Here is a 56,715-nt window from a genome sequence, read left to right on the forward strand (position 1 = left end):
CCTCGGTATTTCATGAAGCGGGTGCTGACAGCGCGTGTTCAAGCAGGGAAAGGTGCCCCTGAGCTGGGAAAATAGTGTTGTTGACGCACTGTTTTGACCCGCTCGAAGGAGCACCTTTCTGGTGTCTGATCTTACCTCGTCCTACCCGTCTGTCCGCGTTGATTCCGCCGGTGACGGGGTGGTGTCGCAGGCGGGCGGGCTGGTGCTGACTGAAACGGTCCGGGCCACGGGGTTGATGGCAGCGTTGTCCGCAGGATTGGAGCCGTGGCGCAAGCCGTTCGCCCGGCATGATCCGGGCAAGATCCTCACCGACCAGGCCCTGTCCCTGGCCACCGGCGGGGATTGTTTGGCGGACGTGGACCGGCTGCGCACCCAGCCGGGGGTTTACGGTCTGGTGGCCTCGGATCCGACAATCAGCCGGCTGGTCCGGACCCTCTCCACCCGCGCCCGGGCCTGGACTGCGGCCGGGGACGCGTCGCCGCTGCACGACGCCAGCGCCTTGAACCCGGTGGTCATCGACGTTGATGCCACGCTCCTGACGGCACACTCGGAGAAGGAAAATGCCCGTCCGACCTGGAAGAAGGGCTATGGCTTCCATCCGCTGGCCGCGTTCATCGACCACGGCGCCGAGGGCACCGGGGAGCCCTTGGCGGTGCTGTTGCGACCGGGCAATGCAGGTTCCAACACCGCCGCGGACCATATCGAGGTGGTCAGGGACGCACTGAAACAGCTGCCCGCCAGCCATCGGTCCGGACGGAAGGTCATGATCCGCACGGACTCGGCCGGCGGCACGCAGGAGTTCCTGCACTGGCTCACCGCCCGGCACCGGAACCTGGGCTACTCCGTCGGGTTCCCGATCCACGGGGCCCTCGAGAACGTCCTGCCCCTGATCCCGGACAAGGCGTGGACGCGGGCCTACAACAGTAACGGGTTCGAACGCGACGGCGCCTGGGTGGCAGAGGTCACCGGCATGCTCGAGCTCTCCGCCTGGCCCAAAGGTTTGCGGGTCATCGTCTGCAAGGAAATCCCGCACCCGGGCGCCCAACTGCGGATCACGGACCTCGACGGGATGAGATACACGGCGTTCGCGACCAACCAGGCCCGCGGCCAACTCGCCGACCTTGAAGTCAGGCACCGGCTGCGGGCCTGCTGCGAGGACCGGATCCGGGGCGCCAAGGACACCGGCCTTCAAAACCTTCCCCTGCATTCCTTCGCAGCGAACACGCTCTGGTGCCATCTGGTCATGCTCGCCGCCGAACTCACCGCATGGGCACAGCTGCTCGCCTTCACCGGAACGAAGGTGCGGCGGTGGGAACCCAAGAAGCTCCGCGCCCGGGTCTTCGAGATCGCCGGGAAAATCAGCCGCCACGCCCGCCAGGTCATCGTGCATCTGGCCTCCACGGCCCCCGAAACGTCCCTGCTGATCAAGGGCCTCGCCAAGCTGAGGGCCCTTACCCCGCCATAGCCGGAAACCGGCCAGAGGACAACGAATCAAAAGGACGCAAGAACACCAAAACGGGCGGCAGTGGAACCGCCCGCGGCCAGCCGCCACCGGTCAGCGGCCGCCCTGTCACACCTTCATGCCAAAATCGACCACGTCAGGCAGCCAGTAAGCCCTGACCCCGCCGAAATCCTACCTCGTGAAAGATCGAGGCTAGAACCCGCCCGGCGGAGTAGGGTCACAGTTCACGGCGTTGACAGGGCTGACTTTCAACCCAGATCTACTCACCGGAAAGCTCGCGCGGCCAAGACCAAGAGGCCAATTCCGCCGCGATGGGCCCCTCCCGTGGAACTCGTCCCCACCACCAGCCTTTTCGCGTCTCGAACCCGCCAATTCTTGCCATGGATCTATCCGGGTCGGCAACCGTTATCCGCTTAAACTCCTCATCAGCAGGCAAAATGGCCGCTTCAAAAGCAGGTAAATCTGCCGGTGAGATCACTGATCTTGCCCCTGAAAGGAAGTCTCTTATGCAGAGCGCAGCAATGATGTCGTCCACTCCCCACCAGTCATACGCCACGTCAATGTCAACGTCCATCTCTGCTATAAACCTCGCAATATGAGCAGACCACGACCGGATAAGTGACCGTACTGTCATTGGTCGATCGGATGTCGGATCAATCCGGCACTCTTCCCATTCTTCAGTCATCATCACTTCCCAATTCTGCCGAGCATTCTCTTTGCCCGGTGCCTAGCCCGCTGAGTCGCCGAGGATTCGTTGTATATCACCCTCAGAAGTTCTCTAACAGCAGACGAATCAGGCATCTGATCTAGCCAGTTCAAAGCCAGTTGGATCCAGTAGTCGATTTTTGAGGCAACGGCGGTTGAGGGAATAGCGTCGAGCGGCACTAAATTGAATATTTCCCCTTGTGCCATTTCTAGCTCGATTTCCCTAGCACGGAGGTCTGCGAGAACCTCTCCATAGGAGCGCTCGAGGCAAGGCAGGAGGCCAATCGGGTTGGTTGAGTCGACTTCCCGTTTCGGCCCAAGGCGGTCTCCTACCGCGAGTTTTTCACCCGAGAGGCCAAGCCAGACATTCTTCTCCATTCGCAGAATTCTGATCCATGGCGATGGGAGGATATCAGTGGTGGACATCTATTCCGTACCCCCTCATTGTGTCTACAAACTGTTGACGAATCTCTGGGGACCAATTCCGCCAAAAGTGCCCACTTTGTTCGGTCGTGTTGAAGGCACCATCGGCTCCACGAGTCAAGGTACCACCTACGACAGTCGCGGGGTTTGCGCCGATGGATTGGGCAAGCTGCTCATGTGGGCTTCCCGTCAGCCCCGCGCTTGGGTCAACGACGCCTGTGGCGAATGTTCCAGTTTCAGGGTCAAAAACATACTCAACGCCCCCTCCCTTGGGGTAGTAATTGCGAAGGGCCGCGAGTGATTTCACCCTGCTGCTTGCTTCCAAAACACCCGAGACGGGGCCGCTGCCAGCAAGCATTCCGCGGGCCGCAGATCCTGTCTCCGCTTCTGCTGCTCCAGCGCCGCCCAGTACTACACCGATGCCAACATCAACGAGTGGCGTGGCCTTGTCAGCGAATGCCTGGTTGGCATGGACAAGGTCCTGCACCGATTGGGGCTGGGTTTGGAGGTTGGCCTCGGCGAGTGCCTTGCCGCAGGCTTCGTTGATCGCGATCTGCTCGGGGCTCATCCCGACTTTCATGTCTCCGAGACACTTCAGGGCAGGGTGTGTGGCGCTGATCTTGTCTCGACTGGCTTGGGCCGGCGAATACGGGTAGATGCTGGCCCGTTGGATGGCTTGGTTGAAGTACGTGTGCGCGGGTGGTGGTGTGTAGCCGGGGCGTCGGATGGATACGGGTGGCACCGGTGGTTGGGGCAGGAAGCTCGGGACGTACGGGGCAGCCTGTTCCACGGTGGCACGGGCACCGTGCCAGGAGGAACCGTCGCCGTCAGTGACGGCGACCATGGACAGGTATCCCATGTAGTCGGTGAGGGTTGTGGGGTTGTTGGTGACGTAGGCGTAGCGGTTGAGGGTTTGGGGTGCTGCGAGGAGTCCGTGCCAGGGGTCTTGGCTGGTCCAGGTTGCTGTTTCGGGGTCGAGGGTGCGGGCGTGGAATTGGCTGGTGCCGTGGGTGGCGTTGGTGGGTTGGGCGGTGTAGTCGGGGTCTGCGTCCCAGCCGGTGGTGGCGTATTGCTGGACGCCGAAGTCGGAGTAGTCGGAGAGCTGGCCGATCGACGCCGTACCTGCAGCTGAACCGGTGCCGCCGGCTTCGCCTGTGCCGGTGCCGGTGGTGGTTTGGGCGATCGTGGAGCCGAGTTTGTCGGTGAGGTTCCACCGGTCCCCGATCGACGCGGTGCCGGTTTGGAGGGTGGGTTGTCCGGTGTTGCCGGGGATCAGGTTCGCGGTGCCTTGGTTGTCGGTGTTCTGGACGGGGGTGAGCCCGTTGAAGGCGGTGCTGGTTTGGTGGTTTCCGTATTTGGTGGTGTCGGTCGAAGTGAGGTTCCGTCCGAGGCCGTCGTAGTTGTAGGCGCTGGTGATCCCGGCCCGGGTGATGGACGCTGTCTGGTTCTCAGGCGTGTAGGTGTAGTTGATGTCCGGCCCGCCGGGGGTACTGGAGCCGGTGCGGTTCCCGTCCGCGTCATAGGTGTAGTTGGTGGTGCCGGTGACGCTGGGGCCGGTGCCGGTGCGGGTTTCGCTGGTGATCTGGTTGGTGTTGTTGAACGCCGCGGTCACGCTCAGTTTGTCCCCGGCCACGGTGGTAGAGGGGTTGTCCGAAGTAGACCAGCCGGTGCGGTTGCCTGCCCGGTCGTAACCGTAGGAGTTGGTGACCCCCGTGGACGTGCTGGAGGCGGTGAGCCGGTTCAGCGGGTCGTAGCTGTAGGAGCGTTTGTCGCTGGTTCCGGCGACGGCCCCGGCGGCGGGGTTGGATGGTCCGGCGTTCGGGGTGGTTGCTGTGGTGGCTGCCGCGGCGGCGGGGGTGGTGCCGTTGGTGCGGGTCCTGGTCGCGACGTTCCCGTTCGGGTCGTAGCTGTAGTCCAGGGTCAGGGCTTCACCGGGCGTGATGCCCGCCGCGGTGGAGGGCAGGGTGCGTTGTCCGAGGTATTCGGCGGTTTTGAGGCAGTTGGCCCCGGTGGCCCCGTTCTCGGGCAGGGTCCGGGAGGCGAGGTAGGACGCGGCCGTGGTGCAGGCCTTCGGATCCTGGGACAGGGGCCCCTGGTTCGCGGACGTCGCCGCACTCGTCCCTGAATCTGACGAACCTGCACCCGTAGTTGTTGCAGGAGCCGTGGCTGCTGCTGCGGCAACGGTGCGGTCGGGTTTGGGGGTGGTGTCAGTGATGGTTTTTGTGCGCCCTGCGGCCGTGTAGGCGGTGGTGGTGATGATCCCGCCGGTGCGGGTGGTGGTGGCGGTCTGCCCTGCAGGGGTGTAGGTGTAGGCCGCATCCCCCCACGGGCTGGTTTGTTTGGCCACCCTGCCTGCGGGGTCGTAGGCGTAGTTCACGCTCGTCGCTGCCCCGGCCGTGGGCTTGCCCGCGGCCGGGGCAGCGGTCGCGGGGCTCGTGTTGCCGGCGGGGAGGGCCAGGGTGGTGAGTTCCCCGGCCGCGTCGTAGGCATAGGACAGGGTTTTGCCTTGGGCGTCGGTGGCGGAGGTCACCGCGCCGCGGGCGTCATATTGCCAGTTGCTGGCCCCGACACTGTCGTTCATCGTGATCAGGGCCTGTTCGCCGTCATACCCGTAGCTGGTGGTGGTGTTTGCTCCGGCCCCGGTGCTGTAGCTGATCTGGGCGAGGTCCCCGCGGGCCGTGTAGCTGTTGGTTGCGGTGGTCCCGTTCGGGTCGGTGCGTTTGGCCAGGAGCCCGCGGGGGTCGTAGGCGTAGCTGGTGGCGTGCCCGGCCGCGTTGGTCTCTTGTGTGGTGCGCCCGTTCTTGTCGTGGGCGTAGCCGGTGGTGTTCCCGTTGGGGTCCTTCACGGAAGCCAGGTACCCGGCCGGCGAATGAGTGTAGGCGGTGGTGACATTCACGTCCGCGGCTGCGGGCTGCCCGGCTTTGCTGTTTTCGGTCACGGCGGTCAGTTGCTGTGCCGGGTCCCAGGCGTAGGAGGTGACGGTTCCCTTGGTGTCGGTCGTACTTGTCTGGTTCCCGGCAAGGTCCCAGCCGTAGGCGGCGGTGACCCCGTCCGGGTCGACGGTCTTGGTGAGCCTGCCGGAGAGGTCGTAGGCGCGGGTCCAGGCGGCCCCGGTCGCATCCGTCATGGCGGTGACGCGGCTGTCCGGGTCGTAGCTGGTCTTGGACGTTTCCCCGGCGGGGTTGGTCACCGCGACCGGCCGGTTCAGGACGTCAAAGACGGCGGTGGTGGCCCGCTTGAGCGGGTCGGTGACCGTGGTGGTGTTGCCGTTGGGGTCGTACCCGTAGCCGGTGACGGCTCCGGTGGGGTCGGTCATGGTGGTGAGCCGGCCGGCCTTGTCAAAGGCACTGGTCCACTTTTGCCCGCGCCGGTCGGTCACACTGGTGCGGTTCCCCGCCCCGTCCCAGACGTAGGAAGTGGTCTTCCCGGTCGGGTCCGTGACCGCAGCTACCTCATCCAGGAGGGTGTACCCGGTTTTCCAGACCGCCCCGGACGGGTCGGTGACGGCGGTGGTCCGCCCCACACCATCCAGGGTGTAGGACGTGGTGGCACCTGAGGGGTCGGTCGTGGAGGTGATCCGGCCGAGTTTGTCGTAGATGCGGCTGGTGGTCGCGTTTTCGGGGTTCGTGGAGGTGAGCTGGTTCCCGGTCCGGTCCCAGGTCCGGGCCCAGGCCCCGCCGAGCGGATCCGTGGTCTTGATGACCCGGTACAAAGGATCCAGCTCGAAGGCCGTGGCGGCACCGAGCGGGTTGGTGGTCTTGACCAGTTTGTCTTCACGGTTATAGGCGTAGCTGGTTTTCCCGCCGTCGGGCGCAATGACAGCGGTGACCCGGAACAGGGCGTCCCATTCGTATGTGGTGACGGCCCCGGCCGGGTCGGTGGCCGCGGTGAGGTGGTTGTTGCCGTCGTAGGCGAATTTCGTGACCCCGCCCGCGGCGTCGGTCCGGGCCACGAGCCGGTCCGCGGAATCCCAGGCGTACTTCGTCACGTTCCCGTTCGGGTCCGTCATGGACACGACCCGGTTCGCGGCGTCGTAAGCGTAGGCGGTGGTGTTGCCGTCCGGGTCGGTCGCGGCCGTGGTGTTGCCGCGGCTGTCGTGGGCGTAGCTGCTGGTGTTCCCGGCCCCGTCCGTGGACGCGGCCAGGTTCCCGGAGCCGTCAAACGCGGCAGCCAGGGCCGTGCCGTCGGGGCGGTGCACCGTCACGGGCAGGCCGCGGGGGTCGTTGTCGATGCTGGTGGTGCGGGGTGTGTTGCCGGGTCCGCCGTTGTCGGTTTGGGAGGCGAGGTCCCCGGCGGGGGTGTAGGTGAAGGAGGTGACGGTGTTTTCGGGGGCGATGGTGCGGGTGAGGTGCCCTCCGGCGTCGTAGCTGTAGTTGGTGGTGTTCGCGTTCGCGTCCGTGTACCCGGTGACCTGGTCGTGGGCGTCGTAGGTGAAGGACTGCCTGCCCCCGGCGGCGTCGGTGATCTGGACGACCCGGTAGGAATCATCCCGGGTGTAGATGGTCTGGTGGCCTTCGTTGTCCGTGTAGGTGGTGGTTTTGGCCCCGTCGTCGTAGGCGAAGGTCCGCACGTTGTTCTGCGCGTCCAGCTGCTTGACCACCCTGCCGGAGGGGTCGTACTCGTTGCGCAGGTAGGTGACCCCCAAGGGGTCGGTGGCGGTCAGGAGCTGGTGGTTGCCGTCGTAGGTGAGGGTCCGGGTGCGTCCGTCGGGTTCGGTGATCTTGACCAGGTTCCCGGCCCCGTCATACGCCAAACCCCAGACCCTGCCGTCCGGGTGCGTGAACCCGGTGATCCGGCCGAGCCCGTCGGTGGAGACACGGACGACCTGCCCGGAGGCGTCGGTGATGGAGGTCAGGGGCAGGAACTGTGTGGTGGCGGTGCCGGGCCCGTAGGCCAGGGTGGTGGCGTTGCTTTGCCGGTCGGTGTGCTTGACGAGTTCGCCGATGCCTTCAATATCACTGGCGTTGAAGTCCCAGGATTCCCCGTCCGGGGAGGCCAGGTGCAGCTGCCCGTTCCCAGCTTCGGTGAGGGTGTTGAGGGTGCCGGGTTCGGCGGTGTAGCCGCCGGCCCCGTTGCCGGTGAACACGTAGGATGCCCCGTCGCCGCGCACGGCGAGCACGGACCCGTCACTGAAGCGTTGGACCCTGGCCCCGGCCCCGAAGGACACTCCAGCCCCGGCCCTCGAGAGCCTGCCGTCCTGGGAGTTGTAGACCAGGGACAGGTCAAGGTTCTGCGTGCCGGGCCCGGTGAGGGTGAAGACCGGGAATTTTTCGATCAGGTTCCCGGTGGTGAAGGACACCGGTTCGGCGCCGTAGGCCTGGAAGTTGTGGAAGCCCAGGGTCCGCCACTTCGCCAGCTCCGCCGCCGACGGCTTGGTGGGCCACCCGCCGGTGATGGGGTTGGTGCAGTGGAAGCCCTGGGTGTCGAGGTATTTGCCGAGGCCGGTGAAGACGCCGTTGGTGATCGAGGTGAAGCCGTTGTCGATCACGGGCCGGTCGTAGTTGTGGTCGATGTACAGGGTCTCCAGGTGCGTCACCGCACCTGGCAGGGACCCCAGCTGGGGGTAGGGCAACGGGGTGCCCGTGCCGGACATGGTGGCGGTGTTCGCGGGCCGGCCCGTGTACCCGGGCATTTCGGCGACCAGGGAGTTCGTGACGGCGTTGTCGTCCGCGTTTCCCCGCGAATATGCTTTCGTGCCGCCGTCCACGGAGACACCCCACGGGTGCCCGTACAGGGCATCGAAGGCGAGGGTGATGGTCAGGTCCGGTTTGAAGGCTGCGGCCATGCCCGCGCGGAGGGCCGGGGAAATGGCCGTAGGCGCTCCGGGCAGCCGGGTGACCAAGACATTGGCCTTGCAGGTGTTGGCCATCATCGCCGCGACCGTGGTGGCGAGGCGCTCGTTCTGTGGGAGTTCGGTCATTGGCCCGTTCGGGCCGGTGGTGTTGGCCACGTCATCATCAGGATCCAGCACCACCCGAGGACCCGCCGGGGGCACGAACGGGGTGCCGATCACCACAAACTGCGACAAATGGTCCGACTCGCCCTTTACTTTGCCCGTCTTGGCGTCGTAGAAGGACGGCAGCGCCGTCCAGGGGTCGCCCGGGTTTTCGCGGGTCATGATCCGCACCGTGGCGGGGTCGATCTTCGCAGGGTCCGGTTTCGAGGCGTCCCCGATCTTGGAGGCATCAATACCCAGCTCCAAGGCCACTCCGGGGGTCACGGCCGTGACCACGGCCGGGCCTTTGTCGTTCTTCACGATCGTCGGATCCGCTGGGAACGAGGTCACACCCTTCCCGGACGGGTCGGTGGCGGTGACCGCGACAGGGGAGGCGAGGACGACGCCGGCGGTTTCGGCCGCCGCGGTCCGGGCAGCGCCCGGGGCCAGTTCCTGGACCTTCACGTCCAGGTCCTTGTCGATGCTGTGCCCGGAAAACGCCAGCTTCGCCCCGACCGGATCCGCCGTGACATCCACCGGTTTCCCGGCCTTGATCTGCCCGGACCCCACAGGGTCGGTGTCCTTCTTCGGCCCCTGGTCCTCATCCACCATCGGAACGAGCGCCGGCACCTGCTTCGCCAGCGCCGCGGCCGCGTCCTGGCCGGCCTGCAACGTCCGCGCCCGCAACCCCGCAGCGGTCTCGGCTGCCACCGCTGAGGGGACGGCGAACGCCGGAGACAGTCCCGTGGCGATCAGTGCGCACGAGAGCACACTGCACAGAACCGCCACCGGGCCCCAGCCAAGAACCGAACGCACCCATGACCGGAACCCGCGGGACCTTGCCCGATGCTTGCTGCGGGCGCTCACGCCCGGCCCCCTTCAACAGAACCTGCGTCCGGTTCGGTTCCGGTCGGGTCCGTGGCCCCGTACGAGCTGCTGCCGTGGTCTTCAAGAGGTGAGTGCCAGCCGTCCTCGGGCTCCTCGAACCCGTCAGCACCGTCATCGCCGGGACCATCGCCATCAAGACCTTCGACGCTGCCGTCGCCGTCTTCGTCGGTGGTGCGTTTTTTCTTCTTGTTCTGGAAGTACAGGAACGCCCCTGCACCCAGGGCCAGGACCCCGGCCAAAACCCACATGCCGGCTTGGAACCCTGTCGAGGCCAGGAATCCCTGGTCCTTCACGCAGGCTTTGAGTTCGGCGACGTCGGAGATGCCGTTGTGGTTGTAGTCTTCCTGGCCGGTAGCGCACCCGGCGTTGCCGCAGATCACGTAATCGATCCAGTCCGGGACGCCCTTGCCGTCAGTGTCCTCGTGCCCGTTCGCGCAGGTAGCGGACCCGCAGACCAGCTGCTCGGCGTAGTCCGGGATCCCGTCCCCGTCCGTGTCTTCTTTCGGGTCCGCGCAGGTGGTCGTGCCGCAGGCCTTGACTTCGATCCAGTCCGGGATGCCGTCTTTGTCCGTGTCCTCCCGGCCGGTCGCGCAGGTCGCGGACCCGCACACCACGACCTCGACAGCGTCAGGGATCCCGTCCCCGTCGGCGTCGCACGAGGACGCGTCGGCCTGCTGTGAGCACGCAGTACCCGCCGCAGTGACAACCTTCACGGGCCGGGGCATGGTGTCGGCCCGCGCGGGGCCCCCAATGCCCAGCACGAACCCACACGCCACCAACACGCCAAGCAGCACAGCAACCGCGCGGCGGAAGAACCCCGGAGAAGAAAACGACACAACAAACCCCAAATGAGTCTTAGGAACGCGGACGGATCCGCTGCGCCCCGGACCGGGACACCCCTTGTAGACCGGAAAGCTCCAAAAACATGACGCGGAACCTGAAAAAGGACTGAACCCGCCCGTTGAGCACCTAACAGGAGGGCCAGAGCCGGGGGGATGAGGGGCTGGTCCGTCACGAACCGGGACCCGTTCTGTTGGCCCTTAGCGGGCGATCCCCGCGGGTGGGCCGGCGGTTACACGGAACAGGCCGCCGGCCCAGCCCGGCCCCCGGTGCCTGAAAAGCCGGGAAGTAACCCCGAAGACGGACTCCCCACAGGCATACGGGCCCTCAACAGTGTGGGGGGTTTTGCTCCGGGCACGATCCCAACGAGCCCTCCGGGGCGGGAGGGATGCCCTGGCTTCCGTCGCAGGGAACGCGGAGGAACCCCGGCTTGCCCTTTTGCGTCATGAAAGGTTACCGCCCCGGGTATAGGGGTTGACCCTTGGGCGGGTCAACGGGACAGCACCGCCCATCACAAACAAGCAGGCACGCTTTGCACGGGCCTGAACAGGAGGACACCATGAACCAAACACCAAGCCAGTCGCCCTGGCCGCCCGGCCCGTACACGGATCCAGCCCGAAATGCCCGGCCCGTTCCGGACAAGACAACACCGCTGTACAACCCGTTCATCCGGGTGATTCTTGCGATGCCCGTAGCCGGGGCACTGCTTGGATGGGCCATGGTCCCGGTGACCCGCTACATGTACGCCGGCCATATCGTGACTGCCAGCCCGCTCTCAGTGTTCACCCCCACGTACTTCCTGCTCCTTGGCGCCAGCGGCCTGCTCTACGCCGCCACGGTCGTCCTTGCCTACTTTGACTGGCGGCGACTCGGGCAGGCCGGCGTCGTGCGTCCTTTCCACTGGGCCTGGGGATTCCTGCCGGCCGTGTACATCATCGGCAGGACCGTGATCATCAGGAAAGCCCTGCCCGGCCGCAGCCTCGCACCGATCGTCTACCTCATCGCCGTACTGGTGGTCAGTACGGTCTTCAGCGCCATCAAGGCCTCCTCCACACTGCTCGTGCAATAGACCACGCCCGGACCGGTGCGGACCGGAGCACAGCAGAACCTGAGAGCGGGTCCTGGGACGTGCCGGCACTTCTGCACAAAGTAGCTAAGTATCGAGTCCCTTCAGGGCCTGTACCGGCAGGGTTATTACCATGTTTCGGTGCCTTCGGGTGCTGTCCGGGGCTGGAGTATGAAGTCGAAGCGCTCCCCGCGGGGGTTGGGCGGTAGAAGGGTGATGATCAGCATGGCGATGCTGCCAAGGACCGGGACCAGGTGCAGGAAGATGAACCAGCCGCGCATGTTGACGTCATGGAGCCGTCGGGCGGTCAGGGCCAGGGTAGGGACGAGCATGATCACTGACAGGACGACCAGGACGCAGAGGGCAAAGATGCTGGGCGGTTCAGGAACACGGGTGCCTGTGAACGTCGTGTGGGTAAACACGTTCACGGCGGCGTCAAGGCTGAGAGTGACGCTGTTGATCAGCAGGGCCACCCACCAGTATTCGCTTCTGCCGGCACGCCCGGAAAAGTCGGCCCATTTGTTGAAATAGCGCCTAAGCGCCGCACGCGGGGACGCTCCGTACAGTGGCGCGGACAAGGGCGGCACAATCCGCTGCGGGGCGAGATTCGCGTGAGCCATGGATTCTCCTTCATTGAAGCTTTTAGTGTTATCGGGTCTGAGAACCAGTCAGGGGTTGCGGCAGAGGTCGTGCGGAGACCGGTGCGCTCCGGGGGCTGGCATCGGGTTCCAGGGACGCCCGGTAGACAGTGAGGATGTCGGCTATTTTGGCGAGGCGGTGGATGTATAAGACGCTGATGTCGGGAAGGTCGGCGATCGCGGTCTGAAGTGCGTCCATCTGTTGAAGCATGGTGTTCGCCTTGCCGATCCGGTAATGAAGCGCTCCCGCCGGGGCCTGCTGTGTAAGCACGGTGCGAATGTTGCGGGCCAGGCGACTGCGGACCGGGAAGGGGCCGGAGTTGAAGGTGCGGATCAGGGCCGTGCCGAGCCCGGCGAGTTCGTCGAGGACGGGTTCAAGATCGGGGGCGGCTTGCGCTGCGGTCGGGCTGATGCTCATCACCGTTCTTGTCGTTGCTGCGGGCGGGGTTGTCCCGTCGCCTGGTTGACGCGACGTGGGAAAGGGGCGGCGGCAACCGCTGGTTCGACTACTTGAAGGAACCACCCGCCCTACCGTCCGCGGGGCACTCAAGTCCACGTACGAAATGCAGGCCGTTTACGTTCGGCCCATCGTCGCTATGGGGGACGCAGCTGAGGTACAGCGTGCACGCTCTTCCAACCATCCCGGCGTCTTTTCCTTACGGCAGCGACCGTGGAGGGGATCCGGCCCGATGCGCTTGGGCTGCCTTGAGTGCCCGGTAAGCGCTGCGACCATACCCGAAGGTGCGGACTCGTGGGGGCCTGCATGAGGGGCCGCCAATCGGGGCCACGCCGTGCATGTCGTCACGATCCTGGAATTTTCCGGTGTAGTTCCTGAACATTTCAATCGACGGGGAGACCTTCATGAACGATAGCCAAGAACATACACACGCGGCGTTGACCGCCCGGATCAAGAGAGTGCCGATGAAGGTCAGGGTCATTGGAGTGGCAACCGCCCTGTGTCTCGCCGGGTTCGCCGGCGGCGCGGCCTTTGCGTCTGTGGCTCCCCGTCAGGAACCGACGAACGCCGCACCTTCGGAACAATCAAGTCAAGCCGTGCAGACGAAGCCCGTCCAGACCATGGTTATCTGCGAGGATGCCAGGAACCGCGGCTTGGCCTTCTCCGGGACCTCGAAAGCCTGCTAGGGCAGGGATTGGCCCTCGGATCCTCTCTTCGGCCAGCGATCCGGGAGCGGCACCACGGCAACCCGGCCCGGTGCGCGTCAGAACCGGCAACCCGGAACTCCGGACCACCTACGCCCGCGACGTCCTCTTCGCAGTCCTGTTCACGGCCCTAGGCTGCGCCAGGACCATCCGCACCCTTGCACGCAGCACACGCCCCGCCCGGGAACCCCCGGTTCCTGACACTGAACCAACGGCAAGACGCACTCGGAACCACCAATAAGGGGGCACCGCGCGGTCAGCAGGGATCGCCAGGGCAATGCCTCCCACGTTTAGGAGATCTGACTATGGAACAAATGCCCGGAACCGCCCCGGCGGGGTGGTATCCCGATCCGAACGGCTCTACCGCGCGCCATTACTGGGACGGCACCGATTGGATCGGACTGGGGGAGGAGACGCCGCGTCACGGGCCGCCTGCCGGTGCTGCGGTGCCTGCCGGCCCTGACTCCGGCCCTGACTCCGGCCTTGGGGAAAAGAGGCACGGACCGGATCCGGCTGTACCGGTACGAAAGTACCCAAGCCGGGCGCGTGTCTTGTTCATCAGTGCGGTGGTGGCCTTCTCGCTGGCTGCCGTGGGTGCTGTCATCAATCCACCTGGAATGGCAACCATGGCGGTTCAAGGATTCGCGGCAGGGCTCGCAGGGTCACGGCCCGCCGCAAAGGACCCCGCCTCGTCGTCGAAAGCCACGGCAGCGCCCATGGCGAAAAACCCTTATTACCCGACGCCCGGGCATGAAGCCCGTCGCCGACCGTTGGGTTTCCCGGCCCCGCTTCCCGGGAAGAGTGATTCGTACGCGTTCCTGCCAGGCGGGACCGCCGGTCAGAAATTCGTTGCCTATGACCCGTGCAGGCCGATCCACTACGTTGTCCGGGCGGCGAATGCGCCCGCCGGCGGGCTGGAGCTCGTCCAGGCCGGTTTCGCGGAGCTTTCCCGGGTGACCGGCCTGAAGTTCGTCTATGACGGGGCCACCCAGGAGGCGCCGTCCGAGAAACGCAAGCCTTACCAGCCCGACGTTTACGGTGACCGGTGGGCACCGGTGCTGGTCACCTGGACCAGCACTGAGGAATACCCGATCATGGCCTCAAAGGAAACCCCGGAGGGAAAGCAGCTGATGGTGGGCCTGGGCGGAAGTAGTCCAGTGGGCATCCGTGACGGGCGCCGGGTATATGTCTCGGGGCAGATCAGCCTGAACGCCCCTGCCCTCGCCGACGCCGCAGCCTACGAAGGACGGACAATCTACGGTTCAGTTATCGCCCACGAACTCGCCCACCTCGTAGGTGAAGACCACGTCCAAGACCCGGAAGAGCTGATGAACCCGGTCACAGACGGACACCTCACCGGTTACGCCGCCGGGGACCTCACCGGACTCGCCCAACTCGGCCAGGGACCTTGCGCGCCCGAACTATGAACCACGGGCCCCGGGCCGGAAGGTGCAGAGGTGCCGCACCGCCAAAAGTGCCCGGCTTCTGTCCTTGAGTTCGATATCGACCCTGAGAGGAAGCTTCGCCCCGATGAGCGCGAAGACCTCCTCCGTGCGGCTGGGTCTTCTCGTCCCGGTACGGGGAACGGGGTGGACCTAGGCTGGGACGTCGAAGCGCCGGCCTTCCGTTTTGGAGGGAAGCAATGTGAGGACGAGGAGGGCCGGGCCGCCGAGGAACGGTACGAGCCCGATGACGATCAGCGAGCCGCTGAGGTTCGCATCGTGCAGGCGCCGGACGGTCAACGCCAAGGTGGGGACGAGGATAGCCAGGAGCCAGAGGATCCAGATGATGATCCCGGCCGCGGACCCTGCCCCGGGTTCCGCAGTGACATATCCGTCCGATTCCTGGGCCGAGGCGTTCGACAGGACGGTCGTGATGACCGCGAGCACGATGCCTACCACGAAGGAGACCAGGTACCACCACCAGTATTCGCTGCGGCTGGCCCGGCCGGTGAACGTGGCGTATTTCCTGAAGAACCGCTTCACGGCCTCCCCGATTTCCGCACCGTAGTACGGCGCCCACAGCGGGACCGTGCCGAAGCCAACCGGGACGGCCTGCTGGGGCTGCCATACAGGAGAGACGTACGGTTCCTTCGGGTACGGGACTGTCGAGGACCCACCCAGACGATGCTTTCTCCACCGTGGAGGGATCCAGGTATGCGTGGCGAAGAAGGTCAGCAGGAGCCAGCCCGGCCAGACGTAGGCCCCGTCGGGCTCATACTCAGTGATGGTCCCGGGAACCTCCGGGTCCGGATAGGTTGCTTCGTGTCCCGTGGCGTAGCCGTAGGCGACCAGTGCGAGGCTGAGGACGATGCCGGCCATGGCGATCTCGCCGTACCGGATCCACCAGCGCCGGATACTCGGGACGAGGCGTATGGGCAGCCCGATGACGGAGGTGACGGTCATCGTCAGCCCGGGCCCGAGAGCCACAGCAAGAAGGAATCCCAAAGGGGCACCGCCGCCGCCGATCAGAAGCACGATCAGGACCGGGGTCAGGATCGCGTATCCGACACCCACTTGGTGGAAGAACTCTTCAGTCCGGTTGCGTAGCGGGTGGCGGGTGTCCCACTCATCGGCCGTGGTCGGCGGATGCTTCGGCACGTGCGGGTCGTAGGTCATGAGGTCCGTGTCTGGTCGGGGCTTCCGTCACCGGACGGCGCCATGTGGGCTGGCCGGTCTCGTCGCCGTCAGCGAATGTGGGTTGTTTCAAGCCGTTGCAGGCCCTGGACCAGGCTGAGGATCCCGGCCAGGGTCGGGCCCGGCTGTATCAGCGCGGCCTTGGCGTTGACTGGATTCGACGGGCAGGACCAGACCTGCCGGGTGGATGCCGGCCGGGGCCGGCGACGTTCCGTAACCACCGCCCCGCCCGCTCTTGGCTAACCCGGCGCGCTGCGGTTCATGACGAATAACGCGACATCCCTCCGGGGGCTTCCCGGACCTTCCCGCGTGGCCCGTTTCGGGCTTTTCCAGGTGCGGGTTCCGCGGAGGCAACAGGCTCCGGCGCGGAAACCGGCCGGGGTGGACGAGGAGGGCCAAGGGCTCTGTCTGGCGTGGGTCATCCGAGCGAGCGCAGGTATCGCCGGTGCACCATGCACTGGGCGATGCGAAGGAAGGGGTAAAGTGTCCGCCAGGGTTGTTGCGGTGCCGGGCGTGTGAGCGAGCGGACGGTGAGGCACACTTCCCCGCCGTTGCGGTGCACGATGAACGCTTCCTCGCCGCACACGGGATGCCCTGGCAGGGTGCGGTAGGCGAACCCGACCCGGTCCGGCTCCCGCAGCACCGTGACGACTTCCACCGGTTCCACGATGTTCACGCCGAACAGTCGTGCGGTGACGGTTACGCGGTCGCCTTCGGACACCGGGGCCGTTGAGTCCACCGAAAAGCCGCTGGCGGTTTTCACCTTCCAGTGCAGCACCCCGGTAGCGGCGCGCGCCCACACCGCTTCGCCCTCCCCCACGACCGCCGATACCTCTGACCAGCGGTAGCCGCGGCCTGAGGGAGGCCGCGGGTGAAGGCCGGTACCGGTCATCGGTCACTCTTTGCCGGCTCATGTTCGATTCTGGCTAGTCTCCAGACGGAGAGCCGGCCGATGCCGGCTGCTGCGCCGGAGATGAGCCCCAGCTGGGGGTTGCCTGGGAAGAGTAGAAGCCCGGGGAGGAGTCCTGCAGCGAAGAAGGCCAGGACATGGAGTGTCTGGCTGTGTACCCGGCGAAGGGCCAAGGCCGTCGGTGCGCCGAAGATGACCGCCACGGGCAGGACCACGACCGCGGAAAAGATGAAAACCAGCAAAGCCATGAAGAGAAAATAGAAGGCATCTTGTTGTGGCGCCCCCGCGAAGACCACCAAGATCAGGTTGAACGCGGCGTGCGCGACCAGGCTGCCGATGATGAAGCCACGCATGCCAAGAACGACACGGGTGCCTGCCGGGTGATTGCAGCCAAAGGCGAGGGGCATGTTGTCGGGTCGAGTGGTCGTGCTCAATTCTTCCTCCGATGTGGAACGGCCAGGGCCGGGTCCTGATGGTTCAGATGGTTCGGGCGCGGATGCTGCGGGCGAGTCCCAGGACGTCGTCGAAGACCTTGTTCACGCCGGGAATCCTGGCCAGCGAAATACCCCTGGCGACAAGTGGCGCAAGACCGTCGATGAGCCTGCGCGTGCGTTGCTGGTCCTCGGAGTCATCGTGCACCCAGAACAACGTGACGCCCATGTATGCCAGCCACAGCAACTCGGGAAGATCGGCGCGAAACTTTTCCGGAACGGCCGGCGAAGACCCCTGGACGACGGCGCTGAAGACGGCAAGCGAGGCTTCACGGGCGGCCGCCGCTTGCTTCCCGAACGGGTTGACCGGCGAGGCCGGGCGGATGGCGGTGGAAATGAACTCCCCGCCAAAGCCGTGGTACGGGGCCATCACATCAATCCCGGCATGCAACACAGCCGTCAACCGGTCCCCGAAACCCCTGACGCCCTCAACGGCCCGCGAAGCCCTCGCGGTATGGTCCGCCTGGACCTGTTCATAGAGTTCCAGGACAAGGTCGTCCTTGGACGAGAAGTAATAGTAGGCGTTGCCCACCGACACGCCCGCCTCGCCCGCGATCGCCCGCATCGTGGTCTTCTCGAAACCGACCTCCCGGAACATCCGCAACGCAACATCCGCCAGCAGCTGCCGGGTCTGATCACTCTTCACCGCCACCAGGATCCTCCTTTATTTGAACGTGTTCAAATAAAGGATTGCATGGTTTTTGAACATGTTCAATTTCGTCGAGATGCATTCCGGCCGGGAGGTGCCGTGGGGGGGCCGATACCGTGCCGCCTTGGACGGCTGGAAGCGGTGTGGCCTAGCTTCTTCCTCTCAATCCAGGCGGTGAGGTTACGTCCCGTGAGCCGCTGGGTGGAAGGTCTCGACGCGGTGGGATCCATGCCGGGCGTTGTAGGAACGTGACACGGTAATGAGAATTTGCTCTACTCGGCCGCCGACGTCTTCGCGTCAGCGAGTGCGGGATACCAAAGCGGGTTCCCAAATATCGTGCGGTCATTGAAGGTCAATGACCGTGGTGCCCCCGCGGTTGCTCGATGCCTTCAAAAAACCTTCAAAGACCGGCACGTTCAATAACCTTTCGGATGCCTTTTACGTCGGTCCAGGGATCGCCAAGAACAAACTCTCCAAGGGCCGGGCCTTTTTGGCTCCTAACCAACCCTTTACGGTTCATCGATCTTTTGGTTTTCCGCGTCATGAAACGTCGCTGCCCCGGGTGAAGCTGGCAAGCGAAGGGCCGGAGGGGAATGGTTCTCGGTTTCCTTCGGTCTCTCGGGCAGTAGACAGGGAACGGCAATGCACACAGTTGAATACATTCCACCGCAGGAGGGGCGCGGGGCCTTGACCCGGGAATCCTCCGGCGCGGACAAGGCCCGGGGTGTCGCGAATAGAGGCGCGGAACCGGAAACCGCGGTTGCTGCCCGGATCCGGGGTCCGGAGTCGGATCTTTTGGCCGGTGTCCGGGCAGGGGATCCGAAGGCGATGGCCGCGTTATATGGCCGGTACCGGGAACCGGGGTTGCGGTTCGCCAAAGGACTGATGAGCGGTTCACAGGATGCTGAAGACGTGTTGCACGATGCGTTCGCGAATGCGGTGGGTGCGATCCGGAACGGGTACGGGCCGACCGATGTCTTCGGAGCGTATCTGTACACGGCGATCCGGTCCGTGGCGAACACATTCCGGAAAAAGCAGGGCCGTGAGCAGCCCACGCCGGACGAGGACATGGACCCGGAGCCGGTGGAGGATCTTGGCCTGGAAGCGGTGTTGTCGTTGTTCGAGAACGAGAGAATCGCAGCCGCGATGCGTTCGTTGCCGGTGCGGTGGAGGACGGTGCTATGGCATGCCGAAGCGCTGGGAGAGGCACCGAGGGATATTGCCCCGCTGATGGGAATCAGTGCGAACGCCGCCTCGGCTTTGCTGCTGCGTGCCAGGGCAGGGCTCCGGGCAGCCTACGAAAAACAGGGCCCGGCCAGAGGTAGCACAGTACGGAAACAAGAAAAATCTGCCCTTGACCGGAAGAGCACGAAGGATCGCTTACAGTAGCAAGCCGATAGGACGGAGTCTCAGACTATCGAGTATCTTTCGAGTAACTCCATTCAACCCTCTTTGCATGCGGCTTCTATCCGGCGCGCGAGGGCAGAAAAGTTTAGAGCTTGTTGCGAGTAGTCTTCGCCCTGGCGCACCCTGCGCACCATCGACGGAGAGCGGTCGTGCAGCCTGACACGAGCTTTTCCCTGTCTAGAGGGTGCCCTTAAAAGGGGCCATTTGGTGTCAGACGCCCTGAAAGACGGTGCTAGCCTCCTGCCTCCAAAGGCGGCCGCGCCCCGGACACCCCACGGCGTGCTCCCTAAAGCGGTCAGCCAGGCTGATCATTGGGAAACTTTGAAGATGTCTATGCTGTCGCACTTGTGGATCACGACCCGGCCCTGCCCGTGTTCCAGGAAGAGCCAGATGATGCTGCCTTCAGGCGTGGTCTCGTCGACGCGCCCCGCGGCTAGGGCAATTCCCTGCCGGTACACCTCGACATTGTCTGAAGCTGAGAGCTGCTCCCATTCCGGGACGTGGTGCGGCGTGGGCTCGGCTGCCTGAGCCAGGGGCTGAGTTTTCATATGCTGGGGTTCCTTGACGAATTATTGCTCATTCACATTCCGCAGGCTTCCCTTCAACCGGTTCTCTCATCGACCCCGCACTGTAGGTGGAAACCACGGGTGAAGGACCGCTTGAACGGTCTGCTACCTTCTTTTTGCTTACTTTGTTCCGGGGTTCTTAACGCCGGGGGATCGCTAAGGTGACGTCGGGCTCGGGGATGGTCGGACGGACTACGGCCTTCCGGTTTCGAATGGATGGCTTCCAGCGTCCCAAAACCGGTCGATGGTGCCGGATCCTGGGGTGACCGGTGGCCTATTAGGATGGCGTAATGCTGATTGAACACCGGGGCTTTCGCCCGCCCTCGACCCGTCAGCCTACATCGCTCTAACGGCCGTCGTGTTCGGTGCTGTTGTGGTGGGAACGGGCGCTCGAATCCTTCATGGCGCGGTAGTGACCGCCGAGGATGGTGAAGTCCGGGTCGGGAAGAACACCGTCATCATGGAGCACACCCTTGTCCGGGAACGTTCCGGGCACCCTGCCGTGATTGGGGACAGCGTGATGGTCGGCCCGCATGCCCATGTCAACGGTGCTACGGTCGCCAACGGGGCGCGTCTATTGCCACCGTAGCGTCCCTTTTCCCCGGGTCACCCGTTGGCGCCGGAACGGAAGTCCGCACCAGCGGCGTCGTGCAAGTGAATTCAAAGCTTGACCCGGGGGGCAATCTTGCCCATCGGATGGGTTGTCGTAGGGGACCCGGCAAGGATCCTCCCGCCCGAACGGCATGAGGACATCTGGGATATCCAACGCACGCTCGATTGTCCCGGCACCGTCTACGGGGTCGCAAAGGAAAGTTCGATGGCGCAGCTGATGGAAGCTCAGTCCTCTGATCGACGCCGCCCGCACCGGAGCCAAGGGCCTCGATACCGACTGGGTCCGTCCGCCCTCCGAGCCGGTCTCGTGGTCAGGGTCAGACGGACAGCCATTCAGAGAGGGCGCGCTGCCGCAATGGGGCTGGGAATCGTCAGGCCCCGGAAGCCTCGGTGTCAAGCGGTGCCCGAAAGGAGGCCGAAAAAAGTTCGGCGAGTGCGTGCCGGTGCGCCATGTGTGGTGGAGTGCCGGACGATAACACGGGAACCATGTGATCCGATGCGGGGCAAGCCTGTCGGGGTGTTCGTATAGGCTTAACCGACGCTCGACTCTTTGAGGAACCGATGGAACAGCCGCTGAATATTTACTGTGACGAAAGCACTCACCTCCCGAATGATGGAATGCCGTTCATGGTGCTGGGTGCTATCGCTTGCACAAGTGAGGCCACCCGGAGAGTGTCGCAACGAATGTTTGAGATTCGGGCGGCCCACGGGGTGCCTCATGATTTCGAAATCAAGTGGTCGAAAGTGTCGCCCGCGATGCTGCCGTTCTATGCAGACCTGGTTAACTTCTTTTTCGATAACGACGATCTGTCGTTTCGAGCTGTGGTCGCACCGAAGGCCAAGTTGAATCATGGGCAGTTCTCGCAGACTCATGATGACTGGTACTACAAGATGATGTTCCTCTTGGTGCGGAACATCCTCAAACCTCAGGTGCCCGTTCATATCTATCTGGATAAGAAGGACACCAGGAGCGGTATCAAAGTCGAGAAGCTTCACAAGGTGGTTGCTAACAGCACCTATGACTTTGATCGCAGGATTGTTCGACGAGTGCAGATCGTTGAATCTCACCATGTCAATCAGCTTCAGCTCGCGGACCTACTCATCGGCGCGACTAACTACGCCAACCGCAAGCTTCGCACAAGCTCGGCAAAGCTGGAGCTTGTGGAACTGGTAAAGAAGCGCTCGGATGCTCAGTTGACGCGTTCCACCCTGCCCTCCGAGGAAAAGTTCAACGTCTTTGTTTGGCGTGCGAGGGCGGCCTGATGTCGCTTACCCTGATCGTCGGGCCCTCCTTCCACACACTGGGCATTGCCGAAGAAGAATACATCGATACGCTCTACGCGGGATTCCTCGATGAGCTAGTGAATAGTCACGCTCAATGGAGCCCTAACGGAACCAAGGTTTCCTGCCGTCGCCACGATGAGATGTATGGGCGTCACGCCAGCTTCTGGCATTGTGTTTCCGGTGGAAGCTCCGACGAGGAGTTGAGGATCCTTGACCACGGTAGATGCGCCAGAGTTCATTGGATTCGGCCTATCCTCGACCACTTCAATTCCGTGTACCCGGATGCTGGAAGTGGTTCGATCAACTGGTGGATTAGTTCCAGGAATCCTAGAGCTCCGCGTTATCTTATTGCCAACTCCGACTTCTCCTACGTGGTCATCGTCGATGAGCGCACGGACTATGCACTACTCGTCACGGCATACTGTGTTGAACAGAAGCACCGCAGGCGTAAGCTCCAACGGGAGCACGAAGAGTACTGGTCAGGGAAATAATCAAGGGCCGTACGCGATGCGCACGGCCCTAGCTACTCTTTCGACGCATGGTCGATGAGCTGGTTTAAGCGTAGCTAGCCGAGGTCCCGGTGTCCAGTCGAACAAGCAACGAGGGCACTGCGCAGCCCCATTGACTTCAACCCGATCGTCGGATCATTGTCTTCCGTCAGGGCCGAAGTGTCGTAGACATCCCGGGTGTTCCGGGAATGGCGTGTCCGCGGTTCTGCACCACTGCACACAGCGCGGCGGTATCTGCGAGCAGATAGACCCGTCCCCGCCGGCGCCGTATTTCCACCGAAATTGCCCAAACGGGTCATACGCAGGCTCTCCGCGGAAAAGTCCACCGACATGAACTGCCCGTGTTGCTGTGCGCACGTTTTAGCTCAAGGTCGATGTGTCGATGACAATCCGGTAGTGCACGTCGGAGGCTCGGGCGCGTTCGTAGGCGTCATTGATCTTGCTGCCCGCGATGGGTTCGGCCTTTGCACCGAGTCCGAGGTCGGAGCAAAAGTGGAGCATTTCCTGTTTTGATGGATGCCGCCTGCCGAAGTCGAGACCTCAGTGCCGTTCCGCGGCCGGACGTCTTCCCGGCGCGGCGCAGGCACCGGGTTCCCGAGGGCCGCAGGGCACAGTCCGCTCGTAGCCCAGGCGCTCGAGGCTCCCGCCGATGAGCGGGGTCATGGCACTGTTGCTGAGGTGGTAAGGCGTCCCGAACGGCGCTTCCAGTAAGGAGGCCCCAGCCGGGAGGGGGACGGTTCCGGCTTCCCGCGGAAGCTTGGCGACCAGGGAGTCGCGCAACCGTCGGTAGCTTGGGTCGTAGTCCTCCACGACGTCCGGCACACAGTGGCGGACCGCGCTCGGGAGCGGCTCCGGTATCGAATTCCGTCGAAGCTGACGTCGCTCCAGCCCGCGTGCGGCACGGCGGGTATTTGGCCTCGGTCCTCCGTGACGTCACAACCGGCGTCTTCGGCCGTTATCTCTTCGCGGGCAGTAGTCATGCCGCCGTCACGTGATCTGACGGTGATGCCCGCTTTGAGGGGCGAGTTGGGGAATTCTGCCCCCTCGGGCGGGCTGGCGGTGGCGGACTCCACTGCCAGCCCGCACCGGAACCCTTACTCCGATGGCTGGCACGGATCCTTTGCCCGGAAAACGGCCAGGTCACCGAGTTGATGCGGCTAGATCTGGAGTGCGATGACGGCGTCCTTCGCGACGCCAAGCCTATGACCCCGCACTCCATGGACTTACTCCGTTATGGACCTCGGCCGGGGTGCGAGGTGTTCGCGGGGACCCCGAGAAGCCAGCATCTCGACTGAACGAGCGCACACAGCTCGCTTCGTCGTCAAGGATATGACCGAGGAGCCGCTCCGCTTCAGTGACGAAATCCAGGCGCATGACGGCGTCGCCACCAAGTATCTTGAGGTTTCGGTCATAGGTTTGAGCAGTTGAGTCAGAGTACGTTATCAGCGACATGCCGAGTTCGGCGATTCGGGACCGTATTTTGAACGCGTAGTGGTGCTGAAGAATTGAGGCGGCCAGACGGTCTGCTTGAAGTGGTGAATCAGCGCCATTCCAAAGGATATGCTGCCTTTTACCGAAATGGGCGGGAACCTGCGCGAAGCCTTTAGGCGCGTACTTTGGCGAGCTCACGGCGTCGCCACTAAATCAGTTCCGTAGGACATACGGTACAGTGTACCTCGGACCAACATAAACAGCCTACAGTACGATAGTACACGCCATGCTGGTGCTAGTCAAGCCGAGTTGATTCGGCACATTCTCTGATCCGAAAGGACCGATCGGACAACATGAACAGCCGCCACAAGGCGGCACCGGACACCCAAAAAGCCCCCGAAACAAAAATGCGTTCCCGCGCATTTTCCGGAGGCTCTAGGGTCACACTTAACGTCTTTTTCACCGACGTGTTCGATGCTACCGGCTCCAGCCTTGGTACGCAATGTGTGGGTCCCGTGCGCCCTTCAACATCCCCATTTTCTGTCCCTCCTCGTCGCCCGTACCGCGTCCTGCCCGGGCGCATCCCTTCCCCTTGCTTGCCTCCTGAGCTTTCTGATCCTAAGTCCTACCCCCTGTCGGGGAGTTGCGCATGAGCCGGGAGCGGATTCTTGAGGTCATCGCGAATTATCGGCCGAACCCCGGCAAGATCCCCGATGAGGTTTGGGCTGTGATCGGCCCGTTCGTGCGTGACGCGGCAACCCGTATCGGGGATATGGCTCCGGACACAGCGAAGAACTACATTCACGCGATCTCGTATTACGTTTTCTGGGCCTATGAGCTTGGCGCGCTCCTGGATGTGGAGGTCGTCTTCACCCCGTCAAGGGTTGAGCGTTATATCAAGACTGCGACCGAGCACCTGGTCCCGGCTTCCCGGGCCACTCGCAGGGCATCGCTTGGCCGGGTGGGCAGGGCGGTCACGCGGCGAGCCCCGTGGCAGCCGCAGGGCAGGGAGTTTCAGATGCACCAGCTTCAGGCTCCTTATACGAGCTCTGAGGTGGAGCTTTTTCTTCAGATGGCTAGTCAGCAGAGCACACCGTTCAAACGACGTGTTGCCACCGCGCAACTGTGCCTTGGTCTCGGCGCGGGTTTGCAGGCGCGCGAGTACCTGAGCGTGGGCCTGGAACACCTGATCTTGCATGATGAAGTGTTTATGCTGGACATCCCGGGTGAGCGGGCCCGGAAGGTCCCGATGCACCAGCGGTACGTCGATCCGCTCCTTGAAATCGGAGAGAAGTTCCCTACTGAACCGTTCATCGCGCCGCTGACGGAAGCTGGTCCAGGAGACCGATTGGACAGGATCCTCAGGTCCCCGGACTACCCGGGCATCAAACGCCCGACGACCAACCGGCTCCGAACCACATGGCTGACGCGCATGCTGCGCTCCGGGTGCAATCTTTCCGAGGTGCTGTACATGTCCGGGCTGCAAGGCACCAAGTCATTGATCGACTTGGTTCCCTTCATCGAGTTCCGCAACGTGCTCGAATGGTTCGGAGAGGCGGCGACCTTCCATGACTGAACCCCTGGACGTCCGCCACCTTAGCAACGCGCCGCGGCTGACCGAGGCGCAGGCCTACGCTGCCGCGCTTGACTGGTACGCCCGACTGAGCCTTCCGAAACTCGTCATTGACTACGAAGAATCCCGGACCGGGCCCAAGCGGAAGGTCCCGTTCAAAGCCCTCCTCGTCGGCGCCGCGTTCCACATGCTCAACCGCAACCCCTCGAGCCTGCACATGAGTGCCATCGCGCAGGAAATCGAACTGCTCAGCCGGCAACGCAAGAAGGAACTCGGGATCAGAGGCGCCGCCACGGCAAAGAACTTGTGGGAGACTAAATCCTCCCTGCTGAGACTTCTCACCAAATTCACCATGGACGAAGAACCATGGACCGACCAGGGCACGGGGGAGATCCTTGACGATGCCCGCATCGACCGCAGCTTACTGTCATCATTCGATGTCTTCTTGAACTGGATGATCGCCGCCTCCGTCCCGCCGGATCACCCCTTGCCAGCAGGGACGGCCATCGACGGTACAGGCGTGGAGGCGTATGCGCTGCCCGATCGTGCTGACCACGGCCAGGCGCCTGGACGTGCGGCGAAACCGGCGAAGCGCAGAAAAGGGGACCTACCCGATGAACCGCAAACGCCGGGACGTCGGCGCTCCGTCGACCCGGACGCGCGCTGGGGAAAGAAGACCGCCACAGACAACAATCCGAAGGAAATGTATTTCGGGTATGAGGCCCATTTCGGGGTAGACGCGAACCCGAAAGGAGCGGTTGACGCTCCCCGGGTACTGAGGTCCTTCATCATCGTTCCGGCGAGCACAAACCGGGCCAGGGCTGCCCTGGCCGGACTGGACATCGTGAAAAAGGTAGCCGGCGAGGGATATCGACTCTCGCGGGTCTATGTCGACAGGGGCTATTCCATGCTGACGGCCGAAAACTGGCAACTACCGCTATGGAGCAGGAACCTGTGCCCGGTTTTCGACCTGGCCCAAAACCAGATGACCACACGACCCAGCAGGCACAGCGGGACAATCTTCATCGACGGGGCACTCTTCACTGACGCCCTGCCCATGAAATTGAGGGAAAAGCTGCTCTCACCAACCGAGAAAGGGATCAGCAAAGACGAGAGTGACCAACGGGCGCGCATGTACGACGAACGCAGCCACTACGCCTACCGACCACACGGTGCACGCGACCCGGAAACAGGGCGTCAACGATTCAAAGGTCCTGCAAACGCGGGCAAGCTCAAATGTCCGAACAACCCCGAGTCGATGCGTTTCGTTGATGACGACTACCCCGAAACCCTCTGCGATTCGGACACCAAGTGTGGCTGCACTGGGACGGTGACGCTTGGACCGGAAGACCATGCCCGCGAGTCCCAATGGCCACTGTTCAGAACAACCGCTTGGCTCAAACTATACGGTGCCCGAAACGCCGTTGAATCCTTCAACGCCGACGTCAGGACCAACAAACTCAACTGGCGACGCGGCTACGTCAAAACCTTCAACCGGACCCGGACCGCCTTCCTCCTGGCAATTACGTTGGTCGCCCTGAACTACTGGATCGTGCGCGACTGGGCCTTCAACCGGCGGCTGCAAAACCCCTGGGGCGGGGAGCACTGGGACTACGGACCCGAACCAAAGAAGACCCGCGCCCGCCGGACCAAACTCATCACGGACCACCCGGCCAGCTAGCGCAACCGGCACGATGACCCCGGAGCCTCACGGCGCCGGGGTCATCGGCGTGCGCTCAGACAGATTGCAGCACGACCAGGACGCCGAGACCGTATAACGCTATACGCCAAGACAGGCCCGTCGGCGACGATCCGGACGTCCGAGACCGTCACGAAACGAAAAATTCCCCCGGACAAGTCTGCCCGGGGGAATTCGTAATCAATGTCGGGGGTAATTCGTAAAACCCCCGCTGGCGGTGACGGTGGGATTTGAACCCACGTTGGCTTTTACACCAAACAACATTTCGAGTGTTGCACCTTCGGCCGCTCGGACACGTCACCAACTGAAATAGGGTACCGGAGTGGAGGCCCGTTCCCCAAAACGGCCGGGCGACGCCCACTTAGTAAGTAGCCTTCCCTTTCGTAATCGCAGCCGCAGGACTAGATTCGCAAGCACGATGACTCTTCCACGAAACGCACCGCAGAACACGGGCACCCAGAACACGCACCCCCAAACGGCCCTGGCCTACTGGACGGTCGGCCCGTGCCAAGGCGAGCTCCGGAGCGAGGACCTTCCGGCGCCGGCGCAGGGCGAGGCTGTGGTCCGTGCTTTGTACTCGGGAATCAGCAGGGGAACGGAGCTCGTGGTCCATGAAGCGCACGTGCCCACACGAACCGCGAAAGCGATGCGGGCCCCCCATCAAACCGGGGACTTTCCCGCGCCGGTCAAGTTCGGTTATCTATCGGTCGGAATAGTTGAACAAGGCCCCGAGGACTGGATCGGCCGGAACGTCTTCTGCCTGCACCCGCACCAAGACCGCTACGTCGTGCCCCTCAGCTCACTCACGCGAATCCCCGACGGCGTGCCGGAACGCCGCGCTGTGCTCACTGGCATCGCCGAAATCGCCCTCAACGCCCTTTGGGAGGCGGGGCCCCGCCTGGGTGACAGGATCGCCGTCGTCGGCGCCGGACTGGTGGGCGGCATGACCGCGGCGCTCCTCCGCGGCTTCCCGCTGGAGCGCTTGCAACTGGTGGAGACGGACCCGGCGAAGCGCGGGTTCGTGGAATCCCTGGGCGTGGAGTTCGTGCTCCCGGACGACGCGCATCAGGATTGCGACATCGTGTTCCACTGCTCGGCCACGGATGAAGGACTGGCCCGTAGCCTGCAACTAGCGGGGGACGAGGGCGAGATCATTGAGATGTCCTGGTACGGGGACCGGAAGGTCTCCTTGCCGCTGGGGGAGGACTTCCACGCCCGGCGCCTCACCATCCGAGCCAGCCAGGTGGGAGTGGTGGCACGTTCGCGCCGGCATAGCCGTACCTCAAGAGAGCGGCTGGAACTGGCGGTCTCTCTGCTGCGGGACCCCATTTTCGACGCGTTCCTCACGGGGGAGTCGCAATTCGAGGAACTGCCGGAGGTCTTCAATGGCCTGGAAAACGGCGAACTGGACGATCTTTGCCGAGTCATCAACTACCCCGGGACCCCGCAGCGGGAAGGAAACGAGGCATAACGATGTTCAGACTCACCGTCCGCCGGCACTTCATGATCGCCCACAGCCTTCCGCGGGAATCGTTCGGCCCGGCCCAGGGACTCCACGGAGCCACTTTCGTGGCCGAGGTGACGTTCCGCCGGGCGGAGCTGAACAACGACGCGATCGTGCTGGACATCGGCGCCGCTGGAACCATCCTGGACGAGGTGCTGGCCGGCCTCAACTACAAGAACCTCGACGAACACCCGGACTTCGCCGGACAGCTCACGACGACGGAAGTGCTGGCCCGCTTCATCGCTGAGGCGGTTGCAGCGAAAGTCCGCGGGAGCGACGACGGCGGTGCGCTCGCCGGCGTCGACGTCCTCCTCCGGGAACATCCCGACGCCTGGGCAGGCTTCTCGCTGGATTTCGAGCGGTAGCTCGCGCGGGACCGCCCCGGATGGCGGATAAACGGTGCAGAATGGGGCCATGACGTCCGCCGTGCTTTCCACCCAAACGCTCACCCCGGAACTCCTCCGCGCCTGGGCGTGGCACAGACAGGGCCTGGACGGTTCCCTCTCCGGCAAGACGTCCGAGGAAGTCCTGGACCGCGCCGGCTGGGCCCGCTCGGTGGGCGGTGCCAACCCCTACCTGACGCTCTTCGCCCGGGCCGGGATCCGGCGCGAACAGGTCGATCGCGACGTCGCCGAGTTGAGGATCCACGAGCTCCCCACGGCCCGCGGTTGCACCTACGTCCTGGGCCGGAACGACTTCGCGTGGGGCCTCCAAGTCGGCCGGGACGCCGCGGTGGCGCCGTTCAAGGTCCTCGCCCGCCTCGGCGTCGAACGCGGTGAGATCACCCTCCTCGAAGAGCAAGTACTCCACACCCTCCTGGAATCCAGCGACCCCATGGATCCCAAGCAGCTCAGGGACGAGCTCGGCGAATCCGTCCGCAGCCTCGGCGAAGAAGGCAAGAAGAAAGGTGCGTCAACCACCCTGCCCACGGCGCTGGGGCTCCTCCAAGCCGATGGCCGCATCCGTCGCGTCCCCGTCAACGGCCGCCTCGACCAGCAGCGCTACGCCTACACGTCGTGGGTGCTGCCGCCCAGTGGCCTCGACGACGACGCCGCCCGCGCGCGCCTGATCGAACGGTACCTGCGCTGGACTGGCGGAGCGACGTTCAAGCAGAGCCAATGGCTTACCGGATTCACCGTCGCGCAGAGCAAGGCGGCGCTGGCCGCCGTCGGCGCCGTCGAAGTGACGACGGCGGCAGGCGAGCCGCTCTGGATGCTGCCCGACGACGTCGAGCACCTTTCCGCGTTCACGGCGCCGCAGGAGGAACAGATCCATCTTCTGGCCGGGACGGATTCTTTGGTACTGCTGCGCAGGAATTCGGCGGACATGCTGGCCGAAGGAGATCGGGGCCGGAAGATCCTGGACACCACGCTCGCGCTGCAGGCGGACCTGTCCGACCACCCGATCCTGGACCGGGGACGGATCATCGGGCTGTGGCAATACGATCCGGGCAAGGAACGGATCGCAGCATGGACGTTCGACAAGCCCACTGCGGCCGTCACCCGGCGGATCAATGAGGTGGAGAGCTGGATCCGCGAAGACCTCGGGGACTTCCGCTCGTTCAGCCTGGACTCGCCGGCATCGCGACAGAAACGCATCGACGCCCTGTACAGCGCCAATTCATAAGGCGAACGCTGGTCTCAGGTTGGAGTGCTTCAGTCCACCCAGAATCCGGAGAACTCGCCGGTGGCTTGCGTGAAGGTGGCATCCACGTGTTTTACCCGGCCTGGGGCGTCCCGGGACTGCAGCCATTCCAGCAGGGAATCGACGGCTTCGCGGTCTCCCTCTGCGATCACTTGCACCGAGCCGTCCAACTGGTTCGCCGCCTCCCCGGTCAGTCCCAGCATTCGGGCTTGGTGCATTGTTGAATAGCGGAAACCGACCCCCTGGACGCGGCCGGTCACCATCGCCGTGACGCGTACCGGGGAACTCATGCGGCACCCGATCCATACGGCCTCGTGATCGCCTCGAGGAAATGACCGTCCGGATCGGCGAAGTAGACGCCGCGTCCGCCGTCGTTGTGGTTGATCTGCTGGGGGCGGGACCGTGCAGGGTCGGCCCAGTAGGGGATGGCCTCGGCCTGGATCCGGGCAAAGATCCCGTCGAAGTCGTCCTCACTGACCAGGAAGGCGTAGTGCTGGGGAGAGATGGGCCGGTCCGCCGTGGCGAAATCGAGGGCGACTCCATGGTCAAAGGCCACGGTCATGAAGGACCACATGGCTTGCGGCTTCGGAAGCCCAAACACCTTGGCGAGGAACTCCGCGGAACGGCGTTTGTCCGTCGAATAGACGATGGTGTGGTTGAACGAGACGGTCATGAGGTCCTCCTCAGGTGTGCTGCCTGAGACCATCTGACGTCCAACACCTCACAATTTCAAGGGCGATCCGGAGGCAGCTGCTATTTCCGGTGGGCCGCGAAGAAATCGCGCAACAGAGCCGAGCATTCCTCTTCGCGCACGCCTGCGTACACCTCCACCCAGTGGTTGAGCCGGCGTTCCCTCAGGATGTCGAACACCGATCCGGCAGCCCCGGCCTTCTCATCCCAGGCGCCGAAGACCACCCGCGGAATCCGGGCCAGCACAATGGCTCCGGCGCACATCGCGCACGGCTCCAGCGTCACCACGAGGGTGCAGTCCTCGAGCCGCCAGCCGTCTCCGCCCTCGCCGAGTTCAAGGGCATGGCGCTGCAGGGCCGCGGCCGCCTCGCGGATGGCAACGATCTCGGCGTGCGCCGTCGGGTCGCCGTGCGCTTCCCGTTCGTTCCGCCCGGCACCCAGCACGCCGCCGTCGGGCCCCAGGACGACGGCGCCGATCGGCACATCCTCCGTATCCAGCGCCCGCCGGGCCTCGTCCAGGGCCAGACCCATCCAGGCCGCGTGCTCTGCGTGATAAGGCTCGTTGGTGCTCATGCCTCAATGATAGTTTTGGAGTCATGCGCACACTCGTCGTGGACCACCCGCTGGTCGCTCACAAGCTCACCGTTCTGCGGGATAAGAACACTCCTTCACCGGTCTTCCGGCAACTCACCGAAGAACTTGTCACTTTGCTGGCCTACGAGGCCACCCGCGAAGTCAGGACTGAAGCGGTAGAGATCGAAACCCCTGTCACCAAGGCGATCGGCACCGCCTTCACGAAGCCGACGCCGCTGGTGGTCCCCATCCTGCGCGCAGGCCTTGGCATGCTCGAGGGCATGACCAAGCTGGTACCCACCGCTGAAGTCGGTTTCCTGGGCATGGCCCGCGACGAAGAGACCCTCGACATCATCACCTACGCCGAGCGCCTCCCCGAAGACCTCACCGGACGCCAGATCTTCGTGCTGGACCCCATGCTCGCCACCGGCGGCACACTGCGCGAAGCCATCAAGTTCCTCTTCAAGCGTGGCGCTTCGGACGTCACGTGCATCTGCTTGCTCGCAGCCCCGGAGGGCCTGGCCAAGCTGGAAGAAGAGCTTTCCGAAGCCAACGTCAAGATCGTCCTCGCGTCGATCGACGAGAGGCTGAACGAGAAGGCCTACATCGTTCCGGGCCTGGGCGACGCCGGAGACCGCCTCTACGGCGTGGCCGGCTAGCGAGTCCGGCTAGCTACTAACCCGCGCGGCGCTGGGCCTTGCTTGCCTTGAGCACCATGGGCAGCTTGGACCGAAGGGTGCACTCAAGCAACTCCTCGGCGGTCTCGTCCTGCTCGTAGACTTCCGGCAGGCGGATGCCGATCAGGGTGTTCATGAGCATGCCCTGCGCAAGGAAGTCGCGGGAGGTTTCGGGGGACAGGCCGGCTTCGTCCCGCACCAGGCGGTAAATATCCAGGAATCCTTCCCTGGCGCGTGCCCCGATGGCGGGTTCATGGCCGGCGACGAAGGCCTGCATCAGCATCATGAGAATGCCGCGATCCTCGATCAGGTCGGCGTAGGCGATGGCCATGAGCTGCTTGAGCTGTTCCGGGCGGCCGCTCCCGGCGGCAGGATCGAGGTGCCGCAATTCTTCGGCGAGTTCTCCGGCGTCGTACGCCGCGATGACGTCGCGGAACGCGCGCAGCAGCTTGCCCTGGGCGCGATCCAGGGCCTCCAGGAACAGTGTCTCCTTGGTGCCGAACATCCGCACGACATACGGCTGGCTGATGCCCGCAGCCTTTGCCACTTGGTCCGTGGTGGAACCAGCGTAGCCACGCTCGGCGAACACGCCGGTGGCAGCTTCCAGGATCAGTTCGCGCCGCTGCGCCGCAGGTATGCGTTCGGCAGTTGCCTGGCTGCTTGAGCCCGATTCCGGGGCGCCTGTGCCCCCTGTTTTCTTCGCCACACTTGACATGTTATCAGTCGATAACTAACTTTGGGCCTTAAGTAATCATTCGATTACAACAACCCGATTCAGCGGCACCTCAGAGACCCCGTGGAGTCATCATGAAACGCACCATTCCCGTTTGGCTGGCCATTGTGGCGGCCTCTCTCCCCGTCTTCATGGCCACACTGGACAACCTCGTGGTCACCAACGCACTGCCCGTCATGCACAAGGCCCTCGGTGCGAGCGTCGAGGAACTGCAGTGGATCGTTAATGCCTACTCCCTGAGCTTCGCGGCGTTCATGTTGCTGGCCGTCGGCATGGGTGACCGCTTCGGCCGCCGTCACGTGTTCATCGCGGGCCTTGCCATCTTCACCCTCGCGTCCGCAGCGGCAGCCGTCAGCACGGATCCGTTGCAGCTCATCGCCGCGCGCGCGGTCCAGGGCGTTGGCTCCGCAGCGCTCATGCCGCTATCGCTCACCCTGCTGGTGGGCTCGGTCAGCGACAAGCTGCGCCCGCTCGCCATCGGCATCTGGGGCGGAGTCTCCGGCCTGGGTGTCGCACTGGGGCCGTTGATCGGCGGCGCAGTCGTGGAAGGCTGGAGCTGGGAAGCGATCTTCTGGCTCAACGTGCCCATCGGCATCCTGTCGATTCCTCTGGCGCTCTTCGCGCTGCCGAACAGCTTCGGCGCCCGCGTCCGCGCCGACGTCGTAGGCCTTCTTCTTTCCGGACTTGGCCTCCTGGGGCTCGTCTTCGGCATTGTCCGGGGGAACGACGCCGGCTGGTCCAGTGCCGAAGTCCTCGCCGGCTTGATCGGTGGCGGCGTCCTGCTGCTTGCCTTCGTTCTGTGGGAATCCCGGGTCGCTGCGCCACTGCTTCCGCTCCGGCTGTTCCGCGACCGCAGCTTCACCGTGGCAAACCTGATCGGCTTGACCTTCAGCTTCGGGATCTTCGGGTCTGTCTTCATCCTCATCCAGTTCCTGCAGGTAGTACAGGGCCACGGACCCCTCGCAGCAGGCGTCATGACGATGCCCTGGACCTTGGCGCCCATGTTCGTGGCACCGCTTGCCGGCCTGTTGGCCCCGCGGCTTGGCACCAGGACCCTGATGATTGCGGGCCTCGTGCTGCTGACAGCGGGCATGTTCTGGCTGGCCGGAGTCCTTTCCGCGACCGTCCCTTATGAAACCCTGGTGCCGGGCTTTGTTGCGGCCGGAATCGGCATGGGCCTGGTTTTCGCCCCGATGTCGACGGCGGTGCTCGCCAACATGCGCGCCGAGGACCACGCGAAGGCGAGCGGGACCAACTCCACCCTTCGGGAGATCGGTGTGGCACTGGGCGTGGCCGTCCTGACGGCAGTCTTCACGGGAGCCGGCGGCAAACTCACTCCCACGGGCTATGTGGACGCGGCCATTCCCGCCGTCTACGTGGGTGCGTCTGTGCTGGTCCTCGCCACGTTGGCGGCGTGGCTCCTCCCGTCCCGCGCCCGAGCCCGCGCGCAAGCTGAAACAGAAGTCGGCGTGGGCACCTGGGGAGGCGCCGCCGTCGAACTCGTCAACGCGGGGTCACTTACGGCCCAATTCGAGCAGCAACATGGGCCGTAAGTGACCCCGCGTTGTGCTCCGCCCCTACCGGTTTTCGGGCTCCGCCGATAGCCTTTGGCGCATGGACTGGAAACTTGAACTTGTGTTTGTCCCCGTGTCCGATGTGGACCGCGCCAAGGATTTCTACGTCAACAAAGTGGGCTTCAACGCCGACTACGACGAGCGGCCCATGGACGGTATTCGCTTCGTCCAACTGACTCCGCCCGGCTCGGCCTGCTCCATCTGCATCGGCGAGGGCCTCAACGACGCCCCTCCAGGCACCGCTCCCAGCCTGCAAATGGTGGTGGGGGATATCCAGGAGGCCCACAGCCAGCTCAAGGCCAACGGCGTGGAAGTCAGCGACATCGACATCCAGGATTGGGGCCACTTTGTGTACTTCGCCGATCCGGACGGCAACAAATGGGCCGTTCAGTACATCCCCCACCGGCCCAACGGCTAGGACTCACACCGTAAGAGTTGGGCCGCAGACCGGCTTCAGCGGCAGGATGGATGCATGAATCTGCCTGCTGAAGCCGTGAAAACCCTGACCGTCCGGGCTGTCCTCTTCGATATGGACGGAACCTTGGTGGACTCCACCGCGATCGTGGAGGAAGTCTGGAGCGAATTCGCGGGCCGGTATGGACTGGACATCGAGGAGATCCTGCGGACTTCACACGGTGTCCAAGCCAAGGACACGGTGCGCCGTTTCGCTCCCGCCGGAGCTGACATCGACGCGCTCGCGGAGGAACTCGGCGAGATGGAACGGACCCGGACGGACGGGATCGTTGCGTTGCCCGGAGCCGCGGAACTGTTGCGGTCCTTGCCTGCCGACGCCGTCGCCATGGTCACCTCGGCCGATCGGATCCTTGCCGGGGTGCGCATGCAGGCAGCCGGACTCGAGATGCCCGCGACCACTGTTACCTCCGAGGCCGTGACCCGTGGCAAACCGCAGCCGGAAGGCTACCTCAGGGCCGCAGCGCTGCTGGGTGCCGAGCCGGCCGACGTCGTCGTCTTCGAAGATGCCCCCGCGGGCATCGCTTCCGCCCGTGCGGCCGGAATGCGGACCGTGGTGGTGGGCGACGCCGGCGGCGAGGCGGCGGATGGGCTGTGGCAGATCGCGGACTATTCAGCTGTCACTGCCACGGCGAGCCTGGACGCTTCCGGTCGATGGGTGATCGAGCTCCGGTTCTAGCGTCAGCGGGCTGGATGCGGGACGGACCGGTCCTGTTGTTCCCCTGAGGACGAGGGTTCCTTCGAAGATGATCCTTGCGCCCGTCAGGCTGGTTGAGCCTGGGTTCTCGGAGAGGGCGGCGACGGCGCGCCGGGCTGCAGCACCGACGTTGACCGCGATCGTCGAAAGGGCAGGAAACGTTTCGGTCGCGAGGGTGTCGTCGCATCCGATGACGCTCAAGTCCTTCGGGACGTCAACGCCCGCGGCAGCGAACCCGCCCATCAAGCCGTGCGCGATCACGTCGTCGAAAGCGATGACTGCGGTGACTCCGGACGCTGCCACCGAATCGCTCAGAGCCTTCGCGGCGTCATAGGTGCCCGGGTCCGCACTGAAGTGCATGACCTCGAGGGCGTGGGCCTTCGAGAAGTTGTCTACGGCCGAGCGGCGCTGCTTGTTTGCCCATGATTGTGGTGGCCCGCCGACGTAGGCGATGCGGCGGTGGCCGAGCCCGGACAGGTGCGTCAGACCGGAGCGGATGGCGGCCGTAGTGTCCAGGAGGATCCGGTACGTCTCCGGAACATCGCGGTTGATGAAGGCTACCCGCTGGGAATCGGCGATTTGCCGGATGCGGGACGAAGCGAGCCGGGAAGATACGACGATCAACCCTTCGACCTGGGGCGCCATCCGTGAGATGAGGCGGTCTTCCCGGGTGGGGTCTTCATCCGTGTCCGCCAAGAACACGGACAGTCCGAGGTCGCTCGCGTAGTTTTGGGCCGCGCGGACGAGTGGAGGGAAGAACGGGTTGGCGATGTCCGGCACGATGAGTCCGATAGCGCCGGCGCGTCCTGTCGAGAGGGCGCGAGCGTGATGGTTCGGTACGTAGCCGGCGGCTTCGGCAGCCTTTTGAACCATTGCCACCGTCTCGGGCTTGAGCAGGTTTGGCCGGGTAAAGGCCCTGGACACGGTTGAGGGGGCTATGCCGAGTTCGGCCGCCAATTGCGTGATGGTTGGACGGCCCGTCATTGGGGCTCACCCGCGAGCTCCAATGCGGCACGGACCAGGGCTTCCGCGCTGCCAGGCGCGAAGGGGGCAGGCATACCGTAATAGCGGTGCGCGTCCTCCACTTCGTATCCTCCGAAGTCATATTCGTCCGCGCTCGGGAAGTATCCGGGGCACCCGTTGGTGTAGCCCGTGACGAATACGGGCCCTTCGAGCTCGGAGGCGATGGCTTCCGTTGCGGCCAAGAATGGTTCTCCGGGTAGTCCTACGAGGGTCAGGCCCTGCCAGTTGAAGACGCTCACTGGCGCGCGCCAGGACATTTTGTCGTCGGGACCGCGGTCCATCGCCCACTGCATCCACGTGTTGAGAAGGGATCGCCGGCCCGGATCGGCAGAAACCGCTTCGGCCTCCCACTGCCGGCCCAACGCCGAGGGGGAAACCGCGTCGCGCGCATTCATTGCGACGCCGACGGTCCTCCGGGCCGCCGAGGTCTCCCGGGAACCGAAGACCGGCAATAGCGGGCTCCCCAACGCGGATGCCGCCACATGTTCTCCGATCTTTCGCGCCTGCTCCATCGTCCTGCCCGTTGAGCCGGAAAGCGAGTACGACGCGTCGGCACGATGGCCCGAGTTGATGTCACCGGCGGTCCCGGGCAGGAAAAGGGCCACTGAGCCTGGGGAACGTTCCTCCAGGACGCTCCTGGTGAACGCCGGATAGTCGCCGCTGATGAGCCGGTTTTCCGGACCCAGGACCACCGGGTGGCACGGATAGAGCAGGATCCAGGCAAGCACTTGTCCGGCTTCGTCGCTGAATGTGGCGACTTGGACGGGCGGGTCCACGGCACGTTCGGGATGGCGTCGGTTCCTGGCAATGTCCACTCCGCGCGATTCGCCGTAGTGCAAGGTGGCAGGCTGTTGGGAGGCCAACGCGGTCTCGGCGGCCTCGTGGCAAGCCACGACTATCTCCTCCAGGAGACCCGGGTCATGGCCTCCGAGTCGGCCCGGCATAACGCACGGACCTGCGTGGGTATGCGTCGCGGTGATCGCGACACGTTCCGGCATGAAGGGCAGGCCGCGTGCGATGCGGGTGCATGTGTCTTCGTGCAGGCCGCACACATCCACGGTGATCCAGCACGTGTCATCGACAGCCAACGCCCGGACGGTCAGGGGATCGTGGACACCGGTGCTCGGTTCAGTCCTCGCCGCGAATCCGGCCATTGGGGTACCTGCGGGCGGCGAGATCCCGACGACGGCGGCGCCCACCCTCAGGACGCCCTGCTCGGCTTGGGGGGTACTCATTCCGGTCCGCCGGATACTTTCCGGCCGGACTGGATGACCTCGGTAATGGTCCCGGCTCCGGGTCCCTCCCCGGTGATCAGGACGAAATCTGCCGGGGAACCGACTCGAAGGTGGCCGAGCCCCGGCCGGGTGCCCGGAATCACCCGGGCGGGAGTGGACGTCACCATTTTGAGGGCCTCCGGTAGCTCCAGGCCGACGTTGCGGATCACGTTGCGGAATCCGTCCGGGAGGGTAGCGGCGGCCCCCGCGAGCAGGTCCGTACCCACGTGGGAGAGCCTCCCGCCAGGAGCGAGATCCACGAGGCCGCCCACGGAAGTGCGGTGGCGGCCAGGCGCGCTACCGGCCAGTGCGGTGCTGTCAGACACCAGATAAGCGCGCTCGGGGGTCTTTGCCCTGATCATGACTTTGAGCGTATCGCTGGGCAAGTGGTGGCCGTCCGCTATGAGTCCCGCCGTGAGCCGGTCGTCAGCGAGTTGAGTCCACAGGGCATTCGGATGCCTTGGCAGGGTGGTGGCGATGCCGTTGCCCAGATGGGTGGCCAGACCGGCTCCCGCGGTGATGGCAGCCGTGATTTGTTCAGGACTCGCGTGCGTATGTCCAATGGCCACTTCGACGCCGAGTTCGCGGATCCGGGCGATCTGGGCCGGCGCATCGGGCGTATGTGGGGAGACGGTGACGATACCGACCATTCCGCTTGCGCGAAGCCAGCGCCGAATCTCATCTGCGTCCAAGGGACGGACGAAGGCGGCGTCGTGGACACCGCGGGGACCGTCCTGGTCCGAGATGAAAGGACCCTCGATGTGCACGCAGGGGATGGCTGCCCTGGTGGTCGGACCAATGTCGCAGGCACGCTTGATCTGTTCGAGCGCGACGGTGATTGCCTCCTCCGACGCTGTCACAATGGTCGGGACCCACGTGGTGACGCCCAGTTTCGCAAGCTCCGCGCTCAGGTTGATGATGGTTTGCGGCGAGACGTCGGCGGAGTTGACGTCCAGGCCGCCGTAACCGTTGACCTGGCCGTCGATAAATCCCGGCGCGATCACGGGCACCCCTTGGAAAGGGCCGATCTCCCGCACCGACAGGATGGTCGTGTCGTAGGCGATTTCTATGTTGATCCCCCGGTGGGGGTCTTTGCCCACGATCGTTTTGGGGTGTGTCACAGCTTGTGTACCCGTCCTTTGAAACGTGAAATGAACTGCTGGTTGGCTTCGTCCCCGCCTGGAGCATTTCCCGATCGCCACAATGGCGGCTCAATGCCGATTTCGTTGAGCTTGCCGATGGTGGACATCATGAGCCAGTTGAGGGCGAAGGCGTTGGCGAAGGTGGACACTGCGGCCGTTTTTTCCTTTGCCCCGGGGACCTCCATGACGGCGTCCCCGACCGGAACCTTCGTGTCGATGTGGTGGTCGACGACGTCGTGCAGGTTCAGTTTTTGCGGATGCCGTGCGGGGTGGTCACCGGCTGTTTCCTCCGCGTGCTCGCGCGAGGAAACGCCGATGGTCGTGACCGATAGTTCGCGTGCCGTCAGCGCCGCGTCAATGAGCGCGCTATTGATGCCGTAGGCGTTGACCAGGATGAGGACATCCCCGGGTCCGAGGCCCGCGTCTTCGATGACGATCCGGCCGTAACCCGGAGTCCGTTCCATGGCCATAGAGCGGAGGGCGCCGCCGGAGAGCAAGGTGCCTTCGTCCAAAATGGCCGAGACGTGCATCAACCCGCCTGCCCGGAAGAACACTTCCTGGCTTGCCAGGTTCGAATGACCGCCCGGGCCGTAGATGTGGACCAGTTCGTCCTTGGCTACCTGGGCCGCAAGGATGTCCGCGGCGACTCTGATGTTTTCGGCTTCTTCCAGGCGGATCCGCCCGAGGAGCTCGGTGATTCTTCCGAGGTAGTCGCCCGAGAGCTGCTCACGTGAGTTCATCGCGGATCGGATTCGGCGTCGAGGTAGATGGTGACGTTGGGGTGCGTGCGCAGCGCAGTACCCGGATGGTCTCCGCTGATCGGCTGGTTCAGGGTGTTGTGGACGGCAGTCCTTTTGGCACGGCCTGGCACGGAGGCGATGATTTCGGAGGCATGCAGCAAACGCGGGATGGAGACGGTGATGGCGCGCTGCGGAACGTCGTCGAAACCGGCGAAATGCCCTTCGTCCACCTGTTGCTGGCGGCTTACTTGGTCCAGGTTGATGACGCGGGCGGGCAGCGGGTCGGCGAGGTCGGCCGGGGGATCGTTGAAGGCAAGATGGCCGTTGACCCCCAATCCGAGCAAGACGAGGTCAAAGGGATCTTGGCCCATCAACGTGCCATAGCGCTCCGCTTCGTCTTGGGCAGGGTTCCCCGGGTTGATGCGGTGAAAGGTGGTGGGCGGAAGGAAGCTGAAGAACGTACGTTGCAGCCAGTTTCCGAATCCTTGGGGTGCGTCCGGCTCGAGCGCGAGGTAGTCGTCCATGTGGAAACACGTTATGCGGCTCCAATCGATGCCGGGCTCCTGGACGAGCGCCTGAAGCGTTGCCTCCTGGCTGGGAGCTGCTGCGAGCATCAGCCGGACCTCCCGCTGGTTCCGGAGCGCCTTGCGCAGCGTTTCCGCTGCATGCGCGCCGGCGTGTTCCCCCAGTGCGGCCCGGTCCGGGTGTGTGGAAACGACAGGGCTGTAAGTGGTCAGTGCTGTCACGTGTGTGTCCTTCGGGTTTCTAGTTCAGTAGTCAGGAGGAGGGATCGGGCTATATGGAAGGGGTCCTTGACGGGCAGCGCCACCACCTTGTCGAGGGGCTTCCCCTCGCGGTCGCGGATTTGCAGCCACTCCTGGCCGGAGGGATCCGGAAAGGTGCCGAGGGTGTAGGACCAGATCCGCTCATGCCAATCCAGGAGGTCGGGCCGCCCGAAACGCTCGGCGAGCAGCCTGGTTGCGTAGAGGGCCTCAACCTGGACCCACCACAGCTTGGTGTCCCACGTTTGGGTCACCAACGTTTCGTAGGGGTCGTTGCCGAAAAGCCTGCCCCGCGGTTCATCCCCGGTGCTGTCGACGTATCGGAAGATGCCGCCATGCTGGTCATCCCAACCCGCTTCCAGGGCACGGATGGCAAGGTCCGGTAGCCAATCCGGAATACGTGGTGCAAGTCCGGGCACTATTTCGGCGGCTTCCATGACCATCCAGAGCATCTCCAACAAGTGGCCGGGGGTGCGGTGGCGGGCCAGGAGCGTGTCCAGGTCATCGCTACTGTCAGGCCGGTATTCCCACCAGGTGTCGGCCTTCCACATGCCTTCGGAGGATCCGTCGCCGAGCAGCTGGGAAAGCGCGGCACCGGCTGTTTCGGCGCTTTCAACAGAGCCGCAGGCCAAATGGAGTTGGGCGCCCACATTCAGAAGCAGCATCAGCCCGGCCGCGTCCTTGAATCCGGCGCGGACGGGGTAGGGCTCGGACGGAGCCTTCCGGGCCTCGATTCTTTCTTCGGCGTGGGCGAGAAGCGCATGGGCTGATTGGAGCCACTCGTCACGTTCGCGGCCAGCCGCTTCGGGAAGCCGGGCTGCACCCGCCAGGCCCAAGGCCGCAAAGAGGTCGGCCAGTACGCTGACGGCGATCTCCCCTTGCGGCCCGGACGGTAGCGCCTGTCCCTCAGCCGATGTGCGGTATGCCGTCACGCTGCCGTCCAGGATGGCGTGTGCCTGGATGAACCTGGCGGTTTCAATCGAGAGGGTTGCCCACAGCCGGGGATCTTCCCCGATGATTCCGGCCTCGCTGTCCAGCGCAATCCTTGAGCAGAGCCAAGCCCAGCGGCCTTGGGACCACGTATATTTTTCGTTCGAAAGCAATCGCCCTGCGTTGGAAAAGCAGGTGAAAACCCCTCCGTTTTCCCTGTCCACCCCGTTCTCGAGCCACCAGGGGAGGACTCCCTTGAGCAGCTGATCCCGTATTTCGGATCCAGTTGCGCTCATGCCACGGGGCTTTCGACTGGAATCGATGTGGCTGGCTCAAGGTCCCGGTCAAGGGACTCGACAAGGGCGTCTGATGCTTCGTTGTGCCACGGGCGCAGCCAGCCGAAGACGCAATAGACGATCGCCGAGGCAAGCACCGGAGCGGCCACGTTGATTGTCTGCGCACTGGCCGTGCCCAGGCTCGCGATGGGAGCGGCCAAAGCGTACTTTGCGAGTGCGAAAACGAGCAAACCGGTAGCCCAGGAGAACAGGGCTGCCGATGGGCCGCAGCGCCGGAACGGACGCAACATCCCTAGCAGCATGGGAACGGCGATCGGCCCCACCAAGGCCCCGAACCAGAGGATGATCAGGCCAAGCACGCCGCCGAATGAATCCGCGCTCAGGGCGATGACCATCGACAATCCGATGAACAGGAACGTGGAAATCCGGCCACCCAGTAGTTCCGCCCGCGACGTCAGGGGCTGCCGGGAACCGCGCAGCGCAGGGATGATGTCCCGGATGACGACGGCGGAAATCGCGTTGGCGTCCGAAGACGTCATGGCCATGGTGTGTGAGAACATTCCGGCGACGACCAACCCCACCAGGCCGGCCGGCAGCAGTTGCTGGGTCAGGAGCGCATAAGCCTGATCCGGGTGCGTCAGATTGGGCAGGATCAGCGGCGCGGCCCACATCGGGAAGAAAAGCACCAGAGGCCACACGAGATACAGTGCGCCCGAAAGCAGGACTGATTTGCGGGCCGCTGAGCCGGACGGAGCGGCGATGAAGCGTTGAGCCAGGTTCCAGGTTCCGCCGTTGTAGGAAATAGTGCTGATCAGGCAATAGGCGAGGAAGAATCCGATGGTGTAGTCCCCCGCGAATGGCTGTGAGTGCGAGGCCGGCAGACGGGACCAGATTCCCGCGATCGAGGAAACGCCCCCGAGCTTGGCCACGGCGAAGATAAGCATCGCAATGCCCGCTACGGACTGGATGATGAACTGGCCCATATCCGTCAATGCGTCCGCCCACAAACCGCCAATGGTCGAATAGATGAGCGTGACCCCGCCAACGATCAGGATGCCAACGGCGATCGGAACCCCGGCGAACACGTTCAGCAGGATCGCGCTGGCCGCCCATTTGGCCGCAACATCGAAGACTTTCAATGCGGCACCGGACCAAGCCAGTACTTGCTGCGCGGGCAGGTTGTAGCGCGTAGCCAGGTATTCGAGCGGGGAGATGATTCCCAAACGCTGCCTCAGGCGCGGCCAGCGCGGGGCGAAGAAGACAGCGCCAACAAGGCAGGCGATGGTGATGGTGAGCGCCCACCAGACATACAGTGCGAATCCGGTGGTGTAGGCGATGGCGGCGTAGGCCACGAAGACAGCTGCCGAATAGCCGGACATGTGGTGGGAGATTCCCGCCAGCCACCACGGCATCTTCCCGCCGGCTGTGAAGAAGTCCGCGGCGTTTTTCACTCGGCTCTTGGCCCACCAGCCGATCCCTATCATGACGACGAAATAGGCCCCTAAAACGAGCCAGTCGGCGAAATACATACATGCTCCTTGATGCAACGAAAGCTTGGAAATGGGATCTGCAGTGGCGTCCACTTTTCTCTGCAAACGTTTGCAAAACAAGGGTCTTTTTGAAAGATTTCTTGCGGGGCCTGGAAGGCGACAGAAAGGCTGTGGCTGTGCCCTCGGATTACTCCGCGGTCACCGCCACAACCCGTTTGGGTGCTTCAGCCGGCCGGCTCACCCCGCCAGTACGTACACCGTGGTCCCGCCGATGGTCTGTGACTGGAAGTTCGCAGCCACCCATTGCGCGATCTGGGCGGGGGCTTCCGATCCGCTGTTCGCCTGCATGGTCCCGCCGGCGATGAAGTAGTGGATCTTGCCCTGTGCCACGAGCTGCTGGAACTGCTCAAGGGTGGGAGACGGGTCCGTGCCGTTGAAACCGCCCACCGCCATGACCGGCAGTTCGGTGGCCAGCTGGTAGCCGGCGGCGTTGTTCGAGCCCACGACGGCGGCCGCCCACGTGTAGTTCGAGGCGCCGGATTTCAGTGCGGCAACCATTTCCGACGACGGCGTGGTGGCGCCGAGCAGGCCGCCCATGCCGCCGCCTTGCCGGTTCCCTCCGAAGCCGCCGGCCTGGGCGCCCGGCTGTTGGAGGGTCTGCGGGGGAGTGTTCTGGGCTGCGTTGTTTTGCCCGAAGCCGCCCCGGGCTCCAAAGCCGCCGAAGCCACCGAACGTAGTCGCGGGACCGGCGCTGGGGATTGCGCCACTATGCGTCACGGAGGCGGTAGAGATCGAGTACGCCAGCGGACCGGCAAGGGAGGCCGCGAGGGCGAGCGCCGCCGTCGTGCGGTGGAGGATGCGGACCGGGAAACGTCCCGAGAGCAGCAAGCCGGCCGCAGCCGCCAATGCGCCCAGCAGCGCGGCCCAGCGCAGCAACGGACCATAAGCGGTGGTGCCGCCCAGGAGGCCGAAGGCCGTGAATCCAGCTGCGGCCACTGCCACAGCGAGCACGACCGCGGCGACGAGCTGTGCGCGGTGCTGCCACAAAAGCGCCCCGCCCAGGCCCGCGAGCCCGGCGATGCCCGGGGCCAGCGCCACCGCGTAGTAGGGGTGGATGATGCCTGCCATGAAGCTGAACACGAGCCCGGTGACCAGCACCCACGAGCCCCACACGATCACCGAGGCGCGGACGCTATCCGTGCGCGGGGCACGCCGGCCCAGCCACAGCAGCCCGGCCCCGAGGACCAGCACCGAAGGGAGCAGCCACGCGATCTGGCCGCCGAATTCGTTGTTGAACATCCGGAACAGCCCGGGAACTCCCCAGCCGTTGCCGCCCCCGACGCTGCCGGTCTCCTGGCCGCTGAGCCGGCCCAAGCCGTTGTAACCGAGCGTCAGTTCCAGGATGGAGTTGTTCTGTGAGCCGCCGATGTATGGCCGCATGTTCGCCGGAACGAGTTCGACGACGGCGAGCCACCAGCCGGCCGCGACCACCATGGCCGCCCCCGCGCCGAGCAGATGAAGCAGGCGACGCCCCACTCCACCCGGCGCGGCAACCAAGTACGCCACCGCAAATCCAGGAACCACCAGCAGGACCTGGAGTTGCTTGGTGAGGAAGCCGAAGCCAAGGAACACTCCGGCCAGCAGGAGCCAGCGCAGTTTGTTGTCCTGCATGGACCGCAGGGTGGCGTAGCCGGCGGCCGTCATGAGTAGCACCAGCAGGGCGTCCGGGTTGTTGAACCGGAACATGAGGGTGGCTACCGGGGTGATGGCCATGACGACGGCGGCGAGCAGCCCGGCCCGGTGGGCGAGCTGTGGATCGCCGGAAGCGGGGGCCGCGGCTCGCCTGACTGCCAGATACAGCAGCCAGGCCGTGGCCACGCCCATGAGCGCCTGGGGAACCAGGATGCTCCAGGAGCTCAGCCCGAAGATCCGTACCGAGAGGTCCATGATCCAGAGCGACGCCGGCGGTTTGTCCACCGTGATGGAGTTGGCGGCGTCGGACGATCCGAAGCACCATGCGGCCCAATTCTGCGAACCGGCCTGGGCCGCCGCGGAATAGAACGCGTTGGCCCAGCCGGAAGCGCCGAGATTCCAGAGATAAAGGACCGCCGTTGCCAGGAGCACGAAACCGAGCTCCACGCGGTGCCGCAGGGCATGCGGGCCGCGGGTGCGGCGGGGCTGGCGGGACCGGCGGGGCGAACCGGCCCGGGCGCGGCCGCCCCCTCCGTGGGGAACGGCCGCTTCTTGCGGCGCAGTCGGCCCCACCAACAGCGGCGGCGGAGCCGGCTGCCTTGCCTCGGAGTCCGTGCCTGTGGAATAGGAAGTGGTCATCGGAATCTACTTTGTCAGCTTGTAGACCGTGGAGTTGCCCACCGTCTGGGCTTGGAAGTTCGCCTGTACCCAGGAGGCTACCTCGGAATTGCCGCCTTGGCCTCCGAACCCGCCGCCACCCATGCCGCCTCCTGCGATGTAGTAGCCGATCTGTCCCTTGGCCACCATGTCCTGGAACTCTGCCAGCGTGGGGTAGGGATCGCCGCCGTTCCAGCCACCGAGCGCGATCACGTTGGTGTTCGTGGCGAGCTCAAGGCTTGCGGCTTGGGTGGCACCGGAGACGATCGCCGACCACTTCGTGGTGGTGGATTTCAGCAGGGCGGTCAGTCCGGCGTCGGACGTTCCCTCGAAACCGGGCCCTCCCGCCTGACCCGCGCCACCAGCTGCGCCGAACCCACCGGCGCGGTTTCCGAAGCCGCCCATGGCGGAACCGCTGGGTCCCGACGTCGGGATGGAACCGGAGTGTGCTGTAGCCGCCGTCGCGAGCGTCCACGCCGCTGTTCCGAGGCCGCCGGCCAGAAGGGAAACGACGACGACGGCCGCGGCCGCAGCGTTCCGGAACCGCCCCGCCGTGTTTTGGCCGGCAAAGCGCAACGAGTCGAGGCGGAGCAGGATTGCCGCTGCCGCCACCACGCCGAGAACGACGATCACGATGCGCAACCACGGAAGCCAGGAGGCGTCGCGTCCCAGGAGAACCGCGGACCAGGCCGAACTACCGAGGATGACCACGGCCAGGACGATCCTGGCCGGCCAATATCCACGGCCACGCCACAGCTCAACGCTGCCAATGCCTACCAAGGCCGCGATTGCCGGTGCGAGCGCTACCGCGTAGTACGGGTGGACGATGCCGCTCATGAAGCTGAAGACGCCCGCCGTCACCAGAAGCCAGCCACCCCACAGGATGAGCGCGGCACGGGTGCGGGAAGCCCGCGCTTCCCGGCGGGTGAACCACAGGCCGGCCGCCAGCAGAATCAGTGCAGCAGGGAGAAGCCAGGAGACCTCAGCGCCGAAGCTCGTGCCAAACATGCGGGTGATCCCGGCAGCGCCACCGAATCCGGCGTTGCCGCCACCGCCTCCGCCGAAGGCGCCGAGGCCACCGAGATTGCCTCCAGCAGGGGCGCCCGCTCCGCCTCCGCCGGGCGTGCCTTCGCCCGAACCCGTGATGCGGGACAGCCCGTTGTAGCCAAAGGTCAGCTCGAGGAAGCTGTTGGTTTGCGAACCCGCCATGTAAGGCCGTGCCGATGCCGGGGTCAGCTGGAAGAGGGCGACATAACTGCCGGCTACTACTGCGATTCCGGCCAGCGCGCCGAGCAGGTGCAGCAGCCTCCGCCGCAACGGGGTCGGGGCGGCCCAGAGGTACGCGAGTCCCAGGCCTGGAACAATCAGGAAACCCTGCAGCATCTTGCTCAGGAACGCGAGGCCCACTACAGCGCCGGCAGCGGCGAGCCACTTCCAGCCCGCCCGTTCGATGGCGCGGGTAGTGAAGTACGCCGCCAGGACCAGGCAGAGAGTCAGCATGGCGTCGGGATTGTTGAAGCGGAACATGAGCGCCGCCACCGGGGTCAGTGCCAATGCCCCACCGGCCAACAAGCCAGCGCCTGGTCCGGAAACCCGCTTGACCGTCAAGTAAAGGAATCCAACGGCGGCCACGCCCATCAGCGCCTCGGGAACCAGCATGCTCAGGGGAGAGAAGCCGAAGATCCGGCCCGCCAAAGCAGGGATCCACAAGGAGGCCGGAGGCTTGTCCACGGTGATGGCGTTGCCGGCGTCGAGCGAACCGAACAGAAGCGCCGTCCAGTCCTTGGTGCCGGCTTGAATGGCCGCTGCGTAGAAGGAGTTTCCGTAGCCGGTGGCCGCGAGGTTCCAGAGATACAGGAACGCGGTGGCTACGAGGAGCCCGGCGGCGGACGGCCGTACCCAACGGGGCTGCCGACCAAAGGCGTATCGGGTCCAGCGGGGCTTGGCGTCCGGGGTTGATGGGCCTGCCGAGTGGCGCGGTGCGTCGGCAATCCCGACGGCGGGGCCGGCGTCAGCATTTCCGGCGGCGGGTCCTGTGCTTGCGGGAGTAATCGTGGAGGTCATGATGCTGCCGTTTCTGTGCGCGTTTTGGCTTGTGTCGTGGGTTCAGCCGACGGCGCCGCAGGCTGCCGAAAGACCCAAAGGCGGAACAACAGGAAGCGGACTGCCGTGGCGGCGAGGTTCGCTGCGACCACGGTGAGGAGCTCGCCCCAGCGGTCCGGCGTCGTCGTACTGTGCACCAGGGCGAGGGCCCCGGAGGTGAGTGCGAGACCGATCCCGAAGACGATCAACCCCTCGAAGTGGTGCCGAACGGGATTGCCGCCCTGGATGCCGAAGGTGAAGCGACGGTTGGCGCCGGTGTTGGCGATGGCCGTGACGAGCAGCGCCAGGAAGTTCGCCAGCTGCGGGTCCATGATGCCGCGGCAGAACAGGAAGATGAGCACATAGGCGAGGGTGGACGCAGCCCCGATCGCGGCGAACCGGACCAATTGCCCGAATAGGCTGCTTCGCGGGCTCTGCTCGGCAGTGCGGGACGACGCCGGGAGAGGCCCGCGTGCAAGTGCCGCCCGCAGTTCCGGAATCGGGATGCGTCCAGAGACGAGATCCCGGGTAAGCCGGACCATGCCGCGCATGTCGGCCAGGGCGGTCCGCACCACGTCGACGCTGGAATTGGGATCGTCGATCCAGTCGACGGGAACTTCGTGGACCCGGAGGCCGCAGCGTTCGGCGAGGACCAGGAGTTCGGTGTCGAAGAACCACGAGTTATCCATGGTGTGCGGGAGGATCTGCTGGGCGACGTCTGCCCGGATCGCTTTGAAGCCGCACTGGGCATCGCTGAAGCGGGCACCCATGAACGAGTGCAGCATCAAGTTGTAGCTGCGCGAAATGAACTCGCGTTTGGGGCCGCGGACGACCCGCGAGTTACGGGTCAGTCGGGTGCCGATGGCGAGGTCCGAATGGCCGGAGATCAGCGGCGCCAAAAGGGGCGCCAGTGCGGCGAGGTCAGTGGAAAGGTCAACGTCCATGTAAGCCAGAACGGGCGACGGCGATGCAAGCCACACCTTGCGAAGGGCGTTGCCGCGTCCCTTCTCGTCAAGGTGGACAACCGCGAGCTCGGGCAGTTCCCGGGCTACGCGCTCCGCGATTTTCAACGTGCCGTCCGTGCTCGCGTTGTCCGCCACGGTGATGCGGAAGCCATGCGGGAAGGATTCGCGCAAGTGGCCGTGAAGCCTGCGCAGGCACTCTTCGAGATCGCGTTCCTCGTTGAAGACGGGGATGGTGACGTCGAGGACGGGGATGGCGGCGTGGGTGTCCACGGGGGCGCGCCGCCCCGTGCCGCGCTGGATGGGAGTGCTGGGTTGGATGGGAAGGCCCGGCGGCACCACCGCGGGGTCCTTCAGGGTTCCGGAGGTGGATTCGATGAGCGTCATGTATCCAGAGTGCCGTTGCCGAATATGAAGGCTTTAGGCGGAACCTGTGACGTGGCTGTGGATGTGTGACCAGCGTGGCGCATCACTTGCCTGGCCAAGAACGGAGAGGCCCGCCCCGGAAGGGACGGACCTCGACGTACTTTGTGGGTGGCTCTTGGCTTAGTACCAGTTGTGGGCCAAGTGGAAGGACCATGCCGCGGACGGCGATCCGTAGCGTTCCTTGATGTAGTTCAGGCCCCAGCGGATTTGCGTCTGGTAGTTGGTCTGCCAGTCGGCGCCTTCGGACGCCATCTTTTCGGCCGGCAGCGACTGCCCAATGCCGTAAGCGCCACTGGAGGCGTTGGTGGCAGTGGTGCGCCAATCCGATTCCTTGTTCCACAAGGTGATCAGGGCCGACATTTCGCCCTGGCCCCAACCGTAGGAGGGAAGGATGCTTGCGGCGTAGGCCTGGGCGCCGGAGGGATCATCGACGGCGACGGGTGCAGCCGGTGCCGCTGGAGCAGGGGGTGCAGCGGGTGCGGCCGGTGCGGCAGCCTGGGGCGCGACGGCGGCCGGAGCGGGCGCGGCTGCCTGGCTTGGCGTCGACGCAGCGCTCGGCTTGGGGCTCGCGCTTGCGCTCGCCGACGGCGTGGCGGTGGCCGAAGGCGTGGCTGAGTGATCCACCGTGCGGGATTCGGACGTGCGGCTCATGTCCTGGGCGTTGATGGCTTGTCCGGCGGCCTGGGTGGCAGCGCCTGCGCCGAGGAACACGGCAACGACGCCGGCAACAACTGCCATGCGCTGGCCGGTGCCGAGGTTCGAGGCGGCTCGCCTCAGCGTGGAACGTGACTTGTTTCTCCGGGCAGGTTCGCCGCGGTGGCGCGCAACAGGGCGCGACTGATCCTTGGAATCAGACATGGTGATTGCCTCTCGACGCCTGCGGAGTTAGCTGTCGGATTCGGATGAGGTCATCCGGCCGTGGCCACAGCGGAACGTGGCGGCACGGCTTCACCCCTAGGGCTGGCTCAACATGAGCGCTTGCCCGGAGACCTGGGTCCCCCGTCTCTGCCTGGACTGTTGGGCACCGGGGAGTGGCAGAGCTCGGCGCCTACCCGGCGGTGGCCGGAATGATCCAGCGCACCTATTCGACGGTACAGGAGGATCCAGCTTAAGTCACATTTAGGTAACGGAGATCACGACGCCGGTGCGTCGACTTGCGCGCGCCGGGCACCGGCGTCGTACTCTTCTGGTTCGCCCGTCAGGCCGGGGCAGTCCTGAGCGCCGGGAGCCGCACCGCGAACTCCGTCCGGCCAGGCCGCGACGCCACTTCGACCGTGCCGCCGTGCGCCTGAACGATGGATTCCACAATGGACAAGCCGAGGCCGGAGGTGCCCTCGGAGCCGGACCGGGCGGCGTCGGCACGGGCAAAGCGGGAGAAGATCCTGCCCTGGAATTCAGGCGGGATGCCCGGGCCGTTGTCGGTCACGGTCACCACGGCGCTGCCATCGGCGGAGCGCATCACGCCCGTGACCACGGTGGTTCCCGCCTCGGTGTGCTTGCGGGCGTTGGAGAGCAGATTCGCCAAAACCTGGTGGAGTTGGGTGGTGTCGCCGCGGACCGTGAGGGGCTCATCCGGGAGCTTGAGTTGCCAGATGTGCTCGGGAGCCATGACTTTCTCGTCGCTGACGGTCTCGATCACCAACTGCGTGAGGTCCACATCGGTGAATTCCGGGGCCTTCCCTTCGTCCAACCGGGCCAAGAGAAGGAGGTCCTCCACGAGGGTGGTCATGCGTTCGGACTGGCTCTGCACCCGGCCCAGCGACTTGCGCCCGTCTTCGGTGAACGTCTCGGTCATGCGCAAGAGTTCGGTGTAGCCGCGGATGGCGGTCAGCGGAGTGCGTAGTTCGTGCGACGCATCCGCGACGAATTGGCGCACCTTGGTTTCGCTTTGCTGGCGGGCCTCGAGGGCGCTCGAGACGTTGTCCAGCATCAGGTTCAAAGCATGGCCGACGCTTCCCACTTCGGTGCTCGGATGGGCCGCCGACGCCGGAACACGCACCGCGAGGGCCACCTCGCCGGCGTCGAGTGGAAGTTTCGACACCTTGGTGGCGACGTCGGAGAGTTGCTCCAACGGCCGCATGGTGCGGCGGATCAGCACGGTTCCGGCCAGCCCGATCAGGACCAGTCCGCCCAAGGAGACCAGCACCATGGTCCAGACGAGGGAGGCCTCGGTGTCCTCTTTCGAGGCGAGCGGGAGACCTGTGATGACAACATCGCCGTAAGGAGTTTCGGTGGCCACCAGCCGGTAGCCGCCAGTGGACAGCGTGCGATCAACCGGGCGGCCATCGGACGGGAGCGCCGACAGGATTCGGGCGTCGCTGGGCGACAACGGCGCACGTGTGGCATCGGAGGACAAGAAGCCGGCATCGCTGCTCACCTGGCCTGCAAGGATGCGTGCATTGAGCGTGCCGATGCTCTGGCCGCGGGGGTCCAGCGGGTCCGGACGGCCGCCAGGGTTGCCTTGCGGCGGGCGGCCATGGGAGGCCTGCATCAATTGCTGATCGAGCTGCTTCGTGAGGAACACATCCATGGAGGCATAGCTGACCACCCCGACTGCACCGCAGATGGCCACAAGGAGTGCCATGGAGAGAAGGATCAAGCGCGTGCGCAAGTGCCAGGTTGAAGGATTGAACCAGCTATGGTCGGTCTGGCGGGGGATACCCGAGAGTGCGGACATTCGGCGCCCCGGCTATTCGGCAGGCTTGATGACGTAGCCTGCTCCGCGCACCGTGTGGATCATGGGCGGGTGGTTGGCCTCGATCTTCTTGCGCAGGTATGAGATGTAAAGCTCCACGATGTTGGCTTGGCCGCCGAAATCGTAGTCCCACACGCGGTCCAGGATCTGGGCCTTGCTGACCACGCGCTTGGGGTTCTCCATGAGGTAGCGCAGGAGCTCGAACTGGGTCGCCGTGAGCGGGATGTCCTCGCCGCCGCGGGTAACTTCACGCGTGTCGACGTTCAGGGTCAAGTCGCCCACCACCAGCTCGGCGGTGTCCATCGCGGCCACCCCCGAGCGTTGGACCAAACGGTGCAGGCGCAACAGGACTTCCTCCATGCTGAAGGGCTTGGTGACATAATCGTCGCCGCCGGCGGCCAACCCGACGATGCGGTCCTGTACGTCGTCCTTGGCGGTGAGGAAGAGCGCAGGCACCTCCGGCGCAAAGGCGCGGATCCTGCCGAGCAGCTCGACGCCGTCGAACCCTGGAAGCATCACATCCAGCACCAGGACGTCCGGTCGGAAGTCCTTGGCGAGCTTTACCGCGGCGGGACCGTCGCCCGCCACCGCCACCGACCAGCCCGCCATGCGGAGGCCCATGCTCATGAGCTCGGCGAGGCTGGGTTCGTCGTCAACCACAAGGGCACGGATGGGGGAACCGTCCGGGTGGCTGAGTTGCGGAAGGTTGTTGGTCATGGAGTGCGAGGATGCCATGGGACAACTCTCCAATCTGCCGGTTTGCCAGTGCTTTGCCGTTGCTGTGAGCACCCTGTGAGTCCCAGCCTAGCCACCTGTCCGGAGGTTGTGGCGGTTCTGCAGGTCACAGGGAAGCCTTCAGTTCGACACAGCCAACGCACAGCAAAGCGGCTGACGCTGTTTGGGACAAGAACAATCACGACCAAACAGTCTCGATTTCGATGGAGAACACCATGGATCAGCAAAACAACCCCTCCGTACCTGGTTCCGAGCCGGAGAACGGACACCCGCAGCCGGTGATCCGCCCCCTTGATGATTCTGCGCAGGCTGGTGCCGGGCAGCCGGCCGCAGGGTGGGGTGCTCCGCAGCCGCCGGCGAATCAGCCGCCTGCCGCCGGGTGGGGTGCTCCGCAGCCGCCGGCGAACCAGCAGCCGGCCGCTGGGTGGGGTGCTCCGCAGCAATACAACGCCGGACAGCCCCGACCTTCGTTTTTCAAGAACTGGAGCCTGAAGAAGGGGCTCATTGTTGGCGGCGTCGCGGTGGTGGTCGCGGCAGCGGCAGGAGCCGGTGCATATGCCGCCGGCAACGGGACCACGGCTGCGGATACCACCAACGCGCAGGGACCTGGGACCGGGAGAACGGCCAGGGCGGATTCGGTGGCCCGGGCGGCACGAACGCAGGCCCTGGCGGGCTCGGCGTCGGCATGGGCGGCCTGAACGCCGCGGTCCACTCGGAATATGTGGTCCTCCAGAACGGCAGCTATGTCACCATGGCGGGCCAGTTGGGTACGGTCACTGACATCTCGGCGAGCTCCATGACCGTCAAGAGCGAGGACGGGTTCACGAAAACCTATGCGCTGGGAACGGACGTCGTGGTAGCTGAAGGCCTGCGGCAACGTGGAAGCGGAAGCGGCGGCACCACCCTGACCCTCGCCGATGTGAAATCCGGATCAAGCGTGAGGGTCACTGCGCTCAAGGAATCGGACAAGTACACGGCCCAGTCCATCCAGATCGTTACTGCCACCACATCAAGTACCCAAGGAACCGGCACCACCAACTAGTCCCCACCGCCACCCTCGCCTCGCAAGTCCCCACCGCCACCCTCGCCTCGCAAGTCCCCACCGGGTCCCGGCCTTCGCAAGCTCAGGCAGGGACCCTCGCCGGCGTGGCCCCACGGCCAGGGAACCCTAGCGGCGTGGGCCCACGGAGCTGATGTCGTTACGGGCCTTCAAAACGACATCCAGTGCGAGCGCGGCGTGAGGCTAGGGCCATTGCGGGGGTCCTAGCAGACGATTTGCCAAAGAATTTTCACGAGATGCCGATCCAGGATTGGACAAGGGTTGTTTCATATCTCGAGATTCAAAGGCAAGCGCGTGACGTGGCTTGAGATTCAGAAAACGGCAAATCCATCAAATTTTATTCGAATATTGCGCCAAGAATAGCCAGTGTGACGAACGAGAATGGGTCACATTTGGACATGTGTGAATTGTGATGTGCGGCACAATAGTCCGATTCGTCTCAAAATGTGGACGGTCCGGCCCTTTGTTACTTGCAAGTTCCCTTTGTTACGTTGCACACTTCAAATGTGAACAAGAACTCAACAGCATCTGCAGCCGCAGCGATCGAGCCCAGCGCACCCGCTGGTACTTCGATGAGCTGTTGTCGAATGCATGCCTAACTTAAGACCCCAACAAGTTTCAGGCATTCGCCCCCTGCCCAGCGTCGGGCGCCCCTCCCCATCTCATTGCGGGGACCAGACCAGCATTCGAAGCCGCGATGACGGCTATTCACTTTGAGGTAAGCACTCCATGTCAGTTGCATCCGGATACGTCCACATCTCCGTCCGTAACGCCAATAAGGCCGCGTCGAACGCCGGCCTGCGTCCCGGCTTCGGCAACCGCCCGGCCTACGCCCAGCCCGCACCACAGGGTGGCAGCCAGGCACCCGGCTACGTCCCCCAGGGCTATAACCCCAACTCCTACGGCCAGCTCCGCGCTGTTCCCGCCAACGAGGCCTCGCCGATGACTGCGCCCACGCCGGTCTTGGCTCCAGCGGACCGCTCTATCCGTCCCGTTGCTAATGACAATGTGGCCCGCGGTTTCGTGCTCTACATGGGCATTGACGAGGACACGGCCGCGGCCGCCGGAACGTCCATTGCCAAGTTGGCCCAGGAAATCCGGGCCTACGCCCAGTCCCTCGTTTCCGGCGCCGAGAGCTATGCCGCCGTCGCAGTAGCCCCGGCCAGCGCGCCCGGTTCCGCGCTCGACGTCGTCCGTTCGACTTTCGGTGACCCCACCGTTGGCAACCGCCAGCGCTCCGAGGCGCTCCGCCCGCAGCCTGCACAGGAAGCCCGCCCGTCCGGCGTCTTGATCGACCTCGCCCGTCGTGAGGTGCACCTCGACGGCGATTCCCTGAACCTCACGTTCAAGGAATTCGAGCTCCTCAACTACCTCGTCGAGAACGGCACCCGCACCGTGGGCCGCGACGAACTCCTCGAGGGCCTGTGGCGCAACGCCGAAGAGGTCCCCAACGAGCGCACCATCGACGTCCACATCCGGCGCCTACGCTCCAAGCTCGGCCGCCTGGCAAACACGGTCCGCACCGTGCGCGGCCAGGGCTACCGTTTCTACGAGCACCCCGAGGTTATCGTCTGGGCCGCTCCGGAATACTCGATCTAGTCCCCACGCGCTCAAAGCGCCCGCTCCGTTCTTTGGGGGCGGGCGCTTTCGCTTCCGCGGGACGATCCCTCGGCGCCTGCGCTCGTCCCTCACGCAACAACGGCGCTTTCGGGATGTCCCGCTCACGCGACAGCGCCCGCGCGAACCAGGCGGCCGCATTCCTGCGCTCAGGACCAGTGAGCATGTGCCTCCGCGGCGATAGGGTGGGGGGATGAGCGAGCATCACATCAAGCGGCTGGTGATCATGCGGCATGCGAAGTCGGACTGGCCCCTTGGTGTGCCGGATCATGAGCGACCCCTTGCCGAACGCGGCCACAAGGAAGCCCCTCTTGCCGGGAAATGGCTCCTTAAGCACCACGTGATTCCGGATTTCATCCTGTGTTCGTCCGCGCTCCGGACCCGGCAGACCTGCACGTGGGTGTGCAGCGAGCTGGGGGACAAGGCCCCGACGCCGAAACTCGAGGACGGCCTGTACGCCGCCTCCGCGCAACGCATGTTGACCGTCATCAACCATGTGCCGGAAACCGTCACCACTCTCATGATCTTTTCGCACATGCCCGGCGTGCAGGACCTCGCGATGCACTTGGCTTCCCGCGACTCGGACCATGACGCCTACATGGACGCCGCAACGCGCTACCCCACGAGCGCCATGACAGTCATGGAACTTGAAAAGCCGTGGGCTGAACTCGATGGGCAGGATGCCCGGCTGACCCACTTCGCAGTTCCGCGCCCAAAGAAGTAGCTCCCTCGCGCGAACTGGCAGCTAATGCCCTTTTTTGCGCGGCCAGAGGGCATCTGCCGCCCGCTCGCGCGGATGGTCCCAGCTAGCCCACCTCGAGGCCGGCCGCCACATCCTGCAGCAAGCACACCACGTGGCGGATGCTGGGGCTTGCCATCATAGTCTTCCGGTACACGATTCCCACTTGGCGTTGCTGCATCGGATTGACCACGGGCACCGCCACCACTCCAGCGGGGAGCTCGGGCCTACCGAGCCGTGGCACGAGCGCCACCGCCACGCCCTGCTGGACCATAGCGATATGGGTGGAAAAGTCGGGGTCGTAGATGCGGATGTCCGGCACGCGCCCCAGGCCTGCCAGGATCGCCAGCAACGCCTCATTGCAGATGGCCCCAGCTGGCGTGCTGATCCAGCTTTCATCCACCAGGTCGGAAGGTTCGACGGCGGTCCGGCCAGCCAGCGGGTGGGCTGAGTTCAGCAGGACGTCGGCGGTGTCCAGGCAGAGGTCCTCGTGGACCATGTTCTCCGGAATGACCAAGGGTACGGAGTGCCAATTGTGGACGACGCCGAGATCGGCTTCCCCGGTGGCGACCCTCTGGACGGCCTCGCGCGGGTCTTCGGCCACCACACGGACCTCAAGCCCGGATGCGCCAAGCCCGGAGCCCGCCGCGGCCGAAGATCCGGCGGCAACGGCTTGGGCCGTGCCGAGTTTCGCCAGCATCGGCCCCACAAGACCCCGGCAAGCGGTGGAGAATGCCACGAGCCGCAGCACGCCGCTCGGCTTCGTTGGGTCGGCGAGCAGCGTGGCCTGCAGTTCCTCCAACTCGCCCAGGATCCGGCGTCCGTACTCTGCCAACGCCATGCCGCGGTCGGTCAGCAGTACGCCGCGGCCGTGGCGTTCCAGGACCGTCACTCCACTTTGCTTCTCGAGCTTCTTGATCTGCTG

At 64.6% G+C, this 56,715-nt stretch carries 51 protein-coding genes, 1 tRNA gene and 1 riboswitch (1 of these 53 only partly in view); of the genes, 19 read left to right on the forward strand and 33 right to left on the reverse strand.

The window, feature by feature from the left end; all coding sequences use genetic code 11:
- The first annotated feature begins 121 nt into the window (after window positions 1-121).
- Window positions 122-1,465, forward strand: a complete 1,344-nt coding sequence (locus tag AB4068_RS11240; RefSeq protein WP_441433404.1) for an IS1380 family transposase — start codon at window positions 122-124, stop codon at window positions 1,463-1,465.
- Window positions 1,466-1,721: 256 nt separating this feature from the next.
- On the opposite strand, the gene AB4068_RS11245 is transcribed toward AB4068_RS11240, so the two are convergent.
- The 4 genes from AB4068_RS11245 to AB4068_RS11260 all read right to left on the reverse strand — a co-directional run bounded on the left by AB4068_RS11245 (window position 1,722) and on the right by AB4068_RS11260 (window position 10,249).
- The gene (locus tag AB4068_RS11245; RefSeq protein WP_441433405.1) at window positions 1,722-2,036 is read right to left on the reverse strand and encodes a hypothetical protein; all 315 of its coding nucleotides are present in this window, start codon (window positions 2,034-2,036) and stop codon (window positions 1,722-1,724) included.
- Between the two features lie 113 nt (window positions 2,037-2,149).
- A complete protein-coding gene (locus tag AB4068_RS11250; RefSeq protein ID WP_441433406.1) occupies window positions 2,150-2,545 on the reverse strand; it encodes a hypothetical protein in 396 nt (131 codons plus the stop codon).
- Window positions 2,546-2,579: 34 nt separating this feature from the next.
- Window positions 2,580-9,392 carry a polymorphic toxin type 43 domain-containing protein gene (locus AB4068_RS11255; RefSeq protein WP_441433407.1) on the reverse strand — a complete coding sequence of 2,271 codons (6,813 nt, stop codon included), beginning with the start codon at window positions 9,390-9,392 and terminating at the stop codon, window positions 2,580-2,582.
- Window positions 9,389-10,249 (reverse strand): LPXTG cell wall anchor domain-containing protein, encoded by an 861-nt coding sequence (locus AB4068_RS11260; protein ID WP_441433408.1) that lies wholly within the window; start codon window positions 10,247-10,249, stop codon window positions 9,389-9,391. Before AB4068_RS11260 ends, AB4068_RS11255 begins: the two co-directional genes overlap by 4 nt.
- 563 nt (window positions 10,250-10,812) lie before the next feature.
- Here AB4068_RS11260 and AB4068_RS11265 point away from each other — a divergent pair.
- A complete protein-coding gene (locus AB4068_RS11265) occupies window positions 10,813-11,322 on the forward strand; it encodes a DUF2510 domain-containing protein (protein WP_441433409.1) in 510 nt (169 codons plus the stop codon).
- Window positions 11,323-11,447: 125 nt separating this feature from the next.
- On the opposite strand, the gene AB4068_RS11270 is transcribed toward AB4068_RS11265, so the two are convergent.
- Entirely contained in the window at window positions 11,448-11,939 is a 492-nt protein-coding gene (locus AB4068_RS11270) for a DUF805 domain-containing protein (protein ID WP_441433410.1), read from the reverse strand.
- 28 nt (window positions 11,940-11,967) lie between these two features.
- Entirely contained in the window at window positions 11,968-12,375 is a 408-nt protein-coding gene (locus AB4068_RS11275; RefSeq protein WP_441433411.1) for a hypothetical protein, read from the reverse strand.
- Between the two features lie 443 nt (window positions 12,376-12,818).
- Here AB4068_RS11275 and AB4068_RS11280 point away from each other — a divergent pair, with 443 nt between their 5' ends.
- Window positions 12,819-13,100 carry a hypothetical protein gene (locus tag AB4068_RS11280; RefSeq protein WP_441433412.1) on the forward strand — a complete coding sequence of 94 codons (282 nt, stop codon included), beginning with the start codon at window positions 12,819-12,821 and terminating at the stop codon, window positions 13,098-13,100.
- A 323-nt stretch (window positions 13,101-13,423) separates the two neighbouring features.
- Complete coding sequence (locus tag AB4068_RS11285) at window positions 13,424-14,545, forward strand: peptidase M10A and M12B matrixin and adamalysin (RefSeq protein WP_441433413.1); 1,122 nt, start codon at window positions 13,424-13,426, stop codon at window positions 14,543-14,545.
- Window positions 14,546-14,713: 168 nt separating this feature from the next.
- Here AB4068_RS11285 and AB4068_RS11290 read toward each other — a convergent pair whose 3' ends face one another.
- The 4 genes from AB4068_RS11290 to AB4068_RS11305 form a co-directional block, all read right to left on the reverse strand.
- A complete protein-coding gene (locus tag AB4068_RS11290; RefSeq protein WP_441433414.1) occupies window positions 14,714-15,736 on the reverse strand; it encodes a DUF805 domain-containing protein in 1,023 nt (340 codons plus the stop codon).
- 436 nt (window positions 15,737-16,172) lie between these two features.
- The gene (locus tag AB4068_RS11295) at window positions 16,173-16,646 is read right to left on the reverse strand and encodes a DUF1990 family protein (RefSeq protein WP_441433415.1); all 474 of its coding nucleotides are present in this window, start codon (window positions 16,644-16,646) and stop codon (window positions 16,173-16,175) included.
- Window positions 16,643-17,098 (reverse strand): hypothetical protein, encoded by a 456-nt coding sequence (locus AB4068_RS11300; RefSeq protein WP_441433416.1) that lies wholly within the window; start codon window positions 17,096-17,098, stop codon window positions 16,643-16,645. Before AB4068_RS11300 ends, AB4068_RS11295 begins: the two co-directional genes overlap by 4 nt.
- A gap of 43 nt (window positions 17,099-17,141) precedes the next feature.
- Window positions 17,142-17,807, reverse strand: coding sequence for a TetR/AcrR family transcriptional regulator (locus tag AB4068_RS11305; protein ID WP_441433417.1), 666 nt, complete (start codon window positions 17,805-17,807; stop codon window positions 17,142-17,144).
- 825 nt (window positions 17,808-18,632) lie between these two features.
- On the opposite strand from AB4068_RS11305, the gene AB4068_RS11310 reads away from it, so the two are divergent.
- Window positions 18,633-19,193: an RNA polymerase sigma factor gene (locus tag AB4068_RS11310; RefSeq protein ID WP_441433467.1), complete on the forward strand. Its 561-nt coding sequence runs from the start codon at window positions 18,633-18,635 to the stop codon at window positions 19,191-19,193.
- 326 nt (window positions 19,194-19,519) lie between these two features.
- On the opposite strand, the gene AB4068_RS11315 is transcribed toward AB4068_RS11310, so the two are convergent.
- Together AB4068_RS11315 and AB4068_RS11320 are read right to left on the reverse strand one after the other, a co-directional pair.
- Entirely contained in the window at window positions 19,520-19,759 is a 240-nt protein-coding gene (locus AB4068_RS11315; protein ID WP_441433418.1) for a hypothetical protein, read from the reverse strand.
- Window positions 19,760-20,123: 364 nt separating this feature from the next.
- Window positions 20,124-20,318 carry a hypothetical protein gene (locus AB4068_RS11320; protein ID WP_441433419.1) on the reverse strand — a complete coding sequence of 65 codons (195 nt, stop codon included), beginning with the start codon at window positions 20,316-20,318 and terminating at the stop codon, window positions 20,124-20,126.
- 632 nt (window positions 20,319-20,950) lie between these two features.
- Between AB4068_RS11320 and AB4068_RS11325 the strand changes: the two genes are divergently transcribed.
- Entirely contained in the window at window positions 20,951-21,652 is a 702-nt protein-coding gene (locus AB4068_RS11325) for a DUF3800 domain-containing protein (protein ID WP_441433420.1), read from the forward strand.
- An 890-nt stretch (window positions 21,653-22,542) separates the two neighbouring features.
- Here the strand turns inward: AB4068_RS11325 and AB4068_RS11330 are convergent.
- A complete protein-coding gene (locus AB4068_RS11330; RefSeq protein WP_441433421.1) occupies window positions 22,543-22,683 on the reverse strand; it encodes a hypothetical protein in 141 nt (46 codons plus the stop codon).
- Window positions 22,684-22,722: 39 nt separating this feature from the next.
- A complete protein-coding gene (locus AB4068_RS11335) occupies window positions 22,723-23,004 on the reverse strand; it encodes a hypothetical protein (RefSeq protein WP_441433422.1) in 282 nt (93 codons plus the stop codon).
- Between the two features lie 1,258 nt (window positions 23,005-24,262).
- Between AB4068_RS11335 and AB4068_RS11340 the strand changes: the two genes are divergently transcribed.
- Window positions 24,263-25,189 carry a hypothetical protein gene (locus tag AB4068_RS11340; RefSeq protein ID WP_441433423.1) on the forward strand — a complete coding sequence of 309 codons (927 nt, stop codon included), beginning with the start codon at window positions 24,263-24,265 and terminating at the stop codon, window positions 25,187-25,189.
- Window positions 25,182-26,867 (forward strand): hypothetical protein, encoded by a 1,686-nt coding sequence (locus AB4068_RS11345; RefSeq protein ID WP_441433424.1) that lies wholly within the window; start codon window positions 25,182-25,184, stop codon window positions 26,865-26,867. The genes AB4068_RS11340 and AB4068_RS11345 overlap by 8 nt, the downstream gene beginning before the upstream one ends.
- A gap of 230 nt (window positions 26,868-27,097) precedes the next feature.
- Here AB4068_RS11345 and AB4068_RS11350 read toward each other — a convergent pair.
- Window positions 27,098-27,187 (reverse strand) — tRNA-Ser (locus tag AB4068_RS11350).
- 116 nt (window positions 27,188-27,303) lie between these two features.
- Between AB4068_RS11350 and AB4068_RS11355 the strand changes: the two genes are divergently transcribed.
- The 3 genes from AB4068_RS11355 to AB4068_RS11365 are packed head-to-tail and all read left to right on the forward strand — an operon-like array spanning window position 27,304 to window position 30,015.
- On the forward strand, window positions 27,304-28,356 hold the full coding sequence (locus AB4068_RS11355; protein WP_441433425.1) for a zinc-dependent alcohol dehydrogenase: 1,053 nt from the start codon (window positions 27,304-27,306) through the stop codon (window positions 28,354-28,356).
- Window positions 28,357-28,358: 2 nt separating this feature from the next.
- Window positions 28,359-28,754, forward strand: a complete 396-nt coding sequence (locus tag AB4068_RS11360) for a 6-pyruvoyl trahydropterin synthase family protein (protein WP_441433426.1) — start codon at window positions 28,359-28,361, stop codon at window positions 28,752-28,754.
- Between the two features lie 49 nt (window positions 28,755-28,803).
- Entirely contained in the window at window positions 28,804-30,015 is a 1,212-nt protein-coding gene (locus AB4068_RS11365) for a DNA glycosylase AlkZ-like family protein (RefSeq protein WP_441433427.1), read from the forward strand.
- Window positions 30,016-30,044: 29 nt separating this feature from the next.
- On the opposite strand, the gene AB4068_RS11370 is transcribed toward AB4068_RS11365, so the two are convergent.
- The 3 genes from AB4068_RS11370 to tadA form a co-directional block, all read right to left on the reverse strand.
- Entirely contained in the window at window positions 30,045-30,323 is a 279-nt protein-coding gene (locus tag AB4068_RS11370; RefSeq protein WP_437772360.1) for an acylphosphatase, read from the reverse strand.
- Window positions 30,320-30,706, reverse strand: a complete 387-nt coding sequence (locus AB4068_RS11375) for a VOC family protein (protein WP_441433428.1) — start codon at window positions 30,704-30,706, stop codon at window positions 30,320-30,322. The genes AB4068_RS11370 and AB4068_RS11375 overlap by 4 nt, the downstream gene beginning before the upstream one ends.
- 80 nt (window positions 30,707-30,786) lie before the next feature.
- Window positions 30,787-31,296 (reverse strand): tRNA adenosine(34) deaminase TadA, encoded by a 510-nt coding sequence (gene tadA / locus AB4068_RS11380; protein ID WP_236815026.1) that lies wholly within the window; start codon window positions 31,294-31,296, stop codon window positions 30,787-30,789.
- 23 nt (window positions 31,297-31,319) lie between these two features.
- Between tadA and upp the strand changes: the two genes are divergently transcribed.
- The gene (gene upp, locus AB4068_RS11385; RefSeq protein ID WP_059388604.1) at window positions 31,320-31,955 is read left to right on the forward strand and encodes a uracil phosphoribosyltransferase; all 636 of its coding nucleotides are present in this window, start codon (window positions 31,320-31,322) and stop codon (window positions 31,953-31,955) included.
- Between the two features lie 16 nt (window positions 31,956-31,971).
- On the opposite strand, the gene AB4068_RS11390 is transcribed toward upp, so the two are convergent.
- Window positions 31,972-32,679 carry a TetR/AcrR family transcriptional regulator gene (locus tag AB4068_RS11390; protein ID WP_441433429.1) on the reverse strand — a complete coding sequence of 236 codons (708 nt, stop codon included), beginning with the start codon at window positions 32,677-32,679 and terminating at the stop codon, window positions 31,972-31,974.
- A gap of 101 nt (window positions 32,680-32,780) precedes the next feature.
- On the opposite strand from AB4068_RS11390, the gene AB4068_RS11395 reads away from it, so the two are divergent.
- The 3 genes from AB4068_RS11395 (at window position 32,781) to AB4068_RS11405 (ending at window position 35,430) form a co-directional block, all read left to right on the forward strand.
- A complete protein-coding gene (locus AB4068_RS11395) occupies window positions 32,781-34,259 on the forward strand; it encodes an MFS transporter (RefSeq protein ID WP_441433430.1) in 1,479 nt (492 codons plus the stop codon).
- A 61-nt stretch (window positions 34,260-34,320) separates the two neighbouring features.
- Window positions 34,321-34,698 (forward strand): VOC family protein, encoded by a 378-nt coding sequence (locus AB4068_RS11400; RefSeq protein ID WP_059388606.1) that lies wholly within the window; start codon window positions 34,321-34,323, stop codon window positions 34,696-34,698.
- Window positions 34,699-34,752: 54 nt separating this feature from the next.
- On the forward strand, window positions 34,753-35,430 hold the full coding sequence (locus AB4068_RS11405) for an HAD-IA family hydrolase (protein ID WP_441433431.1): 678 nt from the start codon (window positions 34,753-34,755) through the stop codon (window positions 35,428-35,430).
- On the opposite strand, the gene AB4068_RS11410 is transcribed toward AB4068_RS11405, so the two are convergent.
- The 13 genes from AB4068_RS11410 to AB4068_RS11470 form a co-directional block, all read right to left on the reverse strand.
- Window positions 35,365-36,432, reverse strand: coding sequence for a LacI family DNA-binding transcriptional regulator (locus AB4068_RS11410; protein WP_441433432.1), 1,068 nt, complete (start codon window positions 36,430-36,432; stop codon window positions 35,365-35,367). The genes AB4068_RS11405 and AB4068_RS11410 overlap by 66 nt on opposite strands.
- A complete protein-coding gene (locus AB4068_RS11415; RefSeq protein ID WP_441433433.1) occupies window positions 36,429-37,706 on the reverse strand; it encodes a neutral/alkaline non-lysosomal ceramidase N-terminal domain-containing protein in 1,278 nt (425 codons plus the stop codon). The genes AB4068_RS11410 and AB4068_RS11415 overlap by 4 nt, the downstream gene beginning before the upstream one ends.
- The gene (locus AB4068_RS11420; RefSeq protein WP_441433434.1) at window positions 37,703-38,866 is read right to left on the reverse strand and encodes an N-acetylglucosamine-6-phosphate deacetylase; all 1,164 of its coding nucleotides are present in this window, start codon (window positions 38,864-38,866) and stop codon (window positions 37,703-37,705) included. Before AB4068_RS11420 ends, AB4068_RS11415 begins: the two co-directional genes overlap by 4 nt.
- Complete coding sequence (locus AB4068_RS11425) at window positions 38,863-39,627, reverse strand: sugar isomerase domain-containing protein (protein ID WP_441433435.1); 765 nt, start codon at window positions 39,625-39,627, stop codon at window positions 38,863-38,865. Before AB4068_RS11425 ends, AB4068_RS11420 begins: the two co-directional genes overlap by 4 nt.
- The gene (locus AB4068_RS11430; protein WP_216363182.1) at window positions 39,624-40,373 is read right to left on the reverse strand and encodes a 6-phosphogluconolactonase; all 750 of its coding nucleotides are present in this window, start codon (window positions 40,371-40,373) and stop codon (window positions 39,624-39,626) included. The genes AB4068_RS11425 and AB4068_RS11430 overlap by 4 nt, the downstream gene beginning before the upstream one ends.
- Entirely contained in the window at window positions 40,370-41,635 is a 1,266-nt protein-coding gene (locus tag AB4068_RS11435; protein WP_441433436.1) for an AGE family epimerase/isomerase, read from the reverse strand. Before AB4068_RS11435 ends, AB4068_RS11430 begins: the two co-directional genes overlap by 4 nt.
- Window positions 41,632-43,164 carry a sodium:solute symporter family protein gene (locus AB4068_RS11440; protein ID WP_441433437.1) on the reverse strand — a complete coding sequence of 511 codons (1,533 nt, stop codon included), beginning with the start codon at window positions 43,162-43,164 and terminating at the stop codon, window positions 41,632-41,634. The genes AB4068_RS11435 and AB4068_RS11440 overlap by 4 nt, the downstream gene beginning before the upstream one ends.
- Window positions 43,165-43,362: 198 nt before the next feature.
- The gene (locus AB4068_RS11445; RefSeq protein ID WP_441433438.1) at window positions 43,363-45,456 is read right to left on the reverse strand and encodes an ArnT family glycosyltransferase; all 2,094 of its coding nucleotides are present in this window, start codon (window positions 45,454-45,456) and stop codon (window positions 43,363-43,365) included.
- 6 nt (window positions 45,457-45,462) lie between these two features.
- Window positions 45,463-47,538: a glycosyltransferase family 39 protein gene (locus AB4068_RS11450; RefSeq protein WP_441433439.1), complete on the reverse strand. Its 2,076-nt coding sequence runs from the start codon at window positions 47,536-47,538 to the stop codon at window positions 45,463-45,465.
- A complete protein-coding gene (locus AB4068_RS11455) occupies window positions 47,535-48,905 on the reverse strand; it encodes a glycosyltransferase (protein ID WP_441433440.1) in 1,371 nt (456 codons plus the stop codon). The genes AB4068_RS11450 and AB4068_RS11455 overlap by 4 nt, the downstream gene beginning before the upstream one ends.
- A gap of 159 nt (window positions 48,906-49,064) precedes the next feature.
- On the reverse strand, window positions 49,065-49,802 hold the full coding sequence (locus AB4068_RS11460; protein ID WP_441433441.1) for a hypothetical protein: 738 nt from the start codon (window positions 49,800-49,802) through the stop codon (window positions 49,065-49,067).
- A 2-nt stretch (window positions 49,803-49,804) separates the two neighbouring features.
- Window positions 49,805-49,978, reverse strand: a riboswitch (cyclic di-AMP (ydaO/yuaA leader).
- 164 nt (window positions 49,979-50,142) lie between these two features.
- Entirely contained in the window at window positions 50,143-51,621 is a 1,479-nt protein-coding gene (locus AB4068_RS11465) for a sensor histidine kinase (protein ID WP_284988748.1), read from the reverse strand.
- A 12-nt stretch (window positions 51,622-51,633) separates the two neighbouring features.
- Entirely contained in the window at window positions 51,634-52,374 is a 741-nt protein-coding gene (locus tag AB4068_RS11470; RefSeq protein WP_078106594.1) for a response regulator transcription factor, read from the reverse strand.
- Between the two features lie 215 nt (window positions 52,375-52,589).
- Between AB4068_RS11470 and AB4068_RS11475 the strand changes: the two genes are divergently transcribed.
- The 4 genes from AB4068_RS11475 (at window position 52,590) to AB4068_RS11490 (ending at window position 55,775) form a co-directional block, all read left to right on the forward strand.
- Window positions 52,590-53,072 carry a hypothetical protein gene (locus tag AB4068_RS11475; protein WP_441433442.1) on the forward strand — a complete coding sequence of 161 codons (483 nt, stop codon included), beginning with the start codon at window positions 52,590-52,592 and terminating at the stop codon, window positions 53,070-53,072.
- Window positions 53,060-53,416, forward strand: a complete 357-nt coding sequence (locus tag AB4068_RS11480) for a hypothetical protein (protein WP_441433443.1) — start codon at window positions 53,060-53,062, stop codon at window positions 53,414-53,416. The genes AB4068_RS11475 and AB4068_RS11480 overlap by 13 nt, the downstream gene beginning before the upstream one ends.
- Before the next feature lie 747 nt (window positions 53,417-54,163).
- Window positions 54,164-55,033: a winged helix-turn-helix domain-containing protein gene (locus tag AB4068_RS11485; RefSeq protein WP_059388617.1), complete on the forward strand. Its 870-nt coding sequence runs from the start codon at window positions 54,164-54,166 to the stop codon at window positions 55,031-55,033.
- Between the two features lie 211 nt (window positions 55,034-55,244).
- Entirely contained in the window at window positions 55,245-55,775 is a 531-nt protein-coding gene (locus AB4068_RS11490) for a SixA phosphatase family protein (RefSeq protein ID WP_059388618.1), read from the forward strand.
- A gap of 82 nt (window positions 55,776-55,857) precedes the next feature.
- On the opposite strand, the gene AB4068_RS11495 is transcribed toward AB4068_RS11490, so the two are convergent.
- A protein-coding gene (locus AB4068_RS11495; RefSeq protein ID WP_441433444.1) for a LysR family transcriptional regulator crosses the window boundary here: on the reverse strand, window positions 55,858-56,715 show its 3' portion. 102 nt of this gene lie beyond the right edge of the window; only the last 858 of its 960 coding nucleotides appear in the window; its start codon lies beyond the right edge, outside the window; its stop codon occupies window positions 55,858-55,860.

It is taken from the genome of Arthrobacter sp. 2RAF22 (assembly GCF_052115325.1).
In the GTDB taxonomy this organism is placed as follows: Bacteria; Actinomycetota; Actinomycetes; order Actinomycetales; family Micrococcaceae; genus Arthrobacter.

Excerpts from the sequence above, each read along its gene's own strand:
- AB4068_RS11355 (WP_441433425.1), top strand. The coding sequence starts at position 27,304 with ATGACTCTTCCACGAAACGCACCGCAGAACACGGGCACCCAGAACACG.
- AB4068_RS11455 (WP_441433440.1), bottom strand. The coding sequence starts at position 48,905 with ATGACGCTCATCGAATCCACCTCCGGAACCCTGAAGGACCCCGCGGTG.
- AB4068_RS11490 (WP_059388618.1), top strand. The coding sequence starts at position 55,245 with ATGAGCGAGCATCACATCAAGCGGCTGGTGATCATGCGGCATGCGAAG.
- AB4068_RS11320 (WP_441433419.1), bottom strand. The coding sequence starts at position 20,318 with ATGGGCATGCGGGCCGACCATCACGCTGTCCCCAATCACGGCAGGGTG.
- AB4068_RS11340 (WP_441433423.1), top strand. The coding sequence starts at position 24,263 with ATGAGCCGGGAGCGGATTCTTGAGGTCATCGCGAATTATCGGCCGAAC.
- AB4068_RS11440 (WP_441433437.1), bottom strand. The coding sequence starts at position 43,164 with ATGTATTTCGCCGACTGGCTCGTTTTAGGGGCCTATTTCGTCGTCATG.
- AB4068_RS11265 (WP_441433409.1), top strand. The coding sequence starts at position 10,813 with ATGAACCAAACACCAAGCCAGTCGCCCTGGCCGCCCGGCCCGTACACG.
- AB4068_RS11410 (WP_441433432.1), bottom strand. The coding sequence starts at position 36,432 with ATGACGGGCCGTCCAACCATCACGCAATTGGCGGCCGAACTCGGCATA.
- AB4068_RS11370 (WP_437772360.1), bottom strand. The coding sequence starts at position 30,323 with ATGAGTTCCCCGGTACGCGTCACGGCGATGGTGACCGGCCGCGTCCAG.
- AB4068_RS11405 (WP_441433431.1), top strand. The coding sequence starts at position 34,753 with ATGAATCTGCCTGCTGAAGCCGTGAAAACCCTGACCGTCCGGGCTGTC.
- AB4068_RS11475 (WP_441433442.1), top strand. The coding sequence starts at position 52,590 with ATGGATCAGCAAAACAACCCCTCCGTACCTGGTTCCGAGCCGGAGAAC.
- AB4068_RS11245 (WP_441433405.1), bottom strand. The coding sequence starts at position 2,036 with ATGGACGTTGACATTGACGTGGCGTATGACTGGTGGGGAGTGGACGAC.
- AB4068_RS11470 (WP_078106594.1), bottom strand. The coding sequence starts at position 52,374 with ATGGCATCCTCGCACTCCATGACCAACAACCTTCCGCAACTCAGCCAC.
- AB4068_RS11480 (WP_441433443.1), top strand. The coding sequence starts at position 53,060 with ATGGGCGGCCTGAACGCCGCGGTCCACTCGGAATATGTGGTCCTCCAG.
- AB4068_RS11445 (WP_441433438.1), bottom strand. The coding sequence starts at position 45,456 with ATGACCACTTCCTATTCCACAGGCACGGACTCCGAGGCAAGGCAGCCG.
- AB4068_RS11290 (WP_441433414.1), bottom strand. The coding sequence starts at position 15,736 with ATGACCTACGACCCGCACGTGCCGAAGCATCCGCCGACCACGGCCGAT.
- tadA (WP_236815026.1), bottom strand. The coding sequence starts at position 31,296 with ATGAGCACCAACGAGCCTTATCACGCAGAGCACGCGGCCTGGATGGGT.
- upp (WP_059388604.1), top strand. The coding sequence starts at position 31,320 with ATGCGCACACTCGTCGTGGACCACCCGCTGGTCGCTCACAAGCTCACC.
- AB4068_RS11375 (WP_441433428.1), bottom strand. The coding sequence starts at position 30,706 with ATGACCGTCTCGTTCAACCACACCATCGTCTATTCGACGGACAAACGC.
- AB4068_RS11395 (WP_441433430.1), top strand. The coding sequence starts at position 32,781 with ATGAAACGCACCATTCCCGTTTGGCTGGCCATTGTGGCGGCCTCTCTC.
- AB4068_RS11270 (WP_441433410.1), bottom strand. The coding sequence starts at position 11,939 with ATGGCTCACGCGAATCTCGCCCCGCAGCGGATTGTGCCGCCCTTGTCC.
- AB4068_RS11275 (WP_441433411.1), bottom strand. The coding sequence starts at position 12,375 with ATGAGCATCAGCCCGACCGCAGCGCAAGCCGCCCCCGATCTTGAACCC.
- AB4068_RS11485 (WP_059388617.1), top strand. The coding sequence starts at position 54,164 with ATGTCAGTTGCATCCGGATACGTCCACATCTCCGTCCGTAACGCCAAT.
- AB4068_RS11345 (WP_441433424.1), top strand. The coding sequence starts at position 25,182 with ATGACTGAACCCCTGGACGTCCGCCACCTTAGCAACGCGCCGCGGCTG.
- AB4068_RS11400 (WP_059388606.1), top strand. The coding sequence starts at position 34,321 with ATGGACTGGAAACTTGAACTTGTGTTTGTCCCCGTGTCCGATGTGGAC.
- AB4068_RS11280 (WP_441433412.1), top strand. The coding sequence starts at position 12,819 with ATGAACGATAGCCAAGAACATACACACGCGGCGTTGACCGCCCGGATC.
- AB4068_RS11435 (WP_441433436.1), bottom strand. The coding sequence starts at position 41,635 with ATGAGCGCAACTGGATCCGAAATACGGGATCAGCTGCTCAAGGGAGTC.
- AB4068_RS11365 (WP_441433427.1), top strand. The coding sequence starts at position 28,804 with ATGACGTCCGCCGTGCTTTCCACCCAAACGCTCACCCCGGAACTCCTC.
- AB4068_RS11325 (WP_441433420.1), top strand. The coding sequence starts at position 20,951 with ATGGAACAGCCGCTGAATATTTACTGTGACGAAAGCACTCACCTCCCG.
- AB4068_RS11360 (WP_441433426.1), top strand. The coding sequence starts at position 28,359 with ATGTTCAGACTCACCGTCCGCCGGCACTTCATGATCGCCCACAGCCTT.
- AB4068_RS11460 (WP_441433441.1), bottom strand. The coding sequence starts at position 49,802 with ATGTCTGATTCCAAGGATCAGTCGCGCCCTGTTGCGCGCCACCGCGGC.
- AB4068_RS11295 (WP_441433415.1), bottom strand. The coding sequence starts at position 16,646 with ATGACCGGTACCGGCCTTCACCCGCGGCCTCCCTCAGGCCGCGGCTAC.
- AB4068_RS11415 (WP_441433433.1), bottom strand. The coding sequence starts at position 37,706 with ATGAGTACCCCCCAAGCCGAGCAGGGCGTCCTGAGGGTGGGCGCCGCC.
- AB4068_RS11465 (WP_284988748.1), bottom strand. The coding sequence starts at position 51,621 with ATGTCCGCACTCTCGGGTATCCCCCGCCAGACCGACCATAGCTGGTTC.
- AB4068_RS11425 (WP_441433435.1), bottom strand. The coding sequence starts at position 39,627 with ATGAACTCACGTGAGCAGCTCTCGGGCGACTACCTCGGAAGAATCACC.
- AB4068_RS11315 (WP_441433418.1), bottom strand. The coding sequence starts at position 19,759 with ATGAAAACTCAGCCCCTGGCTCAGGCAGCCGAGCCCACGCCGCACCAC.
- AB4068_RS11330 (WP_441433421.1), bottom strand. The coding sequence starts at position 22,683 with ATGCTCCACTTTTGCTCCGACCTCGGACTCGGTGCAAAGGCCGAACCC.
- AB4068_RS11450 (WP_441433439.1), bottom strand. The coding sequence starts at position 47,538 with ATGACCTCCACGATTACTCCCGCAAGCACAGGACCCGCCGCCGGAAAT.
- AB4068_RS11285 (WP_441433413.1), top strand. The coding sequence starts at position 13,424 with ATGGAACAAATGCCCGGAACCGCCCCGGCGGGGTGGTATCCCGATCCG.
- AB4068_RS11310 (WP_441433467.1), top strand. The coding sequence starts at position 18,633 with ATGGCCGCGTTATATGGCCGGTACCGGGAACCGGGGTTGCGGTTCGCC.
- AB4068_RS11250 (WP_441433406.1), bottom strand. The coding sequence starts at position 2,545 with ATGGAGAAGAATGTCTGGCTTGGCCTCTCGGGTGAAAAACTCGCGGTA.